Here is a 57671-nt window from a genome sequence, read left to right as displayed (position 1 = left end):
TACCTTGGTATTAATTTGCGACTTGTTACTATTGAAGCTAGCGTAAAATTAGCACATCACCAATTTAGGCTTATTTTGTCGTCACGAACACACTGATCGGTTACTTGTAAACAAGACATTTAAACTGTGCCCGCCTAAACTGTAACGAGCTACCCATGACAGTTATTGTTTTGTAGCCGGGAATACCAATGCTTTGGTGATTTTTCCATGCTGCTGCTTGATTAATGTTTTGCGGTTAAAATTGGCAAACCTCGCTGATGTTAACTGGGTTAAACTAGTTTTATTTATGGCGAAATTAGCAATAAAACCCGTTGATTTGTTTGCCTTTGCACTTGCATTATCTGCTGCATTAATAAAGGACTTCTCGCGGCTGGCCACAATAAGACAAAGCTTGTGCTCAGCGCCAATTGCCAACAAATTAAAGTCGCTTTCTTGTGCTGTTTGTAAATCAAAGGGCACAAGCAATAATGCTATGTCTCTTTTCGCTGCCATCGCCACTATTTCAGGGTTGATGGCATCATCACCTGTTAACATGGCAAGCTTAATGCTGCCTTGCTCAAAAGGCAACGTAATAATATTTAAAGAGTTTATCGGTTCTGACCACGGATAACGTTGACAATATTGTAATTGAGACTGACTCGCTATCAGCCCATCAGCACTGATCAACACCGCTTGGTGATAACCTTCAATGATCAAACTGGTACAAACGTACTGCAACGGCCGCAAAACTGCGCTGATGCGGCTAATAGCACTATGACTAATATCTGCTAACGAGGCTAAATTATTTTTATCTGCAGCAATGTTTTTATCGGTTAAAAAAAACAACTCTGGTAATTGAATGATATCAGTGAGGTTATTTTCAATATAATGACACACATCTTCAATCGCTTGCTGCATAGATTTATAAGTCGCAAAAATTGCCACATTGAGCGTTTCGGGCACAGCGCTCAAGTGCGCGGCGTCAAGTATTACATATTGCAGAGCAATATTTTCGCTAACTTGTCTATATTGCGTTAAGCCCGCACGGCTAACATCAATATCGGCAAACGCTATGCCCTCTTCTCGATGGGCAATTTGCGCCAGCACTTGACCATTAGGTGCAATTATTTGGCTATAACCGTAGCCTTGTACTGCTATTTCATCATTGTTATACAAAACTTGTTCAGTGTCTGTTAGTTGACTTTTTTGCGCTGCTAAACAACCAATTTTGTTAGAGGTAGCAACAAATACTTGATTTTGCCAAGCCCTAGCCGGCTCAAATAACGCAATTTGCTCACGCGAGTTAGCACTACTTGAGCAACACAGCAACTGTGCACCTTGCAAACTCAGCACCTGTGCTGCGTTAAATGCTAGTCCTCGCCCTCCAGGCATTAAACCCAACTTTACCTGAGTGTTACCTGCACGGTTTGTTGCGGACTGATTAATCGCAAAAACGGCTAAGTCATGGGCACTAGGTTGGGCATTATTGGTTGGGTAAATTAACTCTCCTTGTGGTGAGAACAAACAAACGCTGGCACAGACACTCTGATTTTGTAAATCCGCTTGCGCAATGTTTCCTGCTCGCAAAGTGACATGAATAACAATATAACAACTATGTTGTTGTGCTTGCTCTGCAATGGCTTGCAAAAAATAACCGTCGATTTCCAATGCTTGCTGCCATGCCTGTCTTTGATCTTTTAACCAAGACACCGTATTAGCAAATTCAGGTAACACAATCAGTGTTGGTTGATGTTGAGCGGCTTTATTGATCACGCGAATACAAGTCGCTAGGTTTTGCTGGGTATTTAATGTCGTAGCAAACTGGGTGATAGCAAGGCGCATAAGTTAAATTTCCAAGTCGCTAGAAATATCGATTAATAGCAAAGTTATTGTTAAAGCGGACAATTGTACCTGTTTAGCCGTTAGGCAGGAATCTTTAACACCATTATTGCTAACGATTTTTTTGATGATCTTGTTAGCAAGCCCTATTGAGCTTTAAAAGTTATTGCCAACAAACGGTTTGATTGCGGCCATTTCGCTTGGCTTGGTATAGGCTTTTATCGGCCAAGTGCATCACAGCTTCAAAATCTGCGCCTTGACTATCTGCCTCAATTAAGCCTACTGATGTGGTTATATTGACGGGTCCCTGATCTGTGTCAATAGATAACAACTGCGTGGATTGGCGAATACGCTCGGCAATAATAAACGCATTGTCTGCATTGGTTGCGGGCAATAATAGTGCAAACTCTTCACCACCTAGGCGAGCAAAGGTATCGTAATCACGCAAAAAAGCAGAAACATGGTTCGCAAACGCCTTCAATACCTGATCGCCAACGCCGTGACCAAATTTATCGTTAACGTTTTTAAAGTTATCTAAGTCAAACACTAGCAATGATAAACTTTGCTGGGTACGTTTACTGCGATTAAACTCAGCTTTCGCCTTATTATAAAAATAACGGCGGTTAAAAATTTCAGTGAGATAATCTTTATCGACAATTTTTTCAATTGCTCTAACTTACGCTTTTGTTTTGTAGACCTGTTAGCGATTAGCTTGGCTTCCCATACGGGAAAAAATTGATGATAAAAATCATCGACATCGCAAAATATATCTATTAACTTATTCATCTGCCGACCTTTATTGCTTTTAAATCGTTTTTAGTCAAAAGATCTGGTCGCAAGGTGGGTAATTAGTTCAATCCTTATCCAGTTTTCAGGTTCGATTAATTCAAGTAGCTACCTGAATATCGCCTTAAGTCTTCATCTCGCAGACAAGTCAAAAGCAGACTAGCACGAGAGAAAAGTACAATATTTATATAAAACCACCACCTTCAATTGGAGTGATTCATGATATTTAATCGACTACAAACCTACGCCGCACCGTTAATATTTACCGCATCAATTCTCACAGCATTAATGGGCTGCTCGTTCAGCGCGTTAGCTAACAGCCAGAGCAAATCCGAAGCCAGTCAGGCCGTTCATCAAGGCGCGGATCAAGGCAAGAGCCTAGCCGCCAAAAATGCCATTAATCAAGTGCTCGATGGCTTACATGAAGCCGCTAGCAAAACTGATCTAGACACATACCTTGGCTCATTCACCAATACAGGCGTTTTTATGGGCACGGATGATTGGGAGCGTTGGTCACGCCCAGAAACCCTAGACAAGTACGTAGCAGAACGCTTTGCTGGCGGTACCGGCTGGTCGTATAAATCTGTGGAGCGACACATCAACTTTTCACCCGAGCAAAACATCGCGTGGTTCGACGAAATCACCGTCTCTGAAAAGTGGGGGCGCTTTCGCGGCACAGGGGTGTTGATAAACCACGACGGCAAATGGAAAATCGCCCATTACGCCATGTCAGCGTTAGTACCTAACGAAGCATGGGAAAAGGTCGCCGATATTAATATTAAGGCCTTTGCCGAGCGGCAAAAAAATAATAATCCCAAAAACTAGCTTTTAACGGCGCATTTATTAACCGAATTTGGGGTATAGCTCAGTCATTCATTCATTCATACAGCGAAGCAGGAGCCAGTCCTGCTATTTTACTGCGATAAAATAATCTCTGAAATGTTTTAAGGCTGAATAAATCATGTTACCAACGCTAAAACAAGAAGAGTTAGTCATAATAAACATTCTCGTTTTGAAGGCTATTCTGAACTATTAACGTTATTGCCTGCATAGTCATCACTTAAAAAACACATTTTTTATGACTAAAATCTGCACTGAAAGAAACTACATTATTTGACGAATTTATAAAAATAAAGATGAAATAGTGATTTTATTCGAAAGTGCTTAAACGAGAAAGAGCTACACATTGTGCTGCCTTTTAATATGGCAGTGAGATAAAGCCTTGAACTCTGGGATAGGTTTAACGCTACAAACCCTTTTAACTATATGAAGCTTATAAAAGCAAAAAACCCGCTAACCTTTCGGTTAACGGGCTTTTCTATATATGGCGGTGAGATAGAGATTTGAACTCTAGAAGGGCTACAAACCCTTGCCGGTTTTCAAGACCGGTGCTTTCGACCACTCAGCCATCTCACCAGATATTCAAAAAGCACTGCTGCTTCAGAACGAGGCGAATATTAAATACTGTGCGATGTTTTGTAAAGCGCTAATTAGCTATATTTTGCAATTTTTTAGCTTTTTTTCATCAAATGTTGAATAAAGCAGCAATTAACAGCAAATCGAGCTAATAAATATAATAATATTAAGTTTTTCATTACGATTTGTAACATTGCTTGTTAACATTTTACGCACTTGCAAATGTTATACTACGCCATTACCTTTTTTCAGGAGCTATTGTGTCCAAAGCTAACCAATCCGTAGCTGATCGCAGTCTATTAAGTTTAACTTGGCCGATTTTTATTGATCTTTTTTTCATCTTTATGATCAACGTCACCGATGCGTGGTTTTTGAGTCAAATTTCTGATACTGCTGCAGCATCAGTCGGCGCCATATTACCTATTTTGGGCATCGCGTTTGCGCTTTATAGTACCTTACATCAAGGTGGCAGCAGTGTTGCGTCGCAGCGTATAGGCGCGGGTGATTTTCACAAACTTGCCACCACCTATGGCGTGCTTTTTATTATCTTATTTATTGGCGGATTATTGCTGACGGCATTAATGTGTATTTTTGCGCCAACCTTTGCAACATGGATGGGCTTAAGCGATGACATGGCGATTATGGCTAGCATATATTTAAGCACCATTGGCATGGGCACATGGATTTTAGCCTTACGTTTTGCCGCTGCCGCTGTGCTGACCTCGCAAGGCAAAACAAACTGGAATATGTGGTCAACCTTAGTGATGACTATCGTCAACATTGTATTTAATTATCTATTGGTAGATGGCAAATTTGGCTTTCCAGCATTAGGTGTAAAAGGCGTTGCACTTGCTTCGGTAACTGCTTGGGCAGTAAGTTTATGCTTTACCTTAGTGATCATCAAAAAACACTTAAAGTTTAAAATCTCTTTACCAAATAACTGGCTAAAATTTAAAAACAACAGTGCGCCGATTTTAAAAATTGCTATGCCATCAGTGTTGGAGCCGATGTCATGGCAGTTTACGCAAATTTTAATGACAGTAATGATAGTCACTATGGGTGAAATTGCCCTAGCGACCCGTATCTATAGTTTTAACTTATTATTTACTGCTGTGCTCTATGGCTTTGCTGTGAGTGCGGGGGTGCAAATTAAAGTAGCGCATTATATTGGCGCAAAACGATTTGATGACGCGCACCAACAATTAATGCAAGGATTAAAGCTAGGCTTGGTGGGTGCCATGATCTTTGTTTTTACACTATTAGCTTTTTCTGAACAATTATTTGCCATTTTTACAGATAATACGGATATTTGGGCCATGGGGAAAATGATTTTATGGGTGGCTATATTAGGTGAATTTGGTCGCAGTTTTAACTTAATAGTGGGTGCATCACTTCGAGCATCAGGTGATGCGCGCTATGTGTCGATTGTCGGCTTTAGTATCATGTGGTTTGTGGCTATGCCTTTGGCATGGGCGCTAGGCCTACATTTTGCTTATGGCTTGGTTGGCATTTGGTTAGCCATGAGCATAGATGAATGCATACGCGGCTTCTTTTCTTTTAATCGTTGGCAAACCGGTAAATGGCGCACGAAAGGTGTTTATATGGACGAAGTGCCTGTGCATGAACCTAGTATAAATGAACGAATAGATTGCCAAGAGGCTAACGAAGGTTACGATATTATTAACCATGAGTCTCAAAGCAATAAAAAATAACGCCATGAGTTAGCCGTCAACAAGGTGATCACAAAACCATGAATACGAGCATAGAAATTCTCAGCATAACCGATTTAGTGGTTGCTTTTATGCCGGTAATTATCGCACTTGGCTTTATATATTATTGGTCGTTAAGTCTCAGCCAGGCAAGTTATGCATTAGCAAGAATGCTAGTACAGTTACTCTTAATTGGTTATGTACTTAGCTATATTTTTTATGCCGACAATGTTTGGTTGATCAGCTCAATTTTACTGCTCATGATTGCAATTTCTAGCTGGATAGCGCTACGCACACAAAGCCAATATCGCACTGTGCTGTTTAAATATGGTTTTGTGGCAATCTTGTCTGGTGGCGGCTTTACGTTACTGATTATTAGCCAAGGGGCTTTGTCAGTCAGCCCTTGGTATCAACCGCAAGTGATCATTCCATTGGCTGGCATGATATTCGCTAATGCCATGAATAGTATTAGTCTATGTGCTGAACGTTTATTTTCAGAAATTGAACATCAAATCCCTTATGCTGTTGCGCGTAAACACGCTTTAAATGCCGCGACTATTCCAGTAATTAACGGCCTGTTCGCCGTTGGCTTAGTATCCTTACCCGGTATGATGACCGGACAAATATTGTCAGGCGTATCACCATTAATCGCAGCACGCTATCAAATTGTGGTGATGTGTATGGTGTTCTCATCCGCAGTGCTTTCTGCTGTGGTATTTTTAATGTTATCTGAGCGAACTCTGATCAGTATTCGTGAAAATAAAATCGTTAAAAACCGTCAATAGCTGAGTGCTACTTTTATAGATTTCGATTGTGTTCCTTTGGTTTCAATACAAACAACTGCCTATAAATATTTACTGAAGGTAGTAATATAAAACAGCTCGCCGTTTGATATAACTTTATATAATGCAATAATTTTATTGGAGTCATCAGTCAAATTATTGTAAAGTTTGGCTTGTATTACATAAGCTAAAACGGTGTGTTAAATGCCAATTTAGCCATTAGCAGCAATATAAATCTAACATGCTGCATTATTAAAATATAAGGTGCTATTTCGTGGTTTATCGCAACTCTAAATTAACAATAAAAACGGTATGCACATCAATGTTATTGGCACACTCTGTCGTTGCTTACGCTGATGAACAAGACTTTTCTTTTGATGATGAAGCACTGTTATTTTCTGATATAGAGTCTGTATTTACAGCATCAAAATTTACGCAAAAAGTCACGCAAGCCCCTGCCCGCATTAGTATTATTACGGCAAAAGAAATACAACAATATGGTTACCGTTCTATGGTTGATATATTGAACACCTTACCCGGATTTCAAACATCCTATGATCGTAGTTACAGTTACATCGGCGCCCGCGGATTTGGTGTTTTGGGTGATTTTAACTCACGCGTATTAATGTTAGTTGATGGTCATCGTGTCAATGAAAACATATACAGCGGCATGTTAATCGACAACGGCTTGATCGTGAATATCGACATCATTGACCGTATAGAAGTCGTTCGTGGCTCGGGTTCTGCTTTATATGGTAATAACGCTTTTTTTGCTGTTATCAATATCATGACCAAACGCGGCCGCGATATACAAGGTGTTCAAGCCGTAGCTAGCACAGGTAGCCAAAACACCCATAGCACAACCATTAGTTATGGGGATCGTTTTGATAACGGTGTCGAGCTATTACTCTCTGCTAGCCTTTATGAAAGTGATGGCAATGATAATATTTATTATCAAGAATTTGATGACCCGAGCACCAATCACGGCCATGCCCGCAATGTAGATGATGAAAAAAATGAAAACGTTTTTGCTAAAATTTCTTACGGCGGCTTAACGCTGAGCGGCGGTTATCAAAAACAGCAGAAAACTAACCCTACTGGCTCCTATGACACTGTATTTAACAGCCCGATCACAAAAGCTTGGGAGCAAACTAAATTTCTTGATGCAAAATACCAAACCTTGCTAAGTAGTGGTGCTGATATTAATGCCAGATTATTCTACGATGAATATCGCTATACTGGGCATTGGGCTTATGATTATTCTGACGCTGGTGATTTATCTGATATTGTTAATTGGCAAGAAATTTCTCATGGGCAATGGTGGGGCTCTGAGCTTACCGTAACTAAAGATCTCTTTGAAAACCACCGTGTTACGCTAGGTGGTGAATATCGAAATAATATTAAAGAAAAATCCGTCAGTTGGGATATTTACGAAACCTTTCTTGATATTAATTCCACTAGCTATACTTGGGGTCTTTACTTGCAAGATAATATCCAAGTGCAGGATAATTTAGTGATTAATGTCGGTATCAGACATGATTATTTCTCAGAAATAGACACCAGTACTACGCCGCGCATTGCCGCCATTTGGAACCCTATTACAGATACAACATTGAAATTAATTTATGGTACGGCCTACCGCGCTCCTAATGTTTACGAGCTTTATTATGATGATGAAGTCACACAAAAAGCTCCAGCGCAATTAAGCCCAGAAACCATAGATAGTCTTGAGTTAATATTAGAGCAAAAATTAAACGCCAACCTCAATTTAGTGGCATCTCTGTATCAAAATAAAATAGAGCAATTAATCACCCTAACCACTGATTCTATAGATAACTTGTTAGTATTTAAAAACCAAGATGATATAACAGCTAAAGGCGTAGAAATCGAACTACAAGGGCACTGGCAAAGTGGCTGGAATACGAGCCTAAGTTATAGCTACCAAAACAGTGAATTTGATAATAACGCCATGACGGTAACTAATGTACCGCAAACACAAGTTAAATTTAACCTTGCCTCGCCAACCCTAATTGCTGGTTTTAGTGCCGCGTTAAGTATGCAATATGAAAGTAGCCGGAAAACCATCCAAGCAAATAACACCGACAGTTATATACTGGCTAACCTAACCCTACTAAATACCAATGTGGTTAATAACTTAGATCTTTCAATAGGTATATATAACCTCTTTGATGAGCAGTACAGTTTTCCTGGCTCAGAAGAACATCTACAAGATCAAATTGCCCAAGATGGTCGCACTTTTCGTTTACGCTTTTCTTACCTGTTAGATATATAGCCAAATGCTAGTAACCAAGCATGACAATCAACAGACAGCTCAGCTAACCGTGGTAATGGATGACTAAAGCATGAAGCACTCGAAAATCAGTATAAAAAATGTGCTAACAACTGTGATAAAAATAGTTGTTGTGATCTGTGTTGCCATAATGCCAACTAGCGCCCAAGAGCCGCCGATAATAAACCTAGTGTACAATAACAAACTTGCCGCTTATCAGCAGCTGGTATCGGGATTCAAGTCGGTATTAGCCAAGAATAATCAACAGGTTAATTATGTTGAAAATATTGATTACAGCGCAATTGCGAGTAATACCCGTCTTATTTTAGCACTGGGGAGTAAGGCCATTAACCATACTCAAACAAAAGCCAGTAACCAAGCAGCAACTGCGGATATTATTGCCACTTTAACTTTAAATACCGACTTAATCGCCAGTGCCAACAATAGCACGGGTATCGCTATCCAAGTACCAAGTAAGCGGCAGTTACAATGGCACCAGCGCATTTTGCCTGATGCTAAACGTATTGGTGTACTCTATGACCCAAAAAACAGTCAAGCACTCGTGGATGAACTTACGATCGCTGCCGAAAGTATGTCATTAAAAATTATCGCGGTTGCTGTACATGCACCAACAGAGCTCAGTGCCGCGTTGAAACGCTTAGGGCGTGAAGCTGACAGCATTTTAAGCATACCCGATAACAGTGTGTATTCTGGCAAAACTGCAAAAGCTATTTTGTTATTTGCGTACCGTAATAAACTCCCATTTGTCGGTATGTCTCGTGCTTGGGTTAAAGCGGGTGCAATTTATGCGTTAGATTGGGACTATTTTCAACTTGGCCAACAATCCGGCACTATAGCACTAGACATACTGGCGGGAAAAAAAGCCAAAGCAATAGCCATACAGTATCCAACTTCAGAGCAATACTTGCTTAATTTAAAGACCGCAGAACAGCTGAAAATAGACTTCAGTAGCAACATCATTAACGGCGCTAGCGAGGTTTTTCAGTGAATAAGTTAATTAAACAGTTTCAACAAAAAATTAAGGCAATAGGATTAACAACAAAATTTAACTTAGTGGTTATTATCTTGGTAGCCTTAACTGCATTTGCATTAACTACAGCACTACTAAGTCTAGAACAAAATACCCGAAAAAAAGAGCTGCTCAATCACGGTGACTCTATTGCCCAAATGTTAGCAAAATTTAGTGAGTTTGCCCTTTACTCAGAAGACCAAGACTCCTTAGAGCTCATCCTCAATAGTATTGATGATAAAGCCATTAGTTACCTTGCCTTAGTGCGCAAAGATGACACCATAATTACTGACCGTTGGTACACAGAAGCGTTACCCGTACAGCGTGCATTTGTTAAACTAAGCCTGCCATCAACGACAACGCCTGTCTATAGCGACAGTGGTCAAGAAATACTGTTTGTGGTGCCGGTTAAATCATCTCGTTCAAACTTATTTAACGAGTATGACTTTCTTCCTAGTGATAACGCGGCAAGCGAATTGCTAGGTTATGTGCGATTAATGGTTAATACCACACAAATGGAACAATTAAAGCAAAAGTCCCTTGTTACGGTATTAAAAGTTGTCATATTGATATTTGTCATTGCTATCACCCTAACCTTTATTTTGGCGCGAAAAATCACCCGCCCTATCGCGGAGTTTGTCGCCGCCACTAAAAAAGTCGCATACGGAGAATTAACTAAGCCATTATTAAAATCACATGACGGCGAACTTGGCGAGTTAACCCATAACTTTAACCATATGATTGAGCAACTTGCACGCTCAAATCGCAGTGTAAAAGAACACCAAGAAAACCTAGAAAATAAAGTCATTGAAAGAACACAAGCTCTGCAGGCGGCAAAAGAATTAGCCGAAACCGCCAACAAAGCAAAAAGTGAGTTTTTAGCCGCCATGAGCCACGAGATCAGAACACCTATGAATGGCGTACTAGGCATGGCAGAGCTGCTACTCAATTCATCATTAAGCGCTCGCCAACACCATTTTGCTGAAACCATATTAAAATCAGGTGACTCATTGTTGTCGATTATCAACGATATTTTGGACTTCTCTAAAATTGAAGCCGGAAAACTAGAGTTAGATATCCATCAATTTGATTTACGAAAATTACTCGAAGACGTAGCGGAACTGCTAGCTGAAAGTGCGCAATCAAAAGGACTTGAGCTACACATCCAATTACCTAATGATCCTTATATCATAGTCAAAGGTGACGAAAATCGCTTACGACAAGTACTATTAAACCTGATCAGCAACGCAATCAAGTTTACCCAAACCGGTAATATAGTCGTTAAATTGAGCAAAACCGCTGCTGAGCAAGGAAAGTCACATTATAGTTTCAGTGTTATTGATACCGGTATAGGTATAGAAAAATCACAACAAGCACACATTTTTGAAGCGTTCTCGCAAGCAGACAGATCAACAACTCGCCGATATGGGGGCACTGGATTAGGACTAGCCATCACCCACCAAATTATTGAATTAATGGGTGGCAAACTGGTGGTCAAAAGTGAAGTAGAACAAGGCTCAACGTTTAGTTTTGACTTAACATTGCCCGATGTTGAAGAGCATAATCTGGCTTGGCCTATTCCCAAAGCGTTAAGTGGTAAACGAATTTTAGTGGTTGATGACAACAAAATTAACCGTGAAATATTACTTAATCAATTGAAAACTTGGCAGACGGATGTTGAACAAGCCAAAGATGGCTTGAGCGCCATCATGAAAATTAAGCAAGCGCAACATCATCAGCAAGCGTTTGACCTAGTTATTCTTGATTGGCATATGCCTAACATGGATGGTATAGAAGTCGCCGATATTATAATGCAAGACTCAGATATCATTACGCCTAAACTAATTATGTTAAGCTCAGCAGCATTTGATGAAGAAGCTTGTCGGGCAAAAAACGTCGGTATTCAACGTTACTTAACAAAGCCTGTGAAACAAAAAGCACTTTATGACTGCTTGATCAGTGAGCTTGCGTGGCAAGATATCTCGAACATAAAAACACTGGAGCGCGAAATACCACTTTCATTGGCAAAAAGCCCTGTCATTGAGTACAGTGAAAATAAAGACACGCCAACAACTACTAACAATACTCCCAACAGTGCTTTAAAAGGTGCCGCCATATTGTTAGTTGAAGATAACCCAGTAAACCAAGAAGTTGCAAAAGGTCTACTGGAAATTATGGGCTGTAACGTAGAGGTCGCAAACCATGGTCAAGAAGCCTTAATGCTGTACCATAAAGCCGAATTCGACTTGATCTTAATGGATTGTCATATGCCAGTTATGGATGGTATCGAAGCAACAAAAGCGATCCGACAGCTAGAGCAAACGAGCCAAAGCAATCACCATATGCCCATTATCGCGTTAACCGCGAATGTGCAGCAAGGTATCGAAGAACTCTGTCAAGAAGCTGGTATGGACGATTACGTTAGTAAACCTTTTGAACGAACGCGTCGCGTTAACCGCGAATGTGCAGCAAGGTATCGAAGAACTCTGTCAAGAAGCTGGTATGGACGATTACGTTAGTAAACCTTTTGAACGAACGCGATTAGAGCAAGTTCTAAGCCACTGGTTGACAAAAACCTCTAATTTACAACACCAAGCCGATAAACTTGAACAACATTTACAACCAAGCTCAAAGCAAAATGTAAGCGATGATCAGGCTAAGATAAGCGACAGTGCGCAAACAAAAACGCAACAAGTTTTACAACAAAAAGCACTCGATAACATCTTGGCTTTACATCAACCGGGCACACCCAATATATTACGACGCGTGATCACTATCTACCTAGACACCTCACCTAAATTACTTGACACCTTAGAGCAAGCTATTTTAGCGAACGATAGTGCCAAGCTTTATAGCACCGCACATTCTTTAAAATCTGCTAGCGCAAATTTAGGTGCAACAGCACTGGCTAAACTATGTCAACAGTTAGAGACACAGCAAGAAAACTTTCCGCAAGCCAAAACATTATGGCTAGAATTAACTGCAGAATATAAAACCGTCGAAAAAGCACTAAACCTTGAACTACAGGGGTTAACCGATGATTGATAAAAATTTATTCGAACAACAAATGACGGCGCTGGTGGTGGATGACGATATTGCCCACCGCTTACTGCTTGAGTCGACCTTATCAGCTGCAGGTCATTGGGTTAAATCGGCCGAAAACGGTAAACAAGCTGTCGAAATTTTTCAAAATACCGCCATAGACATAGTGTTAATGGATGTAAACATGCCAGAAATGGATGGTTTTCAAGCTTGCCAACAAATGCGCGCGTTAGCTCATGGCAAAGATGTACCTATTGTTTTGATCACCGGCATGGATGATCACAAATCCATAGAAAAAGCCTTTAATGTCGATGCCACCGACTTTATCATTAAACCGGTTAATTGGCCGATATTGGGCCATAGAGTCAGCTATTACCTAAAAGCCGGCCGTTTGTTCAAAGAGTTGCGTAATAGTGAACAAAGCTTAAAAGATGCACAAGAAATTGCCCTGATGGGCACATGGGAATTGGATCTGGCGACAATGCAGCTGCGTTTTTCCGAGCAGCTGAAACAACTCGCACAGTTGCAACACGCACCGCAAAATATCGACCGTTCTCTTTTACTTAATAAGCTTCACCCAGATGATAAGTACGTTGTTGCTGAAACCATAACCCAATCAATTTATTATAAAAAACCTTTTGATGTTGAGTACCGTATTCAATTAAGCAATGCGCAAGAACGAGTATTTCATGAGCAAGCAAAAGTCATCATGGATGCCAATGGCTATCCCTGTAAAATGCTTGGCACCATACAAGATATTACCGCACGCAAAAGCTTTGAAAAAGAAGTTCAGCACTTAGCTTATTTTGACGTATTAACCGGATTACCCAATCGCGAGCGCTTTAAACAATTAGTAAACACGGCTTTAGCCCGCGCAGAAAGAGAAGATGAAAAAGCGGTATTGATGTTTATAGACTTAGATGACTTTAAGGCGGTTAATGACACTTATGGTCATGATGTCGGTGATAAATTATTGCAAAGTGTGGCGCAAAATCTCAAAGATTGCTTAAGGTCATCTGACTTTATTTCCCATTATGATCCAATAAAAATGAGTGTTTCCAGATTAGGCGGTGACGAATTTACACTGATTGTCAGTGGTCTGAAAAATATGGAAGACTTTGAAAACATTGCCCGACGAGTTCACAGCAAACTTTGCCAAGCCATTTATATCGATGAAAAGAAGCTACGTGTTGCAGGTAGTATTGGTATCGCTATTTTTCCAGATGACGGACAAGACTTGCCGACCTTACTAAAGCATGCTGATATCGCCATGTACAAAGCAAAAGAATTAGGTCGTAATGGATTTCAATTTTATTCAAATACGCTCAATAACTACCTAGAAGAAAAAAGTGCCTTTGAAAGCAGGTTAAAAAACGCTATAAAAAATGGCGAGTTAGAACTTTACTATCAGCCACAGCTTGAAGCAGCAAAGCAACACTTGGTGGGTGTTGAAGCGCTGGTAAGGTGGAATGACCCAAAAACTGGGCTCGTATTAGCGCATGATTTTATCGACGTTGCTGAGAAAACAGACTTTATTTTAGCAATCGATGATTGGGTACTTAACAACGCTTGTCAACAAGCGGTAAAATGGCAAAAAGCGGGCTTAAGCCATCTTAAAGTTACCATTAATATATCAAAACGACAGTTAGATGATGACAGTATTATCACTAATATAGCCAATGCACTTCATACCTCGGGTTTAAATGCTGAGTGTTTAGAGCTAGACATTAATGAAAATACCCTTTCCCAGCCTTCAGATAAAACCTTGGCGCTTTTAAAAGAACTAAAAGATCTCGGCATAAAGCTAGCGATTGACGAGTTTGGTGTGGGTTTTTCGTCCTTAAACCACTTACGAAAGGTCGACATTGATAGCTTAAAGTTAAATCAAAATCTGCTTGAAAATATTACCACTGACGTTTGTGAAGCCGCTATTACTAAAGCGATTATCGATATCGCTAAAACATTAGAGTTAACGATAATCGCCGGTGGCATAGAACGTCAGGAGCAATTAACTTGGTTACAGCAACACGGTGGCCACTTATTTCAAGGCTATCTCTTTAGTAAACCATTGCCAGTTAGAGAAATAGAAGACTACTTTATAAAAACAACCAAAAACTTTGCACGCTAATAGCCTTCGTGCTTATTAAGGTGACTATCACTGTATAGGTTTTAGCTTTAGTACTAAAGCCGGATCTAAGCGGGTGTTAAACCAATTAATACGCCAATCTAGATGCGGCCCCGTTGCTCGACCACTAGCGCCAACGGCCGCCACTAACTGTCCTTGCTTAACTTGGTCTCCTACCTTAACGTAAGCCGCGCTTAAATGTAAAAACGTCGAACTGACGCCATGACCGTGATCTATGATCATAGTGCCGCCGGAGTAAAACATATCAGGCTCATACATTAAAACCACGCCATCAGCGGGCGCTTGCACAGGGTCGCCAGTTTTACCTGCGTAGTCTAAGCCATAATGCGGTGTTTTTGGTACACCATTATAATAACGTTGACTGCCATAAACACCGGTAATAACGCCATCAATAGGTGGGATAAAACCACCGGCAAAGGCTGTTAAATCACTGTCGATTTCACGCGCCGCTTTGATCTTTTTATTGTCTTGTCTAACCCGCTTCAGCGCAGCGGGATCAGGGTTCATAATTTTTTTCGCTATGCCTTCAACCCGCTGTATTTTGTACTCTCGCTTGAGTGGCTTTAAAACTTTAGTTTCGCTTGTGCCATCTGGGCGCGTGATCACCAATCGACTATTATTTTTTTCATCGCGACTAAAGCCCAAGGCGTAATCGCCTGATTTTGATACCTTTAATGCTTTACCGTTAAGCGTAACTGTGTTTTCAGGGGCAGTTTTGCCGACAATTAATGCGCCCTGAAAAAACTGCTCACTTTGCCCTTGCTTAGCCATTGCCTGCGGTGCTACTACTAAGGCCGCTAATAACAACATAACGTGCAACAATAATACTGGTTTAGCCATGGGCAATCGCTCCTTTTGCCACCCCTTCAAAGGCAACCACTTTAAACTCGTCATTAGGCGATTGTTGTTTCAATTGGCGAACAATAAAGTCGGCTAAAAGCTCGACGGTTGAGTCGCAGTCAACAACATCTAAAATATTACTCGGAACAGCAATATCAAAACGCCCTTGTGGTGCATGGTAGGCAAAAAATTGATGATCGGGTGTCAAATTTGCCATTGCAGTTTCCGACAGCTCTATTTCGCTTTGCGATACCCGATCAGCCTCACTGGCTAGGTAAATATCTTGCCAACGTAAACACCAGACATCTTCTAATGCGCTAGAGCGTTGACCATTTTTATAAATATGAATTTTCGAGCGATGGCCATGGGCAATGCGCTGACAGTTGCCATCATGCAATTTTAAACCATGGGTGTAATGATAATAAGCACCATCAATATTTTCCGGACGTAACTTTAACGTTAAGCCTTGTACGTTTTTCGGTAACTGCGCCAAAATAATGGTTTTTAAATGTGTAGTTACTGCGTCTATGGTAATTTCATCACTCGCAATTTTGGCAAATGCCGATGCTGGAGATTGCAAATAATAACTGCCCTGCTTTGAGCTAAAGTCAACATACTCATGCCCCATACGCTTAGCTAAATTTTCCACGTTAATGGCACGATTTAACATAGGTAATAATAATTTATGATCAACCGCATCATCAATAATGGCTTTAATTTGTTTTTTTACCACGGCGAAATCAAGCACCATGCTCATTTCATTTAAACTGCCGTCAAGCAAAACATCCACAATCCAGCTTTCACCAACAATACCGCGCTCAGCACAACAATAAGAAAAGTCGATAACGGTTAAGTCATTTACAAATAACTGCATTCTTAATCACCCTCCTATTATTTCACTTGCCAGGCTATCGTTTCATTGGCGCGAATTGGCACCACGTTATCGTCGCCAAACGCCAGGGTTGCTGGCACAGACCAAGCATTTTTAGTTAAGGTGATTTTTTCAGCGTTAGCCGGTAAATTATAAAACTTAGGTCCATGCAAACTCGCAAAGCCTTCTAGTTTATCTAGCGCCCCTGCTTGCTCAAACGCTTCAGCATATAATTCTATGGCGGCATGTGCGGTATAAGCTCCAGCACAACCACAAGCGGCTTCTTTCGCAGCTTGCGCATGAGGCGCTGAGTCAGTGCCTAAGAAAAACTTTTCGCTACCACTTGTCGCCGCTGCAATTAACGCTTGTTGATGAATATTGCGCTTTAATATTGGCAGGCAATAAAAATGTGGTCGTATACCGCCCACTAGCATGTGGTTACGGTTGAATAATAAGTGATGGGCGGTAATGGTTGCTGCGACATTTTCATTGGCTTGCATGACAAAATCGACGGCATGTTTAGTGGTAATATGCTCTAGAACAATGTTCAGATTAGGGTATTTGGCTACCAAAGGGCGCAAGATGGTGTCAATAAACACGGCTTCGCGATCAAAAATATCAATATCGTGATCCGTGACTTCACCGTGCACTAACAATGGCATATTCTCCGCTTCCATCGCGGCTAACACCTCTGCAATGTTATCAACATGCGTAACGCCAGATGATGAGTTTGTGGTAGCACCGGCTGGATAAAGCTTTGCCGCGTAAACCAAACCCGAGGCTTTCGCTTCGGTAATGTCTTGTGCTGTGGTTTGATCCGTTAAATAGAGCACCATCAGCGGTTTAAAGTGGGCACTGGGCTTAGCGGCCATAATGCGCTGATGATATTGCTCGGCCAATGCAGCATTGGTTACCGGTGGTACAAGGTTTGGCATCACTATCGCGCGACCAAAATAACGACTAATATCGGCAACGGTAGTGGTCAGTGCTGCGCCATCGCGTAAATGTACATGCCAGTCGTCAGGTCGCGTAATGGTAAGTGTTGTCATTTTAAATCCTAATTATTTCTTTAATTTTGTTTTATTTGTGCCCGTTGGGCGACATTATAGCGGGTTTCCATAGCTATTTGTGCTACTGGTTAAAATTCACTGTCTTTGTCGTCACCGTCAGTTACAAGCTTGCTCGCAGCTGCTTGACTTTGTGAGCTATTTTGCTCGAGTAACGCCAACAGTTGATCTTTTAGGTTTGGTGGTACTTTATAAATAGTAATGCTGTCATTACTTGGGTTATAAACTACATCTTCACCAAAATGGCTGCGTTCAAAACTTAAACTGATACCATTACCATAACCAGAGTACTTAGTGACCTTATTGACCACAGCTTGATCATGTGGGAAAGATTCTTCTATCGGGTATGCTTGTTGCTGACAAAATTTATAAAAGTCTTCGCCGCTTTCTTCACTTTTAATCACATGACCGAGTTCTTGCAAGGAAACATCTTGGGCCGCCTCTTTTTGCTCTTTACAATAACTAAGCAGCTCTTTTCGAGTTTGTTGTTTTTCGTTAGCGTCAAATTGGTTAACCGCGACAAAATCTTCCACGGCTTGCACTAAGGTTTGGGTTTGCTCTTTCGCGTTTAAGCCTTCTTCACAACTTAGAAAGTCTAAAAAGAAGTCAGAAACTTTACGACCGGCACGACCTTTTATAAACGAAATGTAACGATTGCCTTCGGCATTGTTTTGATAATCAAATAAATCAATTCGAGCCGCCAACTGTAACTTATTGGTGTCAAGGTGCTGATCAGCTGAGATATTTAATTCTCCATCAACTGAGTAATGCTCAGAAATAGGAATAATTGCCGCCAGTAAATAACGCCCGCCCATGTATTCATAATGACATATGGTTAAATAGCCAGTTTCTGCAAGATCATATTTTTCTAATTCATTTTTTAACAAATTAGCGGCTTGGCTACTAAAGTCATGAAAACTTTGGCTATCACTTAAGTAACTGGCCATGATATCAACAAATCTCGCCCGATCGCCTTCTGCTGGCATTGACGAAAAATGGCCATAGGCTTTACTGCCTTTGCTGTTATATATTTTATGTAGGGCATCAACAAAGTTTTCAATTTTACTGTTTGCGGCAACGTTTTCTGGGCCTAACTTGAGTAAAATCTCCCCTGTTTCTTCTTTTTTTGCTATAAAATGCAGTGCGATATTAGAAATTATTAAGCTCATAGATAATGGTCAGTATTATATTGTTCGGTCATTTGATAAACTCTAGGTTTGTTTATTAAATTACCATTAAGTGTTTAAGATGCCTATTGTATCCAAGTATTCCAACGAACGTGTAGAAAATATTATTCAACAATTGCATGATGTGCTCGTTAAAGAGTCTGCAAACCCTGATCTGGCCATGATGTGCTTAGGAAATACCTTAACAGAAATTATTTTAAATAATGTTCCTGAAGCTCAACATGAGGTTATAGTTGACAATTTTACCAGTGCCTTGAAAAAATCTATACAAAATTCTAATTAAAAAAATATTACCTTTTAACAATAATAAAGAGAATAAAGCGACGCGATGGTTTCATTTGAATCTAAACCCTATAGTAAGCGCCTATTGCAGCTAGTTAGCTGGAGCCATTGGTTCACCTTTTTTAATATTTTAGCGGCAATATTATTGTCATCTATTTATATTTTTAGTGAATCAATGCCGGAAACCATACTCGGTAAAGCCTATTTAGTCAGCACTTGGTTAAGCCATATGGCCTTTCTCACCTTCATGAGTTTTGTGCTGATATTATTCCCCATCATTTTAATGTTTCCACGCACTCGCTTTATTCGCTTTGTGGCCTCAATTATCTTCACCGCCGAGTTGTTACTTTTATTACTCGACGCTTTTATATACACGCGTTTAGGTTATCACTTAAATATTTCGTCCAGTGCGCCAATTCTGGAATTAATCAACAATGAAATACAACAAAATAGCCGCGCATTTTGGTTTGTCAGCTTAGTATTAACCTTAGTGATATTAGCATTTCAATTGCTAAGCTCTAACTATGCTTGGAAACACTTACAAGAATTACAAAAAACCGTTTTTGCACGCTTTATTGTCGGCCCCTTAGTGATATTGTTCTTTTTTAGTCATATCACCCATATTTGGGCAGATGCTAATTTAGAATATGATGTGCTGCGCCAAGACACGGTTTTACCTTTGTCTTACCCATCAACGGCAAAAACGTTGCTGACCAAATATGGCATGTTTGATCGAGAAGATTATATCGCGCGCCGTACCAGCCCACTGGCCTTTACCGATGATATTCCCCAGTACCCAAGTTACCAAGGTCAATGTCAACACCAACAAGCTTTAACACAATCAGTGTTTATGGTGTTAACTGACCAAACACTAAAAAGCCAACAACTTAACCATATTAAACAAAGAATCAAGCAGGGTCGCCTGTCGTTAGACAATCATATAGATAACGCGTTACCCAAAGAGGCCTGGTTTAACTTGTTTTATAGTTTACCGACTATCTATAAAGACGCGATAAGCAAGCAAAAAACTAAGCCTATGCTCTTTCAAGTAATTGACGACAAACAGTTAGCGACGTCTTTTACCCTAGTAGATGCAACTGACAACGTCACCGCGGTTCAACAGAATAATGATCTGTTAACCTCGCTTACCACGCTTTTTCCCGTGACAACGCAGCTAGATGATATATCCAGCTTAGTATTTGCTGATAAACTCAATAGCTACCCGGCCGGTTTACATATCTTTTATTTCCAAGGCGATAATAGCTATCAATTTCAATTGTTTTTAGACGCACTCATGCTAGCGCAAGGAAAGAAAGCAGAAAAAGATATTCTTTGGATCAGCTCTATTGGCAACAGCGACACAGATAGCAGTTTATCAATAAAGCCAGCCTTACTTGTTTTGCCTAACAGTGACAACAAGGCAATTAAACAATTGACGAGTCATATGGATATTCAACCGACTATGATCAAACATTGGTTAGGCTGTGATATAGCGGCAAAAAGCTACAGTAATGGCACTGATATAAAAGCCTTAAATCACGATCGCATCATAGCGAATACCATGGATAAAGGCATAGTGGTATTTAATAAAGATAAATCAATGTTTGTTGATCAAAATGGCAATTTTCAAAGCTATTCTATTCAACTTGCTGCGCCAATTACCGCTAAGCCAGACTTTCCATTAATGATAGACGGTGTCCATTTTATCAAGCAATTTAGTCAACAGGGAAAAAACGCACAATAATTAAGCGCTTGAGCACAATGGCGCGTTTTTTCATTGCATTTAAAACATAAATCATTAATATAGCCCGCATAAGCTTTTAACCCCATTAAGCTTATATTCGGGGTATAGCGCAGCCTGGTAGCGCGTGCGTCTGGGGGACGTGAGGTCGCAAGTTCGAATCTTGCTACTCCGACCAATTTAAAAACAATAAAGCCCTGCATTGCAGGGCTTTATTGTTTTTAATTGTGGTGTTTTTTAATGGCTACTCTGGCCTTATCACGCCAACAAGATATTCTGCCCTGTGTTTTAACAAGTCTGGTTTTCGTATGTTATTTTTGTTAACTAGAACTTATTAAGCAATTGCCTTAACTTATCTAGCTGTTAATGATTATCAGCCGTTTTAACGACTGATAACCTTGACAATGAAATTTCCGTAATAAAAAGTGCGCATCGAAGGTTAACGTTATAAATTAGCTCATAAGAGCAATTTAACTCGCTTGCTCGTCATGTAACTCAATATTAAGCTCTAACACATTCAAGTCACCGTCTTTTTTGTCTAGGTTTATGGAAAAGCTTTCATCTGACACTTTTATGTACTTGCGCAGCACTTTGAGAATATCTTCGGTAAGCTGCGGTAGATAATCCGGCTGTTTATGGCGACTATTACGTTCATGAGCAACAATAATTTGTAGGCGCTCTTTGGCTTTCGACGCCGTGCTTACCTGCTTTTCTTTTTTACGAGAAAAATAATCGAGTAGTGCCATGTTATCCTCCGAACATACGACTGAAAATGCCTTTTTTCTCGGCAACTAAAAACCTAAAATCTACCGTTTCCCCTAGCAAGCGCTCTATAACATCTTGATAGGCTTGTCCGGCGTCACTTTCAGTATCAAGGATCACGGGCTCACCGGCATTTGACGCTTTCAGCACGGCTTGAGACTCTGGGATCACACCTAATAATGGAATAGAAAGAATATCTTCAACGTCTTCAACACTGAGCATTTCACCTTCTGCAACTCGTTTAGGGGAATAACGGGTTAATAATAAATGCTCTTTAATGGGCTCTAAGCCTTGCTCAGCGCGGCGTGAACGACTTGCCAGCATACCTAAAATACGGTCTGAGTCTCGCACTGACGAAACCTCAGGATTGGTGGTGACTATCGCTTCATCAGCAAAATAAAGGGCCATCATGGCACCTGCTTCAATGCCTGCGGGTGAGTCACATATAATATAATCATAACTCTGGCTAAGCTCATCTAACACCTTGCCGACGCTTTCTTTAGTAAGTGCGTCTTTATCACGCGTTTGTGATGCGGGTAAGATAGATAGGCTGCTAACCCGTTTATCTTTAATCAGCGCTTGATTTAAACTTGCTTCACCGTTGATCACATTAACAAAATCATATACAACGCGGCGTTCACAGCCCATAATTAAATCAAGATTTCGTAAGCCTATATCAAAATCAATTAAAACAACTTTATGACCTTTTAATGCTAAGCCAAGACCAATGGCCGCACTTGATGTTGTTTTACCAACACCCCCTTTGCCGGAAGTAACTACTATTATTCGTGCCATGGACCGAATATCCTTAAAAAATGATAACAAAACAACCAGCACCTTATTGTGCTGACTAAAAAACGGACGTTATGCCCAATATTTCGACTAAAACTGTGTGTTTTAGCAAACTTTAGCTTAACGCTAACTTGTCTAAACTCGGGAGTCAAACCCTTGATTTTATTTAAATATAAAACACATTATTCAGCGGTTAACTTAGCTCAGTTTTGCAGCAGTTAGCTCACTATCAGTCAATTGCAAATAAGCTGCTTCACCCCAAAGTTCTGTCATAGACTCGCTAAGCCAGTAATGCCCATTAATTGACACTAATTCTGCTTCAAGTTTTTGACAATAGACTTGGGCTTTATCATGCCCTCTAGCCCCTGCGATGGCGCGACCACGCAGCGAACCGTACACATGAATATTCCCATCGGCAATCACTTCTGCTCCTGCCGATACTGAGCCAATAATCACTAAGTTTTGTGCTTTGGCATAGACTTGTTGTCCTGAGCGTATTTGCCCTTGATGCACCTTGTCACTAAAGCCTAGGTTTGCCACCGCCGCTGCGTTGGCTTCCGGGTTGGTTGATACATTTGTTTGCTGCGCCGCTACCTGCTCTGCACTGGTCTGTTTAGCGGTATTCACAAAAGAGAATCCTAAGTCTCGAATCCGTTGTCGTTGCGCTTTGCTGACCGTGCCAGTAAAACCAACAAAGGTAAAATTAGCGGCCTCAACTAAAGTTTTTAGTGCTTGATAATCAACGGAATCTGCGAATTGCGCAACATTCACAACAACGGGTAGTAAATGGAAAAAATCAGGGGCTTGCGCTACTTTTGCCTGTAAATCAGCGCCAATATTGGTTAAGTTTGACGTTTTTAAATGTAATATAGACAGGGTAAAACTTGACCCTTTAAATTCTATGTTGGCATCAGCCATAATCGGGGTGTTCCTTAATAAAACGCTATGCTGCTCAGTCGCTTATTACGCGCTTGAGTTTGGCGATTATTCAGCAAAATGCGACCTAACACAGTCGCATTTTTTGTCGCGTTATCACCTTGCAGCTTTGCTTATCATCAAAAGTGCAAAGCTATAACGCGCTTTTTAGCTGAGTAAGTAATGCATTGTGACCACGTTGAAAACCTTTAATGGTTTTATTGGCTAGCAGTAGCGAGTAACTTAAATTAATCGACGCAACAAGTAATGCCCGCTCGCTACTTGCCGTGCCTTTTTGTTGCTTAATTTCATCGCACATTGTGGCAAGATTTTGCGCGGCTTGTTTTAAATCCTCTGCTTGTTCAGCTGAGCAAGCAATCTTATGCTGCTTGCCCATAATTTCAATGCTGATCCCTTTAGAGTCTTCAACTAACATTAACTAAGCTCTTCTACACTTTGCAATTTATCTAGTAGATTTGATAAAACTGTGCTGGCCTGTTTTTGCTTTTCTTCGTTTTCAAGCGCTTCAAGTTGCAACATTTCGTTTTCTTCTGCTAACGCCGACTTTTGTTGCTCTAATGCCGCGACTTGGCTTTTTAATTGGGTGTTTTTCGCTATGATTTGTTCAATCAGTTGTTCGAGTTGTGGGAGAGTATTATCTATCATATGAAGGCGCTCTGGTTAACTGTAAATTTAAGGCGATGAATTTAATCTAAAGCGAGCGAGAATGCCACTACTATAAGCCATTAACCGCGTTATTTTTGTAACAAGTGTTAATATTAAGCAATAAAACCTAAATTCGTATAAAAAACAAACGCCTAGTGAGGAAAATAGCAACAGGTAAAACAGCTAAATTAGGCATTGAGATGGCTTGCTAACTACAATGACTGAATCACTTACGTTAACCGTCTATAGCATATAAAAAAATAGCAAAGCCCGTTGATGTAAAGGCTTTGCTATTTGCTTGAGCTAACACCAAGGTTAAGCTGGTAAAGTCGCTGTGCTAGTACTTGGCTCGACAAAGTCTAGTGATGCTTGTAATGCTTGTTGGCGATTAATATAAGTATTTTCTGCTGGTACCATTTCAAGTAGCTTAAACTTAGCAAGTTGCTGGCGAGTTTGCTGATTTGGACAAACCAAGAACACTTGGCACTGCGCTTCTTGCGCGTCTTTAATGGCATTTTCTAGTGCTAAACCTACGGTTACATCAAACATAGGTACATCGGTTAAATCTAAGATCATGGCTTGAAAGTCACCAACACTGCTATGTTGACGAGAAATCGCTTTTGAGACACTAAATATCATTGGGCCAGATAAGTAGAAAAATAACACTTTACCATTGGCACGATCGAGCAATGCTTGTTCATCTTCTTGCAGCGGCACAACATCTTGATGATTATCACTAATGGCCTCAACTTGTTGCGCTTGTGTGCGGCTTAATTGTTCAATAACGATAATATTGGAGATAAATACCCCTAAGCCTACGGCAACTATTAAATCAACAAATACCGTGAGTAGCATCACACCATACATGATCACCATGCCTTGCAAGCTGACTTTATGGGCGCGCTGAATAAAACTCCAATCGAGAATATTAAAGCCAACATACACCGCAATACCGGCTAGCACCGCCATAGGGATAGGCTCGGTGAGCCCAGCCGCTATCAATACCACCAAGGCTAAAACCAAAGCCCTGACAATACCCGATAATGGCGAGCCCGCGCCTACTTGAATGTTAGTGACTGTCCCCATAGTGGCACCAGCGCCAGGCAGCGCACCAAATAAGCCAGAAATCATATTGGCCAACCCTTGCCCGCGTAGTTCTTTATCTGAATTGTGCTCGCTACGGGTTAGCGAGTCAGCAATAACCGCGGTTAACAAAGTGTCTATGCTACCTAAGGTACCTAATACCAAGGCATCGACTACCATGGTCATGAACATATCAGCCGTAAAGTGCGGCATTACTAATGAGGGCAAGCCAGCAGGAATCTCCCCTATCCGGCGAATACTGTCGCTATCAAATATCACGATAGATAATAAAGTCACCGCCACTAACGCCACTAATTGTGCCGGCACGTATTTTCGGTATTGTTTAGGAAAGTAAAATAAAACCGCTAAGGTAAGTATGCCAAGAAACAGCTCGCTAAATTTTATATTACTTAAGGTCTCGGGCAATGCACCCAATGTACCAACCACACCACCAGCGGGCGCTGCCTGCCCCAGCAGTGGTGATAATTGTAGAATAATTAAAATAACGCCAATGCCTGACATAAACCCTGAAATAACACTGTAGGGCATTAAAGTTATATATTTACCCAGTTTCAGGGTGCCTATTAATATTTGGAAGGCCCCTGCCATCATCACCACGGTAAAGGTCATTGCCATGCCAGTTTCTGGGTATTTTGCCATCATGCTGGTTAACACCGCAGTCATGATCACTGTCATTGGTCCGGTTGGCTCAGAAATCAGTGACGTTGAGCCACCAAACAAGGCAGCAAAAAAACCGACTAAAATAGCGCCCCACAACCCTGCTTCTGCGCCAGCGCCTGAAGCTACACCAAAGGCAAGGGCTAGCGGTAAGGAAATAATTGCGGTTGTGACACCACCAAAGATATCACCTTTAAAACTTATATTTTTAAAGCGACCAACAAACAAAACTCATATCCTTAGCAAAAATATTTAATGCGAAATTCTAACAAAACTTTAATTTGATGAGTACAAAAAACTCAAAGACACTAGTGACAGACAAGTAAGTACAGAGTAGTTCCACTTAAGCTGAAAAGCGGAGAAAAAGAATTATAGGCGCATTTATTTTCACAAAACAGTAAAAAAGTGTTATTCCAACATTTATGGCCTATATTTCGCTTGCCTAAGGTTAAAGCGTACGCTTTATTTCGAATTTATCTTGCGACTATAAATGCTATAAGAAATCGCCAGTAGCAAGCATATGCCAGCAGGTATCAATAACGCTTGAAACTTAAACAGCGCATAACAATAAGCACCTATGGTACCGCCAGCAATAAAGCCGCTCATGATCAAAAGCAGTAACAATGCTTTTCTTTCATCAAAGGCCTGACCTCGTAATTTTGCCCCTAACATTAAGCCTAAATCAGTAAAAATACCTGTTAAGTGTGTGGTACGCACAATGGCGCCACTATAAGTGCTAGCAAAAGCATTTTGCAAACCACACGCCGCCGACGCTAAGTAAATACCATTTGCCGAGCCCTGCATTAAAAAATAACTTGCGCCAATAAGAAACACCATTTCCAAATAAAGCAAAGCACTGTAATTTCGCCCCAACTTAAGTGCGCCACTGCGTAAAAAATAACCCGACATTGCCGCACCAAGAATAAAGCTAACAATAATCAGTAAAAAATAGATCAACTCTGAAAAGTTATTGTTCAATAACCCAGTACCTAGTAAAGTGGCGGTACCTGATAAGTGTGAAATGGCTTGGTGTTTAAAACCTAACAAGCCGACAGCGTTAACTAGCCCTGCTATCAGCGACAAGATAAAAGCGCCATATTCAACCCAACGCGGAAGTTTTGTAATCATAAAAACCCTTGAGTAAATTCGTTACCTGTGATCAAAAGTAATGACTAGTGCGAATCCACCTATTACAGCGCACTAACATTGCTCGAAAAATATGCTTTACAGTGTTGATAAAACGACTGCGTCAGCCGATTCATAGGCGCATGAGCTGAGATAATAAAGCCATATTCATGCTTAATAGCTGGACTAAACGGCACCAAAACCAAACCCTTAGCTTCATATTGTTTCGCTAGTAGTTCATTAACAATAGCAATGCCAACATTCATTTTGGCAAAAGTGCAAGCGATTGCCACAGTATGGGTTTCTACTTTTACTTGCATAGAAATATTTTTTTTGCGAAATATACTCTCAATTTGCTGGCGAGAATAGCGCCCCTTACCTAACAAAATTAAGTCTTCATTGTCTAAGTCTTTAGGGGTAATTTTTTTATTTTTGGCCAGCCTATGTTGCCGCGAAATCGCACAAACTGTGCCGCTAGTAATAATACTTTCACAAATCAGGCCAGGGTGATTTTCAGGCAGTTGAATAAAGCCACAGTTAGCGGAACGTCGAGCAACAATTTCCCGCGCCCGCTCAGGACTATGGGTATCTAAACTAACGTTAACTTGTGGATGCTCTTGCAAAAAACTGGCGACCGCCTCTGCCAATGGCCCAGCAATAAAACTATTTGGCGCAACTATTTTCAACAAACCCAGGTTAGATTGTGCAATATTTTTCGCTAGTAGCGATATCCTTTCAACACTGTTTAAGGTCAGCTCGACTTCCTTGACCAAAGCTAATGCCTCATCACTTGGGATTAGACGGCCTTTTTCGCGATAAAACAACTGAAAGCCGACATGCTCTTCTAATAATGCCAGTAACCGACTAATGCCAGGTTGGGTTAAGCCCAATTGTTTACCCGCGGCTGTGGCAGATCCGGTTTGAATAATGGCCCTAAACGCTTCTAGACTTTTAATATTAATGTTGTTGATTGCAACAGTCACAGCTCCACCCTATAACAATTTGTAATACCACAATGCAGTAATTCAATAATATTGCATAAAGTCTTGATAGTTGTAAAGTGTAAAAAACACTGCATAAATCGACCAAATTAATAAAAGAGTCTGGAGAACAACAAGATGAATAAACAATTGTTTCGCAAGTCAGCCATTACCCTTGCCATTATTAGCGCAAGCAGTTTAGGACTAACGTCTCACGTGCAAGCACAAGCAGCTGATGGCCTGAAAAAAGTAGAAGTAATTTCAATCACAGGCTCAAGAATTAAACGTCAAAGTGAAACCCCAAGCCCAGTGCAAGACCTTGACTTTGAAGCGCTAAATCAAACCGGTGCCATGTCCCTTGGCGAAGTACTACAAGAGTTACCCTCGGTTGGCTCTAGCTTAAACGGCAATGGCTCATCTGGAACAAGTCATGGCTCAAGTAGCTTAAATTTGCGTAATCTAGGCGCGAATAGATCATTAGTATTAGTTAATGGTCAACGTTGGGTTAATGGCGCGGGTACCCGTGGTTTTCGTGATTTTGTTGATATGAACACCATACCACAAGCAATTGTTAACCGTGTTGAAGTATTACAAGACGGTGCTACCGCCATTTATGGTGCTGATGCTATTGCCGGTGTTGTCAATATTTATACCCATGCTGATTATGTTGGTAGCAAAATCAAAACTTATTATGGTCAGTCGTCACAAGGCGATCGTGAAACTGCCAATATTGATTTTTTATGGGGTAAAGATTTTGGCGATAGTAACTTAATGTTTGCCGCCAGCTATACCGATCAAAAGCCAATTTATACCCAAGACAGAGCGTTAACTGCTGTACCTTTAAATGGCTTAACGGCGGCGACACCTGAAGGCTTATTTAGAGAGAATGATTTACAAGCCATGGTGGGATTTGATGTACCCAGTGCTGGCATCACCCGAGATCCGGGCACAGACGGTGCTAATACTGATAACTGGCGCGCGGCATCTGGCGATGATAAATATAATCGCTACCATAACAACTATGTAACTGGCCCCAGTAAGCGTACCTCATTATATGCACAAGCGATTGTTCCTTTTGATGATATTAATTTAAAAGTTGAAGCCTTATATAATAATCGCAAGTCTGATCAACAGTTTTCACAAGCACTATCTGCCGTTAGAGGCAGCCGAGGCTTTATGATTGCTAATGACCCATCAGTAAACCCGTTTGGCGTTGAGTTTTCTGGTAGTGATTTTCGTCATAGCGCATTTTTTACCGACAATGGCTACCGTGTAAATGCCCAAGATGTTGAAACAGTGCGTCTTGGTATTGGCTTAGATGGCGAAATTAATGATGACTGGAGTTGGGACAGCTACCTATCTTGGGCGGAAAATAAAGGTGAATTTACTTCACACAATCAAATGCACTTAGATAAGTTAGCCTTAGCATTGCGTGCCTGTAATACCACAGGAATTTCCGCAGATGTCTCTGATCTGGCCGCAGACTGTGTACCGGTAAACTTATTTAACCCGCTAACAGCACAAATGGTTGATTATATTAATTTTACTGGCCATGATAAAAACAAAGCTAGCCAAATTGACTTTACCCTCAATGCCAGTGGCTTCTTAATGGAGTTACCTGCCGGTGATTTAGCCATGGCCATGGGCATAGAATATCGCAAAGAAAAAGGTCAAGATACACCAGATAGCATTATTGGCTCTTCACCGCGCATTAATAGCTATCGCACGACATCTTCTTCACCCCGCTTAGGTACCACAGGTGAATACGATCTAAAAGAAGCTTACGTTGAGTTTAACGTGCCATTATTAGACGGTGAACCCATGGCAGAATACTTAGAGTTAAACTTAGCAACGCGATTTTCTGATTACAGCACTTTTGGTAGCACGACCAATAGTAAAGCCGGTATTTTATATACCCCTACAGAAGGTTTATCTTTTAGAGCAACATGGGCTGAAGGTTTTAGAGCGCCATCAATTTTAGAGTTGTTTGAAGGACAACGGGTTACCTTTAAAGCCGTTACCGATCCTTGTGTTGCAGATAACACTTTACCAGGTTGTGCAGGTGTCCCTGGTGACTACACGCAACCGGATAGTAATGTGCAAATCACCACAGGTGGTAATCGCTTATTACAACCAGAGACATCAGAAAATACCTCTTACGGCTTGATTTACATGCCAACGTTTTTAGAAAACTTTAGTGTCACTCTTGACTGGTATAACATTGATATTAATAACACTATCAGTGAATTTGGCGCCCAAAACATTCTTGATTTATGTGCCTATAAAAACAAAAACTGTGATGTCATCACCCGCAATAGTCTAGGTGAAATCGACAATATCATTGATGGTCCAGTGAACTTAAACAGCACTACGGTTGCTGGTATGGACATGGTCATACGTTACGGTATAGACGATAACAGTGGTCAATGGGATTTCATGGCAAACTTCTCCAAGCTTGACGAGTTAACAGAAGTTTCAACCCTATCTGATGGCAGTACACAAAAAGAAGATAAAGTCGGCACGGCCGCATCAAGAGAATCATTCCCTGAATGGCGTAGCTCAATATCGGCCAACTGGAAGCGCGATGACTACTTTGCTTCTTATAGCGCTCGATATATTGGTGGTACCACAGAAACCGTGAGTAACGAAGACAGAGACATAAGCTCTATCGTTTATCACAACATTTCAGCAGGTTATCACTTTGACAATGGATTAAAGGTGAAGTTAGGGGTTAATAATATTGCCGATAAGCAACCCCCTGCTTCGTTAACCAATAAAAACATCAATTTTGATCAAAATACCTATAACCCCGTTGGACGCTATTTCTATGTGCAAATGGATTACACGCTATAACCTGTAAATTCATGATAGTGCCTGTTAACACAGGCACTTAGCTTATTATTTCTCGTTACATTCTCTTTACCGGTTTTGGATAATTTATCAAATGAAATTACCGTTTACACTTCTATCACCTAGTCAAGAAAACTGCTTACCTTTAGTTTTCGACTCGCCGCATAGTGGCATTAACTTTCCTTCAGACTTTAAGTCTGAGGTACCATTAAGCCAACTTAAAAGCGGTTGGGATGCCTTTATTGACGACCTTTGGCAAGATGCCGTTAAAGTTGGCGGGCATTTATTACATGCTGACTTTTCAAGAATGTATATTGACCCAAATCGAGCCCCCAATGATATTGATCCCGCTTTACTTGATGCGCCGTGGCATGAGTGCCAACCAACAAAGTATAGCGAACGTGGTATGGGGCTGATCCGCCGCTACGCACTGCCTAATGTTGCTATGTATAAAGAGCCATTAAGCCGAGCGCAAATTGAGCACAGAATTAAACATTATTACCAACCATACCACCAAGCATTAAGCGCCACCCTCGCCAAGCTTCATCAAGACTTTGGCGCTGTTTGGCACATTGATTGTCACTCCATGAAGTCAAAAGGTAACGGCATGAATATCGATAATGGTGTTGCTCGCCCCGATATTATTCTCGGTGATAACCTAGGGCAAGCGGCTGGGGCTGAATTCGTGCAAGTTGTTGAAGACGCGTTTAGTAAGCGTGGTTATAACGTGGTACGAAACACCCCCTATAAAGGCGGTTATTTAGTAACACATTACGGCAATATCAAGGATAATAGACATAGCATGCAAATTGAGATCAATCGTGCCTTGTATATGAATGAAAAAGCCTTTACACCAAACGATAACTACCACAACTTTAAACAAGACATCAGCCAAGTGGTAAAAGACATTGCAGACTATGTCAGTGCTAATGTTTAAATATTTCAGCTGTAGTGAAAATAACTTTGGAAATAAAATGACATGTCCGTAGGCAAACAACATACCATCGAAGCGACTCACTCTGCGGTTAAAGCCGTCAAGAAAGAACGAGACACTATGAATCCCATCATCATTTTGTTGGGTATTCTATTATTAGCCATGGCGATGACTTATGTCGTTGACTCAGGTAGCTATCAACGCGATGGCAAACTTGTGGTGCCAAATACCTATCAAGTGATTGAGAAAAATATTGCGATTGAAGATATTTTTCATCAGCAAGCAGCTCAGCAAGAAAACTTAGCACATCCGGTGAGTTTTAGCGGCGTACTAATGTCAATTCCTGAAGGGCTAGAGCGTGGTGCTGGGCTAATTTTTATGGTGTTAATTATTGGCGGCTTATTTGGCATATTAACCAAAGCCGGTACCATAGACTTAGGCCTCGAGCGCTTATTAAGCCTAGTCAATGGCAATATTTATATTTTAGTGATCAGCTTAATGACTGTGTTATCGGCTGGCAGCACCTTTTTAGGCTTAGCCTCTGAATATCTCTTGGTGATCCCGCTAATGGTTGCTATGGCAAACCGTTTAGGTATGTCACATATCATAGGTTTTGCTATTGTTTGTGTATCTGTAAAAGCAGGCTATTTAGCCTCAGTAACCAACCCGCTGCCGCTGACCATTGCTCAACCTTTACTTGGCTTACAAATATTCAGTGGTGCCAGCATTAGGTTTATGTATTACATGGTGTTTTTGATCATTGGTATTATTTTTGTGCTGGTTATGATCAAACGAGAAGGACATGTTCGAGACGCTGAAATTAGCTTTAATGCCGATAAACTATCAACGCGCCATACCGCATTGTTAATTACGTTAGCAGCAGGCATTAGCTTTTTAGTCTATGCCTCTACCGAGTGGCACTGGAAACACCACGCGTTATCCGCCTATTATATTGGCCTAAGCATAGTTTTAGCGGCCATGAGCGGATTAGGTGCTAATGCCGCAGCTGATGCTTTTGTCAGCGGCATGAAGAAAGTATTAATGGCGAGCTTTTTAATTGGCGTTGCCACCGCCGTCGCGGTGACCCTAGAAAAAGGTCAAATTTTAGACACTATTGTCTATTCTTTAATGTCAATCATTGACGATAAGGGGGCGACTGTTTCTGCCATCGGCATGTTTATTTCCCAACTCCTGCTCGACTTTTTAATCCCGTCAACGTCAGGACAAGCTGCGGTCAGTATGCCGATTTTAGGCCCTATCGGACAATTATCGGGCGTACCACCTCAAACAACCGTATTGGCATTTTTATTTGGTAATGGCATTACTAATATGTTGACACCCACTTCAGGTACCTTGTTAGCGTATTTAGCAACCGCAAGAGTCAGTTGGTCACAATGGGCCAAGTTTATTCTACCGCTTTGGGCTATCTACATTGTTGTTGCCATGATATTGCTGGCGATATCGGTCAGCATTGGTTTTTAAATAAGTTTTTAATATCACGCCTAGGTAATTAACTTAATGATATTTAACGAGAAGAAAATGCAACAACTGACTACCTTAAACAAACCAAGCCAGGCTGAAGAGTCTCCGGTATGCAAAAACTCTGTAATAATTGCTGAAATTAAAACAAGCGATGCACTGGATAATGCCCTATATGCCAAAACACTAGAGCAAGATGTTGAGTTGTGTTTTGTACTAGGCTATAACTGAGCTTTTTTGACGGCGTTTGACGGCGAGCGAGTTAAATATCAAGCGACATTAACTTAGCGTAATGTCGCTTGTCCTCATGACTTACAGTCTTGATTTAGGCAAAAATCTAGTAAAATTAAAGCCCGCGCTGCCACTCTTGCCGGATCGGTATTTGGTTAGATTGCTCAATCGCCAATTGCACAGTATTGAGTAGCTGGGCTTTATCTTTACCTAGCACGCCTTTTAACACCAAGTAGTTCGACGCGTGATCTGAGCGGAATATGGTTTTGTCTAACGCTAGTGCAGATAATAATATTTTCATTTCACTAAAGAGCTCTTGCTGATTTAATAGGCGAAACGCTTGCTTGTTGTGGCGGGTAAAGTTTGCCGCAAAGCGTTCAACCCCAAGCGGAAAACTGACCACTAAGGTCGATAAAAAGTCCGGTTGCGCCTCATTCATCAGTCGCGCCGAATTCACCGCATGTTGCAAAGACAACTCTGGGCCGCCCAAGCCATTTAAAATCATTACTGAGCTTTTCATACCCGCTTGCTTAATTTTTTGCAGCGCCACTAATGAGCTTTGATAACTTTCACCTTTTTCTATCAGTTCAAGTACTTCATCATCGCCGCTTTCGCAGCCAACATAAACTAGCGTTAACCCTAACTTTGCTAGCTCGGCTAGTTGCTGAACGGTTTTATTGGTTAAGTTTCTCGGCAAACAATAGCTTGATACCCGAGTTACATTGGGTAAGTACTGCTTGATCAACAACAAAATATCTTTTAAGCGATTAAATGGCAGCATCATGGCATCGCCATCGGCTAGAAAAACCCGCCCGGTAGCTAAGCCCGACTCAGCAACCGTTATCAACTCTTGCTCAATATCGGCTAATTTTTTCGGCTTGAATTTTTTATTCTCTGCGGTATACATGTCGCAAAAGGTACAGCGATTCCAGGAGCAACCATTGGTGACTTGTAAGATCAGACTTTTCCACTCACTGGGGGGACGAAAAACAGGTTCAATGTACTGTAGCGGATACATAGCACTCTCTTAAAAACTTTGCCAAATTTAGAAAAGAGCTATGCTATAACAGAAAACTTCAAGACGCATTAGCTAAATTAATATTAAGCCTCTGACACGGCACTACTATTAATAGATTCATGAGCTATAAACCCTAAGCATCGCTATTATCCTGCGCGCTTAGGGTCTTAATTATCGATCAAAATGGTACGTCTTTAACTCAACTTTTTCACTAAGCTATTATCTAATGCCAGTTTACCCGCACCAGAAAATGCTAAAGAAACGCTAGCCGCTAACAAAGATAAGCCAAACTCATAACCATTATTTGACATAAACAAGCCGTTGGCAAAATGCACTGAGAAAATCGCTACCACCATAGTAAAGGCTAAAACAATTGCCGCTGGCCGCGTTAATAAGCCAAGCAAAATAAACAAACCGCCGAAAAACTCACCGCTACCTGCTAACAACGCCATAATAAAGCCAGGCGCTAAACCGATAGACTCCATCCAACCACCTGTGCCTTCGAGGCCGTAGCCCCCAAACCAACCAAATAGCTTTTGTGCACCGTGAGCCATAAAAATAATGCCAATAGGTATACGAAGTGCTAATGCTGAGTAACCTGCTGATGAGACTGATAGTTTATGTAATAGTGCTTTCATGATTTTTCCTTACGTATGAATTGATTGTTTATTTAAAATGCCGACTTGCTAATCACTTTGTTTATCATCAAGCTTAGCTTAAGGTTAAATGGCTAGGTTATCTATTTGCTTTTGTGCGGCTAAAATACGCTCTTCACTGCCGGGCATATTAAGGCCTTCTGCATAGATAAAGCGAATATCTTCAATACCGACCAAGTTAAATAAATCGGTAAGGTATTGGGTTTGAGAGTCTTTTTCTGTGCCGGCATACATACCACCACGCGCCGCGACAACAATGACCTTTTTCTCGTTTAGTAACCCTACAGGACCGTTTTCAGTGTAGTTGAAGGTTACACCAGCGCGCGCCACTCTATCGACCCAGGCTTTAACCGTAGACGGTATACCGAAGTTGTACATCGGCATGGCAATGATGAAGGTATCGCTCGCTTTGACTTCTTCAATTAAATTATCTGAGATATTGGCTAGTTTTGTTTGCTCCGCATTGCGCTCATTGGGCGCTATCATCCATGTGGCCATTTCTGCCTGAGTTAAGTGCGCTAAGCTGTCTTGTGCTAGGTCACGCGCTACCAATTTTACATTGTCAGTTGCAGCCAATTGCTCGACAAGTCGCTGTGTTAATTGGTTCGACTGACTTTGCTCACCATTTAATGAAGATTTAACAACAAGAATATTACTCATAACTCACCTTTTAATTTAAATTTATTTTGTCGTTCGGTTATTTGAATAACGTCGCGTTTAAGTTGATGAGCACAGTATCCATGAAAATTTTATCGAACAAAATTATTATATAACGCACAATTCATTCGATTAAATAGAATAAAGATAGCCATGGGCATAGGGACTTGCTTAAGAAAAATCTGAGTAAAAGAATAGATTGTTAGTTTGTTGCTATTGTTGCTATTGTTGTTAACGAAAAGAGAATGCTAGTGTAACAAAGCACTAATGTTAGCGTTATTAAGCAAGCACAACATGAGCCAGTCTTTGGCATGACGATGCCAGTTACGCTATTGTGGTAAACTACGAATCGACGATTTAAAAGCGGTATTAAGCAACAATAGAGATGAGCAAAGCATGTTAAGAATTTCGTTAGAGCAATGGCGCATGTTCCATGCTGTGGTCGAATATGGTGGCTTTAATCAAGCATCGCAAGGTGTCCATAAAAGCCAATCAAGTATCCATAACGCGGTCAGTAAAATAGAAGGATCACTAGGGTTAAAACTGTTTAGCATTGTCGGGCGCAAAACCACGCTAACACCCGCCGGTGAACTCCTATTAAAACGGGCAAATTACTTGCTTGATGAAGCAAAAAAATTAGAAACAATCGGTGTCACCTTAAGCCAAGGTGTAGAAACCAAACTGAAAATTGCCGTGGATGAAATATTTCCTAGGGCGATTCTTTATCAAGTACTTGAGCAAGTGTCATCGCAATATCCGTTGCTGCAAATTGAGTTGGTTGAGTCTGTACTTAGCGGTGCTAGCGAGCTTTTGGCACAAGGTGACGTAGAAATTGCCATTTCACCAACGTCACTGGGGATTGGTTTTAGTGAAAACCTTTGCCACATCACCTTTAGCGCTGTCGCTAGCCCTGAACACCCCCTACATCAGCTAGAGCGTAGCTTAACCTTAGAAGATCTTAAGAGCTATCGCCAAATAGTGGTGCGAGACTCCACGCAACTTAAAGATAATCGAGCCAGCGAGGGCTGGCTAGACGCAAATCAACGCTGGACGGTCAGCCATATTCAAACCTCTATAGACATGATTTCACGAGGCTTAGGTTTTGCCTGGCTGCCAATGAACCTAATTGAGCGTAAGTTAGCAAGCGGGCAACTCAAGTTATTACAACTAAATGAAAACACCCAACGCTCAACCCAGCTCTATTTAACCTTTACAGATGGTGACCGCATAGGACCTGCGGCAAGAAGCTTTTTAACTGCGCTGCGCGCCCAATGTATCAAGCTAGCTCAACCGAAAAAGCTATAAACTCATGCGCTTATTATTTCATGCTTTTATATTCAATGCATTCTGCTCATCAGGCTAATATTCGTGGCCATACTTAATAATACCCCCCATATATGAGGTTAATAAACTTCAATGCCTTGTTGTTAATGTATTTTTGATCACAGTACCATTTTTAATTATGACGGCAATATTGTTCTTTGGATCTGCTAAAAGATTTATGTTGGCTAACGGATCACCTTTAACTAATATCAAATCAGCATAGGCTCCAACCGCAACAACGCCCAATTTTTTTGGATAAGGATTGCGCGCGCCAGTTAATCGCAAAAGCTCACCATTGTTGGCTGTGGCCATATTGAGGATTTCAAATGGTGTTAACCACTGTTGTAATTTGACTAACTCTTGATTTTGTTTAGCGGCATTGGCCGTAGCAAACAATAAGTCGGTACCAAAGGCCACTTTCACTTTGTATTTTTTTGCCAGACGATAAAGCTTGGCGGTTCCTTGGGTAACTAAGCGTAACTTTTCTTTTTGGCTAGCATTATAATAAGCAGGAACTTCATCTAAATGAAACGGTTGTGTACTCAGCCACACGCCTTTATTGGCCATTAATTGTAATGTCTTATCATCAAGTAAATGACCATGCTCTATACTTTTTACGCCCGCAGCAATCGCACGTTGAGCTGCTGGCGCGGTATAAATATGAGCGGTAACATAAGTACCAAAATCAGCTGCCGCTTGCACAGCTGCCTTGATCTCTTGCTGGGTAAACTGCACAGAGTCGAGCGGATCGGCAATGGACGCAACACCGCCGCCACCCATAATTTTAATATGCACAGCCCCTTGGCGTAACTGCTCTCTAACGGCAGTGAGCACCCCAGCTTCGCCGTCTGCTACACTCATCAAACCAAGCGACTCCCAGCGCGAAGGTGCGCCGCCAAAAGCTTTAGGGGGGTTAAACCTATGGCGTATATCGCCATGCCCAGAGGTTTGTGAAATACCCGCACCAGAGGGATAAATTCTAGGCCCTTGCAGTAAATTTTCATCGATCGCTTTTTTCAAACCAAAGGCTGGGCCTGCCATATCCCGTACTGTGGTAAAACCGCGTAACAGTGTGTTGCTTGCTTCAACGGCGGCTAAGGTATGCAAATAACTGGCATCACCTTGAGATAAATCTTTAAAAGAAGCGGCCGCCATCAGGGTATGCCAATGGGCATCAATTAGCCCCGGCATTAGGGTGTTACCCTGACCATCGATAATCTGTAGTCTTGATGGCAGGTTGTCGGGTATTGAACCAATCGCGGCGATTTCATCATTTATCACCAAAACTTGGCTATTTTTGATCAGCTTAGGATTAACGCCATCAAAGACGTCAACATTGTTAATTAAAAGATAGCGATCAGTTACTAAGTTATCATCTGACTTGGCGAAAAAAGATGTTGCCATTACTGCTAAAAAAACCACGCCAACTGCACTGAATAGCCGAGCTATCAACTGTTGAAATTGCATACTTACCATTTCCATTAATGTTTAAAATAACCGCTAGCCCCGTTATGGCAAGCATACGACATTACTCCTATAACCATACCAAGCCTATCACACCATACAATAAAAATATCAATAGTGATAATTTAAATAACGATTTAAGTGCTGACAAAGTCAAAATAATCTGCCCTGGGTAAGGTAGCGACACAACAAATAAAGCGTTTTCATTTTATGCTTTCCTACCATTACACCAAACCACCGAGCTATTGCGCACCTGCCAAAAAATAAAGTAACCCATTGAATAGTAGATAAATAAATCATATCCATCATGATGATAAAAGCTTCTAGTCGTCGATAATATTCAAACTGCTAACGATGACTTTATGGAACAAAAACTCAATAATTCCATTTTTATGTTTACACAATATACAATATATTATATATTATATATATACAATATCAGCATTTAGAACATACATATTTTTACAACGACAATTTTCACTATAAAAAATATCGAGAAGGAAAATCATGAACACCTCTAAAGCATTTAGTCTTTCAGCATTATCAATTGCCCTATTATCGGTAACCGCAAGTATTGCAACGCCAGTATTTGCTGCTGATACCGAGTCTATCGAGAAAATTATGGTGACGGGTTCACGCATAGCCCGTGCCGAAGTGACATCGACATCGCCTATTACTGTGGTTACGAAAGCCGATCTCACCAATTTAGGTATAACCAATGTTAGCTCGGCGCTACGTCGCCTACCAGCCATCACAGGTAACAGTGTTAATAACCAAAGTAGTGCTGGTGGCGCAAACATTCAAACGGCAACATTGCGAGGCATTGAAGCAACAAATACTCTTATTCTCCTCAATGGCCGCCGCTTAATTGGTTCTAATGAAGATGGCATAGTTGATCTTTCCTCGGTGCCCTTTGAAGCAATTTCGCAAATTGAAGTATTAAAAGATGGCGCCTCAGCAATTTACGGCTCAGATGCGATTGCCGGTGTTATTAATATTATTACCCGCAAAAATTATGAAGGTTTCGAAGTTAACGCCCGTTATGGTCAATCATCACGCGGCGATGCGCAAGAGCGTGAACTTGGCTTAGTGATGGGCTTTAGCGGTGACAGAGGCAGCATGATGGTCGCGGCATCAACTAGTAATAATAGTGGTTGGGAAGAAAAAGATCGCTACATGACTCGCTCAACCGACAGAGCCTATTTAGGCGGTTCAAACGTTAGCTCTGGCACCACGCCGTTTCCTAGACTTTCGGGCTTTGGCTTAGGCTCAGAGCATACTTGGACGATTCTAGATGCTAATAATCCGGCACAAGTAACCCCTTTTGACTACGACACTATGGGTTATAACTATCGTGAGGCACAATCTGGCGCTAACGATAACAAAACCACCAGTGTTTTCTTAACGGGCGACTATGAACTTAACGATGAGCTAACTTTTTTTACTGAATTGTCTTTTCATGATGGCTTTGTGCAAGGTAACCAAGCTCCTCCTGGCGTAGATACTGGTTGGTATGGTGATAATAGTGATACCCCTAATGCCTTTAAACGCTATCCTGATGCGGATGGCAATAACTTTGGGGTTGGTGCGCAGCAAAAATATAACCCTTTTGGCGAAGCTGGCAATGTTAGTCGTCGTTTCACAGAATATGGCTCTCGTATATATAAAACAGAAAACACTATCAACCGCTATACCTTAGGCCTACAAGGTGTCGTTTTTGATGATTACGATTGGGAACTAAGCTTTTCAAGCCAGTCGGCACAACTGGTTACGCGCGGAGGTGCTCAGCCGTCTATTTCTCGTATTGAACGAGCATTGTCAAATGAGTGTGAAACTGCCGCTGATCCAAGCTGCGTAGCGTTAAATGTTTTTGGTCCTGAAGGCTCAATTACCACAGAGATGTTAGACTTTATTAATACCACAGTGCCCGTGATCACCAATAAAAATGACTTAATGTTTATTCAAGGTCATATTTCTGGACCTGTCGTTGAGCTACCTGCCGGTGACATGATGTTTTCCTCTGGCATAGAGTATCGTGAAGAGCAGCTTTCCATGAACGTTGATCAAGCACAGCGAACCGCGACCTTTGATGTTTCTTGGGGCGAATCTCGAACCCCTGTTATTTCACCAGTACGAGAAATTACTGAGTTGTACTTAGAGTTATCAATTCCAGTATTGGCAAACTTAGACCTTGAAGCAGCGGTTCGTTACAGTGACTACAGTGATATAAATCAAAGCACCACTAACCCTAAGTTTGGCTTAATTTATCAACCTCTTGATATGTTAAAATTGCGGGCCTCATACAGCACAGGTTTTCGTGCCCCCACCATGGCGCAAATGTATCAAGGTCAAACCACCAGTGAAAATACCAACCTTTACGATCCATGTAACCCAGATAACCTAGCTAACTTTAGTTCAAGCAAACCAGAATGTGTCGCTTTGGGGTTAGATCCCGAGTTTAGTCAAAACGGCACGCAAACTAATTATATTACAGGTGGTGGTAACCCAGATCTCAAACCTGAGGAAGCCGAAAATATGACGCTAGGTTTAGTTGTCGAGCCGATCGAAAATCTATCTTTCACTTTTGATTATTTTGCTATAGAACAAAGCAACGTTGTATTTGCCAGTTCGCGCTATGTTATCGATCAAAACCTAGCAGGGAACCCTGCATATGCCGACGATGTTGTTCGCAGCAACAATGGTCAAGGTTTCATTCGAACCATATTTTCGCCCCAAAACAATATTGCCGCGCGTAAACTTTCAGGCTTCGACTTGAATGCAAATTACACCTTAACAACCGAGTTTGGTGACTGGCGCGTAAATATTGATACCACCATAATGGATAGCTTTGAAGTACAAGATACCAGTGATACGCCATTTCGAGATATTGTCGGTAGTTATGACTCAGCCTTTGGCAGTATTCCAAAGTATAAAGCGGCCATCCAACTTGACTGGTCAATGGAAAATTATCGCGTCACTTGGGATGCTAGCTACAACTCAAAAATTGCTGCCGCAAAAGATGATGTTATGTCGGCAGCGACCTTCCATAACCTACAAGCTGGCTACTTTATTGAAAGCATAGCAACCGATATTCACTTTGGTATCCAAAATGTTTTCGATAAAAACCCACCGTATTTAAATCAAGGCATTACGTCAACAGATGATAACCTTTATTCATTTCGTGGCAGATTTTTCTACATGGGCTTAAAGAAAGAGTTTTAACAGCTTAACTTCCTAGCCAAGGGCGGTTTTAAGTGCCGTCCTATTATTAGCTTTGGTAATCCCCAGACAACAAAAACCGCTAAATATAGCGGTTTTTTTAATACGTTCGATTCAATAACAGTGAAGTTGAAAAACTAGAACTTAAGACTGAGTGACAGTAATCATTATGTTGAGGTAATCTGATAAATCCATTTATAAGGTTTTTAACACCGTATTGGATAATTAATTGCTCTTGTATTTGCGAATATCTCTAACCCATGTTGCCGAGCCATGAGTACGCTTCATTTCAAACAAATCTATTGCTGCAAACAAGTCACTGAGCTTTTTAAAGCCATAATTACGTTGATCAAAAGATGCATGGTTAGATATATGTTTACCAATCGGCCCTAGTTGTGCCCACCCATCATCCTCTTCAGACGCTTCAACAGCCTGACGCAACATGTTCATTAAGCGTGTATCACATTTTATGCTGGGTTTACGTTTTTGAGTTGGTTGCTCTGACTGCTCTATATCATCAAGATACAAAAACTTAGAACAACTATTAACAAATGCGCTTGGGGCTTTTCTTTCACCAAAACCTATCACGAACTTACCGTCAGCAAGCGCACGCGTAACTAAAGGCGTGAAATCACAATCTGAAGAAACTAAGCAGATAGTATCTACATCTTTGGTGTAAAGAATGTCCATAGCATCAATAACAAGCGCTATATCTGTGGCATTTTTCCCTTTGGTTAAATCAAATTGTTGAATTGGCTGAATGGCGTACTCATGAAGTACGTCTTCCCAAGGCTTAATACATGAGCTTTTCCAGTTTCCATATGCTTTACGAATATTCACCACACCATAACGAGCAAGTTCCGACAAAACAATATCAATTTTTGCTGCAGGTGCATTATCAGCATCAATAAACAATGCAATTTTTTCTTTATCTTTCATGTATATAACACTCCTTGTTTTGTTTTAACTACTATAGTGTTATTTTTTACTGATTCATAGATAATTATGTCTGAATATTTATTAAAAACAGCTAATTCAAAAAACACTAATCTTGCGATTAACAGGCTTTTATATATATGGCGGTGAGATATAGATTTGAACTCTAAAATAGGTTTAGCGCTACAAACCCTAGCCATCAAAATTAAACCTGATATAAGCAAAAAGCCCGTCACTTTCGTAACAGGCTTTTCTAAATATGACGGGAAGAATGGGACGAATATGAGCACTGGTCTTATTCAATAAATTTACCGTTAAAGTAAAATAATGTAATTTCCAAAGGAAACCAACGATATAATTATCTCGTGACTTTGAAATATTCACATTAGTTTTGAAATATGAATCAAGTTTTGTATTGACCACGGCTTGGTAACGGATATTTCAATTCAACGTCTTTAGTTTCCACTTCTCTAGGGCCTTTTGTTGGATCATAAAAGTACCAAATATTAAATTTACGCTCATAAGGCTTGGTATCATAGCCCAATGAATCCCAGCCAAGATATTTTGCAATTTTCTTTGCCACTTCTAATTTCGCAGGTGAAGTAGCATCTCCTTGAAAAGCACTCATTACCGCTCCAAGCAAAAAGTCTGAAATTTGTATATTTTCAGACTCTTTAGAATCCTTTTCGACAACTGACTTAATTGGCTCTTCACCATTAAATTGTCTCCTAAGTACTCTATTGGCGATAATATGGAATGCCTCGTCTGCTTTTTTATACCTCGAAGCGATAGGATCTATTTCTATTCTAAATTCACTTGGCTGATGCATATGAGCTTTTTTAACTGCAAATATCTTCGAACATACTAACTTAGTAAAATGCTTTCTCATTGCTAAATCATAATCTCCATTATGAAACTGCTTATTCACAACACCTTTCCGTATAACAATACAATGAAAAGCTAACCATTGGTGTTTGAAAAAAAGCTCAACTAAATCTTCATAAAATGCTGAATAATGCTTCTTATGAGCTTTTTGCCATTTTATTTCATTAAAATATCTATGCTTTTTACGAAGTTCTCTTATCTTGCAAACAAAATCACCACGCCTTTGATATTTCATCCACAATGAGCCGAATCCGTAGTATTTCTGTCCACCTACACCAGATTCATCACATGCAACATGCCATATAAGTTTGCCTTTATTCATAACACCTCCAATGTGTTGAAATTGCTTAGGACTCTATATCAACGATTCATCACACTTTGTATATCAGATACCCAAGATTCGAATTTTTCAGTTGTCGCCTTAGTTCTACGACTTAATCTAAACTCATTAAAAATGAAATCAACTGGATCATCAGGGGCTTCTGCAAGCGCTCTTTGGGCTAGCCCGAGTCTCTCAGGTAACGATATAGAGTTCCATTCCCTCGGAGTGCCAAATGCATCAACACCTCTCCATTCAATTATATCTTTGCACTCATCTGGTGATAGCCATACGGTTTTATCCTTTTCAGAATGGTTCACTATCCCTGCCCAAGAGCTGATTACCGACTCGATATGATCTAACTGCTTCTTAGTTGTCCTAGCCATATCATGCATATAACCAATATCAGATGCTAATTCGTGCAAAGTAATGCCACTTTTTGCTGTTAATATTTCTTTTGCTGCATTTTCTAAAACTGTTTTGTAGCTTTTATCAAAATACTTGGACGGATCTAACGAACCTTCTTCTTCATCATCTTCTTCAAAAAGATCTTCTTCTTCAATAACAATATCAGTGGCTTCTTTATCTTTAGTTAATAGTTCAGTTAATTGAACATGCACTTTTTCTATAACTTCGTTTGGATCTATAAAGTAATCAGTAGACCAGATACGCAACAGATTCCAACCTAAATTCTCAAGAATGATATGTCTTACTCTATCCCTATCTCTTGCTGCTGGAGAACTATGGTATGTTGCTCCATCACATTCAATGCCTGCTAAAAATTGACCGGGTTTATCAGGATGAACAACGCCCATATCGATCCTAAATTTACCAACACCAACTTGTGTTTGCACTTTCCAGCCTTTCGCTCTAAGTGCATAAGCAACAGCTTCTTCAAAGTAGCTGTCAAACTGATCTACGCCAAAATCTGCATTGGCAGTTTCTGGTAGAGCAACAGGCCCTTTTTCAGCAAATTCTAGGAAATATTTTAAATGTTGAACTGCTAGAGCACTTGTACGGCTTAGATCAATCATAGATGAGTCAAAGCTAGAAAACACATGAACCTCGGTTGTGGCTCGCGTAATAGCTACATTTAGCCTGCGCTCTCCTCCCTGTTTATTTAAGGGGCCAAAGTTCATACTCATAGTTTTGGCTTGAGGCTCTGTTGGACCATAACCTAAGCTCAAAATGATTACATCACGTTCATCCCCTTGAACGGACTCTAAATTTTTTACAAAAATAGGATCGTATTTTTTACTGCCTTGGAAGAATTTTTCAATAGAAGGATGTTTTCTTCTACGATCATCAAGAGCATCCTCTATGCATCTTTGCTGTTCGCTATTCAACGTAACTATACCAAACGTCAACGATTGATTTTTTTGCTGTAAGCTATTAACAATGAAATCTGCAACAGCATTGGCTTCTATTATATTGTTCCGGTTCTTACCCTTTGAATATAAACCATCAACCCTGTGCATAGTTACTGCACTAGCTTTTGTTTCTGCACTTGGAAAGGTAACCAAGGAATTTTCATAATAGTGGCTGTTAGAGAAAGCAATTAGGCTTTCATGTTTACTTCTATAGTGACCAGTTAATCTATGGTGAGGTAATCTCGCTGATAATGCTTGATCTAAAATACTTTCCAAGTCCTCTTCGTCTGATGAATCATCATTTCCACTTTTAGAGAAAAAGTTGGTTGGTGGCATTTGTTTTGGGTCACCAACAATTATCACGTTCTTACCTCTGGCAATAGAGCCAACAGCATCCCATACCGTTATTTGTGAGGCTTCATCAAAGATTACTAAATCAAACGAACTGAAATTAGCAGGAAGGAATTGAGCCACCGATAGTGGTGACATCATAAAACATGGTGTTAAATAAAGTAACGACTCTCCCATTTCAGTTACGAGTTGTCGGGTAGGCATATGATTGGATTTTTTATTAAACTGCCTAGATAACACGCCAAATTCAGCAGGAGCTTGGGGCGAATTAGGATCTGGGCTAGCAGATGCTGCGATGCTTGCAATGTACTCAGAAGTCGTATCTGCAACAAGGGTATCTAACTCTCTAAACTGAGAAATCAAATCTTCATGTCTAGACGTTTTGAACGTGCGTAGAACTTCTGAATTATCAACTAATATAGGGCAAAGCCAAATATATAACGCATTTTTAGTTTGCTCTTCAGTATCCATTGAATCAATTAATCCTTGTTCCAATGCGATAACTAAATCATCTAGTCCTTTTTCATTGGCTTCCTTTTTACTCTCAACCCACTCACACCAAGATTTTAATTTAGGCCCTAGCGTACTTAATTGAGCTAATGACTCCCTTAAATGACTCAGAGTTACTGCTTCATCAACTTCCCCGCCTAAAGTTAAAAATTCACTAATAGAATTCTTATAATTAGGCAATGTTTTAATGAACTTTTCACAAGCCCCATATAAATTAGAGGAAGCAAAAAACTCATGATTTTCTACAATCATTTGCCTTAATTTAGCAATAAAATCGACTGGATTTTCTAACCTGCCAGCTACTTTACGTGTTTGTAGATATACATTTTTTGAATATTCTAGATGGCTTTGAAGTTCACTTTGTGAAGTATCCCAACCTTTCCAAATCTTGTCTTTTTCAAAAGTACCGCTGATTTTGGAGATATCTTGTGCAATAGATCTTACTTGATCTAATTCTTCCAATTCACCTACAGACACATCACCAGTAACACCATTACCAACTACTGACTTATTCAATTTTCGAACAGCAAACCACTTTAAGGGCCATATTTTGGACTCTGCGATTTTTAGTTCTTCAATCCAACGCTTAATAGGAAGTTGGCGTACATCTTCTATCTTGAAGGATAAATTGCATTTGGAAATTTGATTTTCAAGCTGTTGTTTAGAGCCACATAGTTTTTCAAGTAGCTCCAATTTATCTTTTGCCTCTGAAGTAAAAATAAAACTAGTAAGGTTACTAGCTTGCTCAATAAGCAAGTTGGCTAAAGCCCCTAGCTCTTCAAGTGTGGAATTGTTTTCTTCCAACTCAGTTAAGCCTAATACTTCTTCAAGTTTTGAATAGTCGAGTTTAATTGCCTCTAAATCTTTACTTAACTTATTACATGTTGATAAGAAGTCACTTTGCCAACTATTAGACCATGAATCTTGCTTTAATACCTCAAGGCTTGCTCTATCAATATGTTCGACATCAGCAAAGTTAAGACCTACTCTTTTTGCTAATTCTAAAGTTGCTTCAACATCAGACTTACTTAATACAGGTGCAGTATCTAAAGATAAAGGCCAGTCCAATTTAAACCTTGTTGTGTCTTGGTATTTACTAGCTCTAGCAATAGCCTGTCTAGGAGAAATTCCTAGTCTTGACTCCTTATGCAGTTCGCTAACATATAAATTTAGGTGCTGCTTTAATTCGTAAAGTTTTTCTGCGTTGTTCTTCCATTCAGAGCTAGTAGCACTTTCTCTTGTTGTCCAAGCTTTCTTTAATTGATCGAGGATAGCTTTTTTGTTCGCTTTATTACTATGTAATTCCAAACACAAGTGGGATAAACCAATTTTTTGTAATCGGCTATAAACTACATTTAGCGCAGCCATTTTTTCAGCTACAAATAACACTTTACGACCTTTAGCTAAGTTATGGCTAATAATGTTGGCGATGGTTTCAGACTTGCCTGTTCCCGGAGGCCCTTCTAGAACAAAATCTTGCGATTTCTCAGAAGCAGCTATTGCAACCATTTGTGAGCTATCTGCATTTAAAGGAATAAATGCTTCTGATGGTTTGAACTTATCATCAATATCACTTTGCTCATAAAAGTGACTTTCCTGCTGATACGATTTTTGCGGTGTTTCAATTAAATGCTCAACAAAAGGGTTTGTTTTTAAAACATCAACTCTGTCTTTTAAGTCTTTCCACATTAAATATTTGGCGAAAGAAAAAGTACTAAGAACAAGCTCTTCTTTTACTTCAAATCCTTGAACATCTTTAACTTTATCCCTAACAGTAGCCCAAATTCTTTCAACATCGACACCACTGTCATCTGTTGGCAAGTGCTCTTTGAATAGAGACAAATCAATTTCGAAGTCATTTTGTAAAAACTCAATCAAAGTTGAATTAAAAATGGGTTCTTCACCTTCAAGCTGCTTAATTTTGATTTTAGATCTGGCACTGGCTCTAATAAGTTGAGCAGGTAATAGAATTAATGGAGCTTGGTATGTTCTCTCACTATCAGGTGTTTCCTTCCATTTAAGCATACCTATAGCTAAAAACAGTGTATTGGACCCACCTTCTTCCAAATCATTTTTAGATTTTCGAAATAAGGTTAGAAGACTTCTCTCAAGCTTTTTAGGCGAGTCATTAGCAATTAATATTTTACTGTGAAGCTGCTCTAGTGCGAATTCTTTTTGTAAATCATCACCAACTTTAAACTTAAAAATCTCTTTATCTCTATTTCCTTCTGATAACGGTGACTCTTCAGGAGTAGTAAACTTAAACGTCTGACCTGAAGCCAGTTCATCTTCAAGGGCACCTAAATCAGGACAGTAAATTTTTACTGATACAGCATTTGCAGATAAATTTAACAATCGATTTCTTTTAGTTAAATCGAGAAGTTTTCTCTGCCACTGCTGGACTCTTCCTTCTGGTGTGTCATCTATTGGTAGTTCTTCTGGACGAACTGGTGGTAATGTTGGTGCAATAGGAAGCTCTAATGGTTTGTTATCTTCAACATTTGCAACATTGTTTTGTTGCTCAGCTATTGTCGGTATAGGCTTTATTTGCCTTTTTCTGGCTTGTTTAAGATCTATTATGTATACAAATTCGTCTTCACTGTCTTCTGCTATTAGTTGTTCTGCGTGCTCGGAAGCTTGACCAAACGTAATGGGGCTATCAGAAGTTGCTAAGGTTGTTTCAAAAAGTACTATATCTTTTGAGGCGATACGCTTCCTTATATCCATCGGATCGTCATTCGTTAGTAATGGGAAACACTCATCAATCAACCATAAACCACAGCAAGCATGCCCTTGTGTTAACGCAATAATAGAATTCAGACCTACATGCTCCAAACAAGCAGAAAACAATAGAGATAAATCTAAACACGCTGCAATTCCTGTTGATTTAATTTCGTCAGGTAATCGAATTCTTTGCCCCGAATAAGCAAAACTTGACGGAGGTGTTACATAAGAAACATTGGAAGCTGAGATAACATTCCAAATTGCGGCAGCCATCAAGTAAGGTCTTTCGCGGGTTTGAGATTGATAACCATCTAAAGAAGAACCGTGCCCAGCCTGTTTTAATTGCTCTGATACTGCCATGTAATATTAAAAACGCTCTATTATTCATACGGTTCCTCCTTTAAATACTGGACCTTTATTAATTTGGGTCAATGGTATGTTTATGTCAAAGACTAATCCCCTAACGTTAGGTACTCCCATGCCCTTTAGCCGAGCTGTATGCATTTCTAGATATGACTTCGCACTGACCTCATCTTCAAAGAGGTAAATGCCTCCCCCAAGCTTATCTGATTCATTTTCAGTCCAGATTTTCCAAATTAAGCCCTCCTCCTGATTAATTGACTCTGCTAGGCCAACAAGTGCTTTCGACATTTCATCCCCCAAAGCACCTTGATATTCAAAATCAACTTGTAATAGTTTCATCGTGTAGTCTCCAAATATAACGCTTTAAGCGCTGTGTTATGCATTAAACTTATTATTCACTACAAAATTCACACAATAAAGTTCATAATATTGCCAATAACTGTAGAAAAAACTGACAGGTAATAAAGCATTGAGATTGAAAAGTACGCTGGAGCAATGGATTACACTACAAGAAGTAGATAAATCTGGCAGCATCCAAGCAGCCGCTGCATCACTGAATAAAAGCCACACTACTTTAATCTACTCAATAAAAAAGCTAGAGGCTCAATTAGGCATAAAGCTGCTGGAGATAAGTGGACGTAGAGCAATACTTACCAAACACGCTAAGTCCTTACTCAGAAGGGCTGAAAGCATGGTAGAACAAGCTAGAGATTTAGAGGATATGAGCCAACAACTGTCCGTTGGTGTCGAATCAGAAATAACCGTAGCTATGGATCATTTATGTGACCCTACGTTACTTTACAAGCCAATGAAAGAGTTTCTAAAAGTTAACACAACTACATCTATTCAGATTGTCGAAACATCGCTGTCGAAAACCTCTGAAATGGTTACTAATGAGGAGGCTGACATAGCTATTATTACTTTGCCAGTGACGAATTATCCCGCACAGGTGTTCTCTCTTACCACAATGATTCCTGTAGTATCAATCACCCACCCGCTTGCCGCTCAGGACTATGTATGTATTCAAGATTTGGCAATTCACAGTCAAGTCGTTATCCGAGATTTAGGTAGCGTTTCATCTACTGTCGAGGGAAAAAACGTAGGCTGGTTAAAAGCAAATCAAAGAATTACTGTAGATAACTTTGACCATGCATTTAGAGCCACTGAACAAGGATTAGGATTCTGTCGTCTGCCTGAACATATAATAAGGAAAAGAAATAGCGAGAAGCTGAAAATAATCAAGATAGAGCAAAACGAAAAATACCAAGTACCGTTACATATTACTTTACCTAAACGGAGTAAAACAGGACTCGCAGCTAAGACTTTTTATGAAATGTTACTTCGTGAAACCTATACCCTTGAACATAAATAGTGAAAAAAGACGTATAATAATAGAAGCTTATGTCCGTTACTGGCACAATTGCGACTGTCAGATTTGATTGAGTTCTGTTAATCGAATCTGGCAGATCGAATTAAGACCTATTTACAATTAACAGTACCAAGGGTTTGCAACCCACTCATGAATAATATCTATTTCTTTATCACCGATAGTGCGCATTGCTCTAAATAAGTTGAATTCATATTCAGTATTTCCACCTCCAGTCCAAATTTGAATAGCAAAACAACACATTACGGCTTCACTTGAAGAGCAAACACTAAGAAAGTTATCAACCAGCTCTTTTTCATATCTAGACTCTGTAAAGTCCCATAATTTTGCGAGATAAGGCATATTGTCCTTAAGCCAATACTCAAATTTTTCTTCATTTGGTGTTAAGTAATTTGATGTTCCCATTGGTGTGTCTCCAAATTAAGTACTTCTTAAATTACTAGTGGACAATTGTAATTATGTCAAATGAGATAACATGTATTTTCATGGCTTTTACTTGCTTTTTCAAGACAAAACACACTTTTAACTAAAAACATTAAATCTTAAGTTGTTGAACACAAAAGAAAAAGCAATGTCACCACAATTAATAAACCTTAAAATATCTTTTTATTACAGGCGGATAGCCTTTTTTATAATAAGTTCAACTTAAAATTTCTGCATATAAAAGAAAACATTCTCAAAAGTGTAAAAATATAGTTAACCACATTATTTTATGGTTTATTAAAATGCCAGTAATAATACAATTCAACTAGTTGAAACCTGTCAGTTTATTAAGTTTACACACCACGCCACACCCACCTAACCAATTAATAAATATAAAAATAACACACTCTCAGACGAAACGATCACGTTCTTTACTTTTTTGATTTTTTAGATTTTACTCTAATTTAGTTATCACATTCGTAACTAAACGCTAAAAGGAGATTATGATGACTAACAACTTCTTTTCAATCAAATCACTCAAAAGTGCAAAAAGTCCTAGTTCACGATATTTGAAATACTACTACCTTAAGTACGTCAATCCTCGATTTAAGACTGAAGTTAAACGTACCGTGATTCAAAATTTACCTGAAATTATCGATGACGCTTCTAATGAACTAATAAAAAAAGGAGCTAAAAATGAAGACTAAAAAATTACAAAAAGCAATAGCGTTGACTCGCGCAGCAACAGAGGTGCCAGCAACAACAAATGGCTCTATTGAAGGACAAAAGAAAAGCATTCTAAAGTGGGCGGACGAAAATGGCTGTACGATTGAAAAGTTTTACCACGAAAAGGGAGTTGGTGCATTTAATGGTAAGCGCCCAATTTTAAAGCTTATAAAAAAAGATATTATTGAGGGTGTAGTAAGCCCTGACGCTATGGTTGTATATTCATACTCTAGATTTACAAGAAACGCTGAGAAAGCAGCTAGCTTCAAATCATTTTTGACTGCTCATGACATATCTTTGATATCTGTAACAGAGCCGATGTCGGAAGATGAAGATACTACTTTCATATCTCGAACCATAATTGACATGGTAAATGAGCTTCATAGTCACAAAAGTTCAAAGGCAATTCAGCATAGACTAAACGACACAGCAAAGAAAGGCTATTTTACCGGAGGACGTATCCCCTTTGGTTATAAAACCAAAGGAACTCACCGTAAAAAATTAGTAATTAACCCTATCGAAAGTGCAATAGTAAAAAAAATATTCTCACTAGCCATATCCCCAGTAAACGATGAATCCCGCACTCTGGCATCAATAGCAAGTGAGCTAAATACTTTAGGCTTAAGCAGACGAGGAAAGGTTTGGGATTACAAGTATGTTGCAAGAATAATCAAAAACACAATCTATAAAGGCTTCTATTTATACGGCAAACACCGAACATCTAGATATAAATCAGATGCGCCTATAATTGTTAATGCTCCAAGTATCGTTAGCAGTAATGTGTTTGATAAAGCTCAATTAATTCTTGGCAAAACCATGACGTCTAAGGAATAAGCGATGAAACGTAAAATTCAGTATAAGGCAATAGCATTAATTCGTGTATCAACAGAGATGCAAGCAACAACAAATGATTCCATTGATGGACAAGAAAAAAGTATTTTAAAGTGGGCAGAAGAAAAAGGCTTTGAAATAGAAAAGTTTTACCATGAACCGGGAAATAGTGCATTTCGTGGGAAGCGGACAATTTTGGAGCAGATAAAAAATGACATTAATGAAGGCGCAGTTTGCCCTAACGCTATGGTCGTATATTCATATTCCAGATTTACTAGAAGAGCTTCAAACACTGCGAGCTTTAAATCATTTTTGACAGATCGTGAAATACCTTTAATTTCCGTGACAGAGCCAATGCCTAATGATGAAGATACCGCTTTCATCTCGCAAACTGTAATCGACATGGTAAATGAGCTTCAAAGTCGTAATAATTCAAAGGTAGTTCAGGATAGGCTAAACGATACAGCAGAGAAAGGTTATTTCACTGGTGGAGTTGTTCCTTATGGCTATTCGTCAGTTCCTGTAACCATTCCCGGTTCTTTAATTGAGAAGAAACAGCTAATAATTAACAAAGAGGAAGCTGAAATAGTAAGAAAAATTTTTGACCTTTCAGAGCAAGGGTTAAATGGCAAACCTTTAGGCGTTTTTGAAATAGCAAAACATTTAAATAGCATGGATATAACCAACAGGGGTAGTCGCTGGACAAAGAACAAAATCAGCGACATTTTAAATAAAACCATTTATTACGGAGAGCGCGTTTGGGGAAACAAACGAATATCTAGAAGCGAGTCAAATCCACCTATAACGATCAAGGTTCCTGCAATAATCACTAAAGAGCAATTTAATCTTGTTAAAAAAGGTCTGGACGCTAGAAGACCTTTAACCAATACAAATATTGCCATTAACACTTTAAGTAAAGGATTACGCTCCAACACCCTCCTTGTTGGATTACTAAAGTGTGAGCTTTGTGGAAGCAATTTGAGGCTAATGAATGGTAAGAAGAAACATACTAAAGACGGAAACTCAATAAGATACCAATACTACAGATGCCCAAATCGAACTGATAAGGGATGCCAGTGTCCAAATATTCGAAGAGACCATCTTGATGCCATTATTAAAGAATCAGTCGTACTTAATGTGCTGAATACTGATGTAATTAGCGAAGTTGTTGTTGAAATTAAAGATCAAATCAACAATTTGATTAAGGGAAATGAAAATAGATTATTAAATCTTAATAAGAAAAAAGCTCAACTCAAATCACAAATTAATAATCTATATGACAAGGTTGCTGATGGTGTATTTGAGATGGACGAAGTACTTAAAGAAAACCTTGATAACAAAAAGGTGGCCTTGGAAGAAGTTGGATTTTCAATTCAACAAATCCAGATGCGTTCAAAAATACCATTGAAAAAATTTGGTCCTAATCAAATTAATGCGTTTGTTAAAGCATCTAAAAAAGTATTAGCAGGTTCTAATGAAGACATCACAAAACAATTGCTTTTAAAAATTGTAGATAAAATTTTGGTAAGTAAAAAGAAAGTGACAGTGTTTGGGTCAAATTTTAAATTAGCAGAGATAGTCTCTAAAACAAAAATGGGCACCTCATTAGAGGTGCCCACATTCGTATCAATATGGCGGTGAGATAGAGATTTGAACTCTAGAAGGGCTACAAACCCTTGCCGGTTTTCAAGACCGGTGCTTTCGACCACTCAGCCATCTCACCAGATGTTCTAAAGCGTTGCTTAAGAACGAGGCGAATATTAAAGGCTCGAATTTCTCTTGTAAAGGATTTATTCTAGATAAAAGTTTGTTTGCTAAAAAAATCAACAATTTGGTATTTATTTAAGCAAATATGCACATTTCATTTATTTAAAGGACCCCCCGTGAGCAAAGAAAAACAATGTCGATGCCCTTGGTTAGATACAACAAAGGCTGACTATGTCGCCTATCATGATGAAGAATGGGGCGTGCCTGTTTATGATGATGATAAACTATTTGAGTATTTAACCCTTGAATCAGCACAAGCGGGGTTAAGTTGGTATACCATATTAAAACGTCGCGATGGTTATCGTCAGGCTTTTGCTAATTTTGATGTTAACGCCGTTGCCCTCTTCTGCGAACAAGATGTTGAACAACTCGTACTAAATCCGGCAATTATTCGCCACCGCGGTAAAATTGAAGCTGCGATTAATAATGCTAAACAATTTATCAAGATACAAAACGAGTTTGGCAGCTTTAGTGACTATATGTGGGGCTTTGTTAACCATAAAACTATAGTCAATCAATGGCACAGTTTGGCGGATTACCCGGCAACATCCAAAGCATCTGATGCGTGGAGCAAAGATTTAAAAAAGCGCGGCTTTAAGTTTGTTGGCTCTACCATATGTTACGCTCACATGCAGGCTTGTGGTATGGTTAATGATCACAGTGTTGACTGTTATCGACGAGCGCAAATTATGGCTAAATTTCAGCAAGTTTAATGATAGTATTTAAAAAATTGTCGTGTCATAATATGTCAATATGGTGTATAACTCTATTATGGTTATAGCGTTAACAGCTAGATTAAATATTTGATTTAGCCTTGAACTTTCAACGTTCGACCATATCTAAAAAATATCAATCGCATACTTAGAGGAAATTTTATGCAATCAAATATTAGTTTAAATGCTAGTAGAAGTTCAGCCATAGAGATTAACAAGGTATTGAAAAACACCTATATGTTACTTTCAATGACTTTGGCATTTAGTGCCGTAACGGCTGGTATTTCTATGGCGATGGGCTTGTCTCATATGGCTGCCCTAGTAATGACCTTAGTTTCATTCGGTTTATTATTTGTTGTGAATAAAAATGCCGATAAAGCCAGTGGTATCTTTTGGATTTTCGCATTCACCGGTTTAATGGGTGCCTCGTTAGGACCAATGCTTAACCACTATGCAGCAATGCCTAACGGTGGTTCGCTAATTATGCAAGCCCTAGGCGGTACGGCGTTAATCTTCTTCGCCTTGTCAGGTTATGCCTTAACCAGTAAAAAAGACTTCTCTTTTATGGGTGGTTTTTTAATGGTTGGTTTAATTGTTGCCGTGGTTGCCATGATCGCGAATATTTTCTTCCAAATTCCTGCGCTATCGCTTGCCATTAGTGCGGCAATTATTATGATCATGTCGGGTTTAATTTTGTTTGATACTAGCCGTATTATTCACGGCGGTGAAACAAACTATATTCGTGCGACAGTGTCACTTTACTTAAATATTTATAATATTTTTGTACACTTATTACACCTATTAGGTGTTTTCGGTGGCGATGACTAATAAAGTCATTGCAAATCATTAAATGTGATTCGCAATTGTTTATACTCTAGGTATAAAATAAAAAGCCTCAATTATTGAGGCTTTTTTGTTAGCTGTTCAACTAAGGCTCCTTATGCATAACACTTTGGCATTGGTGGTAACTACGCCACCCAACAGTAATTTAACCACCACCGCAATCAATCTTATTAAGTCTGCACTGGCATCAGGTGTTGAAGTTATCGGGGTGTTTTTTTATCAAGACGGCGTGTTAAATGCCGCTAAGCATTTATCTATACCCAGTGATGAATATCAAAGCTTAGCCCATTGGCAGCAATTAAATCACGATCACCATATTCCATTGCATTTATGCATCACAGCTGCAGAAAAACGCGGTTTAAGTGATGAGCATGGTGAACATGCCCAAAGTACGATCGCGCAATCGTTTACGGTATCCGGATTAGGTGAGTTAGTCGAGCTAACCAGCAAAGCGCAGCGTGTGGTGCAATTATAATGTCAGACTTAACCAGTACAAAAACTATCGCCATTATCAACAGCCAAGCCCCGTTTGCTAGCGCTGCGGGAAAAGAGGCGTTAGATGCAGCATTAATATTTGGCTCATTTGAGCAAGCAACGTCGCTATTTTTTATTGCCGACGGGGTTTATCAAGTAATTAAGGCACAAGATGGTGCCTTATTAGAGCTAAAAGATTATCTAAAAACATTTTCCGCTTTACCATTTTATGATATTGAAAATATATATGTTTGCCAGCAATCTGTGATTGCACGCGGCTTAACCGCGGATAGCCTGCTTGATAATGTGCAACTGCTATCGAGCAACGATTTTAGCCAGCGCTTACACGCGCATAACGTTATTTATAGGTTCTAACTAGGCTATGTTACATATTATTCGACACTCTGGTTTTAACAGCAATGCCTTAACACTTTGTTTGGATACGGCGTTAGCCGGTGATGCTATTTTATTAATGGATGACGGTTGTTATAATCTAACCCACCCAAGTTTATTGGCTAAGTGTGGTAAGCAAACTGAGCTTAAAGTGTATTTTGTTGACCTACACGCTAAGGCAAGAGCAATTCACACAAACCAAGCAGCAGTTTCTGCGATAGATATGTCCGCAGTTATTACCCTTATATTTCAACATGAGAATTCGATAACCTGGTCATGACACTCGTATATAATAACCAAACGTTAGCCACCGACAAACAAGGCTATCTACTTGACTTTACCCAATGGAATGAAGATGTTGCTATTTTACTGGCAGAAGCAGATGGGATTGAACTGTTAGCTGAACACTGGGAAGTGATCCGGTTCGTGCGTAAGTTTTATTTAACCTATAACACCTCACCGGCCATTCGCGCCTTAACCAAAGCCATGAAAGCCGAGTTTGGTGAAGAAAAAGCCAGTAGCCGCTATTTATATCGGTTATTTAAAGAAGGCCCAGCAAAACAGGCCACTAAATACGCCGGCTTACCAAAACCTGCGCGTTGCATTTAAATCGCTATTATCTAGTTTTGCTTAACGTAAGTTATCTAGATAGCGATTAGCGCTAACAATATCACTTGAGTTTTTTAAACAAGGGCATAAGAGAGCTAAGCATTAATAGTATATAAGCTGTCAGTACGCTAATTTTTCTCAGCGAGCTAAAATAGCCCTAATATGTCAAGCCAGTAAAAACTAAATTACTCATCTTTTCTTTAATAAT

At 39.9% G+C, this 57671-nt stretch carries 48 protein-coding genes, 3 tRNA genes and 1 pseudogene; 26 read left to right on the top strand and 26 right to left on the bottom strand.

Annotated features, from left to right (window positions below):
- Window positions 1-162: 162 nt before the first annotated feature.
- From B6K83_RS10025 to B6K83_RS18750, 3 genes and pseudogenes are all read right to left on the bottom strand, one after another.
- Window positions 163-1821 carry a nitrilase-related carbon-nitrogen hydrolase gene (locus tag B6K83_RS10025; RefSeq protein ID WP_085284786.1) on the bottom strand — a complete coding sequence of 553 codons (1659 nt, stop codon included), beginning with the start codon at window positions 1819-1821 and terminating at the stop codon, window positions 163-165.
- Between the two features lie 160 nt (window positions 1822-1981).
- On the bottom strand, window positions 1982-2476 hold the full coding sequence (locus B6K83_RS10020; protein ID WP_269844013.1) for a GGDEF domain-containing protein: 495 nt from the start codon (window positions 2474-2476) through the stop codon (window positions 1982-1984).
- A gap of 17 nt (window positions 2477-2493) precedes the next feature.
- Window positions 2494-2604 (bottom strand): annotated as a pseudogene (locus tag B6K83_RS18750) (IS982 family transposase); the annotation flags it as partial.
- 219 nt (window positions 2605-2823) lie between these two features.
- Here B6K83_RS18750 and B6K83_RS10015 point away from each other — a divergent pair.
- Window positions 2824-3429, top strand: a complete 606-nt coding sequence (locus B6K83_RS10015; RefSeq protein WP_085284784.1) for a nuclear transport factor 2 family protein — start codon at window positions 2824-2826, stop codon at window positions 3427-3429.
- 500 nt (window positions 3430-3929) lie between these two features.
- On the opposite strand, the gene B6K83_RS10010 is transcribed toward B6K83_RS10015, so the two are convergent.
- Window positions 3930-4020, bottom strand: a tRNA-Ser gene (locus B6K83_RS10010).
- 260 nt (window positions 4021-4280) lie between these two features.
- Between B6K83_RS10010 and B6K83_RS10005 the strand changes: the two genes are divergently transcribed.
- The 7 genes from B6K83_RS10005 (at window position 4281) to B6K83_RS09975 (ending at window position 15001) form a co-directional block, all read left to right on the top strand.
- Window positions 4281-5732 (top strand): MATE family efflux transporter, encoded by a 1452-nt coding sequence (locus tag B6K83_RS10005; protein WP_085284783.1) that lies wholly within the window; start codon window positions 4281-4283, stop codon window positions 5730-5732.
- Between the two features lie 38 nt (window positions 5733-5770).
- Window positions 5771-6514 carry an ABC transporter permease gene (locus tag B6K83_RS10000; RefSeq protein ID WP_085284782.1) on the top strand — a complete coding sequence of 248 codons (744 nt, stop codon included), beginning with the start codon at window positions 5771-5773 and terminating at the stop codon, window positions 6512-6514.
- 319 nt (window positions 6515-6833) lie between these two features.
- Entirely contained in the window at window positions 6834-8804 is a 1971-nt protein-coding gene (locus B6K83_RS09995; RefSeq protein ID WP_092251313.1) for a TonB-dependent receptor plug domain-containing protein, read from the top strand.
- A 70-nt stretch (window positions 8805-8874) separates the two neighbouring features.
- Window positions 8875-9810 (top strand): ABC transporter substrate-binding protein, encoded by a 936-nt coding sequence (locus tag B6K83_RS09990; RefSeq protein ID WP_085284780.1) that lies wholly within the window; start codon window positions 8875-8877, stop codon window positions 9808-9810.
- Window positions 9807-12350 carry a response regulator gene (locus tag B6K83_RS09985; protein ID WP_085284779.1) on the top strand — a complete coding sequence of 848 codons (2544 nt, stop codon included), beginning with the start codon at window positions 9807-9809 and terminating at the stop codon, window positions 12348-12350. Before B6K83_RS09990 ends, B6K83_RS09985 begins: the two co-directional genes overlap by 4 nt.
- Window positions 12334-12876: an Hpt domain-containing protein gene (locus B6K83_RS09980; protein ID WP_158088337.1), complete on the top strand. Its 543-nt coding sequence runs from the start codon at window positions 12334-12336 to the stop codon at window positions 12874-12876. The genes B6K83_RS09985 and B6K83_RS09980 overlap by 17 nt, the downstream gene beginning before the upstream one ends.
- On the top strand, window positions 12869-15001 hold the full coding sequence (locus B6K83_RS09975; RefSeq protein ID WP_085284777.1) for an EAL domain-containing protein: 2133 nt from the start codon (window positions 12869-12871) through the stop codon (window positions 14999-15001). Before B6K83_RS09980 ends, B6K83_RS09975 begins: the two co-directional genes overlap by 8 nt.
- 27 nt (window positions 15002-15028) lie before the next feature.
- Here the strand turns inward: B6K83_RS09975 and B6K83_RS09970 are convergent, their stop codons facing one another.
- From B6K83_RS09970 to yejK, 4 genes are all read right to left on the bottom strand, one after another.
- Window positions 15029-15859, bottom strand: a complete 831-nt coding sequence (locus B6K83_RS09970; protein ID WP_085284776.1) for a M23 family metallopeptidase — start codon at window positions 15857-15859, stop codon at window positions 15029-15031.
- Window positions 15852-16733, bottom strand: a complete 882-nt coding sequence (locus tag B6K83_RS09965; RefSeq protein WP_085284775.1) for a 6-carboxytetrahydropterin synthase — start codon at window positions 16731-16733, stop codon at window positions 15852-15854. The genes B6K83_RS09970 and B6K83_RS09965 overlap by 8 nt, the downstream gene beginning before the upstream one ends.
- Window positions 16734-16750: 17 nt before the next feature.
- Window positions 16751-17779, bottom strand: a complete 1029-nt coding sequence (gene pyrC / locus B6K83_RS09960) for a dihydroorotase (RefSeq protein ID WP_085284774.1) — start codon at window positions 17777-17779, stop codon at window positions 16751-16753.
- An 89-nt stretch (window positions 17780-17868) separates the two neighbouring features.
- The gene (gene yejK / locus B6K83_RS09955; protein WP_085284773.1) at window positions 17869-18966 is read right to left on the bottom strand and encodes a nucleoid-associated protein YejK; all 1098 of its coding nucleotides are present in this window, start codon (window positions 18964-18966) and stop codon (window positions 17869-17871) included.
- A 79-nt stretch (window positions 18967-19045) separates the two neighbouring features.
- Between yejK and B6K83_RS09950 the strand changes: the two genes are divergently transcribed.
- The 3 genes from B6K83_RS09950 to B6K83_RS09940 all read left to right on the top strand — a co-directional run bounded on the left by B6K83_RS09950 (window position 19046) and on the right by B6K83_RS09940 (window position 21185).
- Window positions 19046-19267, top strand: coding sequence for a YejL family protein (locus B6K83_RS09950; protein ID WP_085284772.1), 222 nt, complete (start codon window positions 19046-19048; stop codon window positions 19265-19267).
- 45 nt (window positions 19268-19312) lie between these two features.
- On the top strand, window positions 19313-21010 hold the full coding sequence (locus B6K83_RS09945) for a DUF3413 domain-containing protein (protein WP_085284771.1): 1698 nt from the start codon (window positions 19313-19315) through the stop codon (window positions 21008-21010).
- 98 nt (window positions 21011-21108) lie between these two features.
- Window positions 21109-21185: transfer RNA gene (locus B6K83_RS09940), tRNA-Pro, on the top strand.
- Window positions 21186-21477: 292 nt separating this feature from the next.
- Here the strand turns inward: B6K83_RS09940 and minE are convergent.
- The 8 genes from minE to B6K83_RS09900 all read right to left on the bottom strand — a co-directional run bounded on the left by minE (window position 21478) and on the right by B6K83_RS09900 (window position 28011).
- On the bottom strand, window positions 21478-21753 hold the full coding sequence (gene minE / locus B6K83_RS09935; protein ID WP_085284770.1) for a cell division topological specificity factor MinE: 276 nt from the start codon (window positions 21751-21753) through the stop codon (window positions 21478-21480).
- 1 nt (window position 21754) lies between these two features.
- On the bottom strand, window positions 21755-22564 hold the full coding sequence (minD, locus tag B6K83_RS09930) for a septum site-determining protein MinD (RefSeq protein ID WP_085284769.1): 810 nt from the start codon (window positions 22562-22564) through the stop codon (window positions 21755-21757).
- A gap of 195 nt (window positions 22565-22759) precedes the next feature.
- Window positions 22760-23479, bottom strand: coding sequence for a septum site-determining protein MinC (minC, locus tag B6K83_RS09925; RefSeq protein ID WP_085284768.1), 720 nt, complete (start codon window positions 23477-23479; stop codon window positions 22760-22762).
- A gap of 151 nt (window positions 23480-23630) precedes the next feature.
- Window positions 23631-23912, bottom strand: a complete 282-nt coding sequence (locus B6K83_RS09920) for a cell division protein ZapA (protein WP_085284767.1) — start codon at window positions 23910-23912, stop codon at window positions 23631-23633.
- On the bottom strand, window positions 23912-24142 hold the full coding sequence (locus tag B6K83_RS09915) for a DUF904 domain-containing protein (RefSeq protein ID WP_085284766.1): 231 nt from the start codon (window positions 24140-24142) through the stop codon (window positions 23912-23914). The genes B6K83_RS09920 and B6K83_RS09915 overlap by 1 nt, the downstream gene beginning before the upstream one ends.
- A gap of 315 nt (window positions 24143-24457) precedes the next feature.
- Window positions 24458-26131 (bottom strand): SulP family inorganic anion transporter, encoded by a 1674-nt coding sequence (locus B6K83_RS09910; RefSeq protein ID WP_085284765.1) that lies wholly within the window; start codon window positions 26129-26131, stop codon window positions 24458-24460.
- Between the two features lie 234 nt (window positions 26132-26365).
- Window positions 26366-27031 carry a YoaK family protein gene (locus tag B6K83_RS09905; RefSeq protein ID WP_085284764.1) on the bottom strand — a complete coding sequence of 222 codons (666 nt, stop codon included), beginning with the start codon at window positions 27029-27031 and terminating at the stop codon, window positions 26366-26368.
- 62 nt (window positions 27032-27093) lie between these two features.
- Entirely contained in the window at window positions 27094-28011 is a 918-nt protein-coding gene (locus B6K83_RS09900; RefSeq protein ID WP_092251285.1) for a LysR family transcriptional regulator, read from the bottom strand.
- Between the two features lie 135 nt (window positions 28012-28146).
- On the opposite strand from B6K83_RS09900, the gene B6K83_RS09895 reads away from it, so the two are divergent.
- From B6K83_RS09895 to B6K83_RS18210, 4 genes are all read left to right on the top strand, one after another.
- Complete coding sequence (locus B6K83_RS09895) at window positions 28147-30861, top strand: TonB-dependent receptor domain-containing protein (protein WP_085284763.1); 2715 nt, start codon at window positions 28147-28149, stop codon at window positions 30859-30861.
- 91 nt (window positions 30862-30952) lie between these two features.
- Window positions 30953-31795, top strand: a complete 843-nt coding sequence (locus B6K83_RS09890; RefSeq protein ID WP_085284762.1) for an N-formylglutamate amidohydrolase — start codon at window positions 30953-30955, stop codon at window positions 31793-31795.
- A 42-nt stretch (window positions 31796-31837) separates the two neighbouring features.
- Window positions 31838-33274: a YfcC family protein gene (locus tag B6K83_RS09885; protein ID WP_085284761.1), complete on the top strand. Its 1437-nt coding sequence runs from the start codon at window positions 31838-31840 to the stop codon at window positions 33272-33274.
- 36 nt (window positions 33275-33310) lie between these two features.
- Entirely contained in the window at window positions 33311-33502 is a 192-nt protein-coding gene (locus B6K83_RS18210) for a hypothetical protein (RefSeq protein WP_139175529.1), read from the top strand.
- 115 nt (window positions 33503-33617) lie between these two features.
- On the opposite strand, the gene B6K83_RS09880 is transcribed toward B6K83_RS18210, so the two are convergent.
- The 3 genes from B6K83_RS09880 to B6K83_RS09870 form a co-directional block, all read right to left on the bottom strand.
- Window positions 33618-34520: a radical SAM protein gene (locus B6K83_RS09880; RefSeq protein WP_085284760.1), complete on the bottom strand. Its 903-nt coding sequence runs from the start codon at window positions 34518-34520 to the stop codon at window positions 33618-33620.
- A 194-nt stretch (window positions 34521-34714) separates the two neighbouring features.
- Window positions 34715-35158: a DoxX family protein gene (locus tag B6K83_RS09875; RefSeq protein WP_085284759.1), complete on the bottom strand. Its 444-nt coding sequence runs from the start codon at window positions 35156-35158 to the stop codon at window positions 34715-34717.
- Between the two features lie 84 nt (window positions 35159-35242).
- On the bottom strand, window positions 35243-35836 hold the full coding sequence (locus B6K83_RS09870; protein WP_085284758.1) for an FMN-dependent NADH-azoreductase: 594 nt from the start codon (window positions 35834-35836) through the stop codon (window positions 35243-35245).
- A 393-nt stretch (window positions 35837-36229) separates the two neighbouring features.
- On the opposite strand from B6K83_RS09870, the gene B6K83_RS09865 reads away from it, so the two are divergent.
- Window positions 36230-37138, top strand: coding sequence for a LysR family transcriptional regulator (locus B6K83_RS09865; protein WP_085284757.1), 909 nt, complete (start codon window positions 36230-36232; stop codon window positions 37136-37138).
- A gap of 108 nt (window positions 37139-37246) precedes the next feature.
- Here the strand turns inward: B6K83_RS09865 and B6K83_RS09860 are convergent, their stop codons facing one another.
- Window positions 37247-38623: a metal-dependent hydrolase family protein gene (locus B6K83_RS09860; protein ID WP_233143910.1), complete on the bottom strand. Its 1377-nt coding sequence runs from the start codon at window positions 38621-38623 to the stop codon at window positions 37247-37249.
- A 504-nt stretch (window positions 38624-39127) separates the two neighbouring features.
- Here B6K83_RS09860 and B6K83_RS09855 point away from each other — a divergent pair.
- On the top strand, window positions 39128-41842 hold the full coding sequence (locus tag B6K83_RS09855) for a TonB-dependent receptor plug domain-containing protein (RefSeq protein WP_085284756.1): 2715 nt from the start codon (window positions 39128-39130) through the stop codon (window positions 41840-41842).
- Window positions 41843-42064: 222 nt separating this feature from the next.
- Here the strand turns inward: B6K83_RS09855 and B6K83_RS09850 are convergent, their stop codons facing one another.
- The 4 genes from B6K83_RS09850 to B6K83_RS09830 all read right to left on the bottom strand — a co-directional run bounded on the left by B6K83_RS09850 (window position 42065) and on the right by B6K83_RS09830 (window position 49636).
- A complete protein-coding gene (locus B6K83_RS09850) occupies window positions 42065-42778 on the bottom strand; it encodes an NYN domain-containing protein (RefSeq protein WP_085284755.1) in 714 nt (237 codons plus the stop codon).
- 400 nt (window positions 42779-43178) lie between these two features.
- Entirely contained in the window at window positions 43179-43982 is an 804-nt protein-coding gene (locus tag B6K83_RS09840; protein WP_085284753.1) for a DUF3800 domain-containing protein, read from the bottom strand.
- Window positions 43983-44020: 38 nt separating this feature from the next.
- Window positions 44021-49294 (bottom strand): DUF4011 domain-containing protein, encoded by a 5274-nt coding sequence (locus tag B6K83_RS09835; protein ID WP_085284752.1) that lies wholly within the window; start codon window positions 49292-49294, stop codon window positions 44021-44023.
- A 24-nt stretch (window positions 49295-49318) separates the two neighbouring features.
- Window positions 49319-49636 carry a monooxygenase gene (locus B6K83_RS09830; protein WP_085284751.1) on the bottom strand — a complete coding sequence of 106 codons (318 nt, stop codon included), beginning with the start codon at window positions 49634-49636 and terminating at the stop codon, window positions 49319-49321.
- Between the two features lie 130 nt (window positions 49637-49766).
- On the opposite strand from B6K83_RS09830, the gene B6K83_RS09825 reads away from it, so the two are divergent.
- The gene (locus B6K83_RS09825) at window positions 49767-50669 is read left to right on the top strand and encodes a LysR family transcriptional regulator (protein WP_085284750.1); all 903 of its coding nucleotides are present in this window, start codon (window positions 49767-49769) and stop codon (window positions 50667-50669) included.
- 117 nt (window positions 50670-50786) lie between these two features.
- Here the strand turns inward: B6K83_RS09825 and B6K83_RS09820 are convergent, their stop codons facing one another.
- Window positions 50787-51089, bottom strand: a complete 303-nt coding sequence (locus tag B6K83_RS09820; RefSeq protein ID WP_085284749.1) for a hypothetical protein — start codon at window positions 51087-51089, stop codon at window positions 50787-50789.
- A gap of 714 nt (window positions 51090-51803) precedes the next feature.
- On the opposite strand from B6K83_RS09820, the gene B6K83_RS09810 reads away from it, so the two are divergent.
- Window positions 51804-52667, top strand: coding sequence for a recombinase family protein (locus tag B6K83_RS09810; RefSeq protein ID WP_085284747.1), 864 nt, complete (start codon window positions 51804-51806; stop codon window positions 52665-52667).
- A 3-nt stretch (window positions 52668-52670) separates the two neighbouring features.
- The gene (locus B6K83_RS09805) at window positions 52671-54305 is read left to right on the top strand and encodes a recombinase family protein (RefSeq protein ID WP_085284746.1); all 1635 of its coding nucleotides are present in this window, start codon (window positions 52671-52673) and stop codon (window positions 54303-54305) included.
- Here the strand turns inward: B6K83_RS09805 and B6K83_RS09800 are convergent.
- Window positions 54297-54387, bottom strand: a tRNA-Ser gene (locus tag B6K83_RS09800). The two genes, B6K83_RS09805 and B6K83_RS09800, sit on opposite strands and share 9 nt — an antisense overlap.
- A 160-nt stretch (window positions 54388-54547) precedes the next feature.
- Between B6K83_RS09800 and B6K83_RS09795 the strand changes: the two genes are divergently transcribed.
- From B6K83_RS09795 to B6K83_RS09770, 6 genes are all read left to right on the top strand, one after another.
- The gene (locus B6K83_RS09795; protein ID WP_085284745.1) at window positions 54548-55144 is read left to right on the top strand and encodes a DNA-3-methyladenine glycosylase I; all 597 of its coding nucleotides are present in this window, start codon (window positions 54548-54550) and stop codon (window positions 55142-55144) included.
- Between the two features lie 162 nt (window positions 55145-55306).
- On the top strand, window positions 55307-55972 hold the full coding sequence (locus B6K83_RS09790; protein ID WP_085284744.1) for a Bax inhibitor-1/YccA family protein: 666 nt from the start codon (window positions 55307-55309) through the stop codon (window positions 55970-55972).
- Between the two features lie 112 nt (window positions 55973-56084).
- Window positions 56085-56462 carry a sulfurtransferase complex subunit TusD gene (gene tusD / locus B6K83_RS09785; RefSeq protein ID WP_085284743.1) on the top strand — a complete coding sequence of 126 codons (378 nt, stop codon included), beginning with the start codon at window positions 56085-56087 and terminating at the stop codon, window positions 56460-56462.
- Entirely contained in the window at window positions 56462-56836 is a 375-nt protein-coding gene (gene tusC, locus B6K83_RS09780) for a sulfurtransferase complex subunit TusC (RefSeq protein WP_085284742.1), read from the top strand. Before tusD ends, tusC begins: the two co-directional genes overlap by 1 nt.
- 7 nt (window positions 56837-56843) lie before the next feature.
- A complete protein-coding gene (tusB, locus tag B6K83_RS09775; protein ID WP_085284741.1) occupies window positions 56844-57134 on the top strand; it encodes a sulfurtransferase complex subunit TusB in 291 nt (96 codons plus the stop codon).
- The gene (locus B6K83_RS09770; protein WP_092251281.1) at window positions 57131-57463 is read left to right on the top strand and encodes a TusE/DsrC/DsvC family sulfur relay protein; all 333 of its coding nucleotides are present in this window, start codon (window positions 57131-57133) and stop codon (window positions 57461-57463) included. The genes tusB and B6K83_RS09770 overlap by 4 nt, the downstream gene beginning before the upstream one ends.
- Window positions 57464-57671 lie beyond the last annotated feature (208 nt).

The sequence above is a fragment of the Colwellia chukchiensis genome, from assembly GCF_002104455.1.
Taxonomy (GTDB): domain Bacteria; phylum Pseudomonadota; class Gammaproteobacteria; order Enterobacterales; family Alteromonadaceae; genus Cognaticolwellia; species Cognaticolwellia chukchiensis.
The sequence above is the reverse complement of the archived record's forward strand: the minus strand, read 5'-3'. Positions and strand labels throughout refer to the sequence as shown.

What these genes read in the sequence shown, in the direction of transcription:
- B6K83_RS09855 (WP_085284756.1), top strand. Translation starts at nt 39,128, where the DNA reads ATGAACACCTCTAAAGCATTTAGTCTTTCAGCATTATCAATTGCCCTA.
- B6K83_RS09865 (WP_085284757.1), top strand. Translation starts at nt 36,230, where the DNA reads ATGTTAAGAATTTCGTTAGAGCAATGGCGCATGTTCCATGCTGTGGTC.
- B6K83_RS09915 (WP_085284766.1), bottom strand. Translation starts at nt 24,142, where the DNA reads ATGATAGATAATACTCTCCCACAACTCGAACAACTGATTGAACAAATC.
- pyrC (WP_085284774.1), bottom strand. Translation starts at nt 17,779, where the DNA reads ATGACAACACTTACCATTACGCGACCTGACGACTGGCATGTACATTTA.
- B6K83_RS09880 (WP_085284760.1), bottom strand. Translation starts at nt 34,520, where the DNA reads ATGTATCCGCTACAGTACATTGAACCTGTTTTTCGTCCCCCCAGTGAG.
- B6K83_RS09965 (WP_085284775.1), bottom strand. Translation starts at nt 16,733, where the DNA reads ATGCAGTTATTTGTAAATGACTTAACCGTTATCGACTTTTCTTATTGT.
- B6K83_RS10015 (WP_085284784.1), top strand. Translation starts at nt 2,824, where the DNA reads ATGATATTTAATCGACTACAAACCTACGCCGCACCGTTAATATTTACC.
- B6K83_RS09810 (WP_085284747.1), top strand. Translation starts at nt 51,804, where the DNA reads ATGAAGACTAAAAAATTACAAAAAGCAATAGCGTTGACTCGCGCAGCA.
- B6K83_RS09860 (WP_233143910.1), bottom strand. Translation starts at nt 38,623, where the DNA reads ATGCAATTTCAACAGTTGATAGCTCGGCTATTCAGTGCAGTTGGCGTG.
- B6K83_RS09875 (WP_085284759.1), bottom strand. Translation starts at nt 35,158, where the DNA reads ATGAAAGCACTATTACATAAACTATCAGTCTCATCAGCAGGTTACTCA.
- B6K83_RS09975 (WP_085284777.1), top strand. Translation starts at nt 12,869, where the DNA reads ATGATTGATAAAAATTTATTCGAACAACAAATGACGGCGCTGGTGGTG.
- minC (WP_085284768.1), bottom strand. Translation starts at nt 23,479, where the DNA reads ATGGCTGATGCCAACATAGAATTTAAAGGGTCAAGTTTTACCCTGTCT.
- B6K83_RS09890 (WP_085284762.1), top strand. Translation starts at nt 30,953, where the DNA reads ATGAAATTACCGTTTACACTTCTATCACCTAGTCAAGAAAACTGCTTA.
- B6K83_RS09905 (WP_085284764.1), bottom strand. Translation starts at nt 27,031, where the DNA reads ATGATTACAAAACTTCCGCGTTGGGTTGAATATGGCGCTTTTATCTTG.
- minD (WP_085284769.1), bottom strand. Translation starts at nt 22,564, where the DNA reads ATGGCACGAATAATAGTAGTTACTTCCGGCAAAGGGGGTGTTGGTAAA.
- B6K83_RS09850 (WP_085284755.1), bottom strand. Translation starts at nt 42,778, where the DNA reads ATGAAAGATAAAGAAAAAATTGCATTGTTTATTGATGCTGATAATGCA.
- tusB (WP_085284741.1), top strand. Translation starts at nt 56,844, where the DNA reads ATGTTACATATTATTCGACACTCTGGTTTTAACAGCAATGCCTTAACA.
- B6K83_RS10025 (WP_085284786.1), bottom strand. Translation starts at nt 1,821, where the DNA reads ATGCGCCTTGCTATCACCCAGTTTGCTACGACATTAAATACCCAGCAA.
- B6K83_RS18210 (WP_139175529.1), top strand. Translation starts at nt 33,311, where the DNA reads ATGATATTTAACGAGAAGAAAATGCAACAACTGACTACCTTAAACAAA.
- B6K83_RS09895 (WP_085284763.1), top strand. Translation starts at nt 28,147, where the DNA reads ATGAATAAACAATTGTTTCGCAAGTCAGCCATTACCCTTGCCATTATT.
- B6K83_RS09980 (WP_158088337.1), top strand. Translation starts at nt 12,334, where the DNA reads ATGGACGATTACGTTAGTAAACCTTTTGAACGAACGCGATTAGAGCAA.
- B6K83_RS09870 (WP_085284758.1), bottom strand. Translation starts at nt 35,836, where the DNA reads ATGAGTAATATTCTTGTTGTTAAATCTTCATTAAATGGTGAGCAAAGT.
- yejK (WP_085284773.1), bottom strand. Translation starts at nt 18,966, where the DNA reads ATGAGCTTAATAATTTCTAATATCGCACTGCATTTTATAGCAAAAAAA.
- B6K83_RS09970 (WP_085284776.1), bottom strand. Translation starts at nt 15,859, where the DNA reads ATGGCTAAACCAGTATTATTGTTGCACGTTATGTTGTTATTAGCGGCC.
- B6K83_RS09840 (WP_085284753.1), bottom strand. Translation starts at nt 43,982, where the DNA reads ATGAATAAAGGCAAACTTATATGGCATGTTGCATGTGATGAATCTGGT.
- B6K83_RS10000 (WP_085284782.1), top strand. Translation starts at nt 5,771, where the DNA reads ATGAATACGAGCATAGAAATTCTCAGCATAACCGATTTAGTGGTTGCT.
- B6K83_RS09885 (WP_085284761.1), top strand. Translation starts at nt 31,838, where the DNA reads ATGTCCGTAGGCAAACAACATACCATCGAAGCGACTCACTCTGCGGTT.
- B6K83_RS09830 (WP_085284751.1), bottom strand. Translation starts at nt 49,636, where the DNA reads ATGAAACTATTACAAGTTGATTTTGAATATCAAGGTGCTTTGGGGGAT.
- B6K83_RS09820 (WP_085284749.1), bottom strand. Translation starts at nt 51,089, where the DNA reads ATGGGAACATCAAATTACTTAACACCAAATGAAGAAAAATTTGAGTAT.
- B6K83_RS09990 (WP_085284780.1), top strand. Translation starts at nt 8,875, where the DNA reads ATGAAGCACTCGAAAATCAGTATAAAAAATGTGCTAACAACTGTGATA.
- B6K83_RS09790 (WP_085284744.1), top strand. Translation starts at nt 55,307, where the DNA reads ATGCAATCAAATATTAGTTTAAATGCTAGTAGAAGTTCAGCCATAGAG.
- B6K83_RS09770 (WP_092251281.1), top strand. Translation starts at nt 57,131, where the DNA reads ATGACACTCGTATATAATAACCAAACGTTAGCCACCGACAAACAAGGC.
- minE (WP_085284770.1), bottom strand. Translation starts at nt 21,753, where the DNA reads ATGGCACTACTCGATTATTTTTCTCGTAAAAAAGAAAAGCAGGTAAGC.
- B6K83_RS09920 (WP_085284767.1), bottom strand. Translation starts at nt 23,912, where the DNA reads ATGTTAGTTGAAGACTCTAAAGGGATCAGCATTGAAATTATGGGCAAG.
- tusD (WP_085284743.1), top strand. Translation starts at nt 56,085, where the DNA reads ATGCATAACACTTTGGCATTGGTGGTAACTACGCCACCCAACAGTAAT.
- B6K83_RS09995 (WP_092251313.1), top strand. Translation starts at nt 6,834, where the DNA reads ATGTTATTGGCACACTCTGTCGTTGCTTACGCTGATGAACAAGACTTT.
- B6K83_RS09805 (WP_085284746.1), top strand. Translation starts at nt 52,671, where the DNA reads ATGAAACGTAAAATTCAGTATAAGGCAATAGCATTAATTCGTGTATCA.
- B6K83_RS09945 (WP_085284771.1), top strand. Translation starts at nt 19,313, where the DNA reads ATGGTTTCATTTGAATCTAAACCCTATAGTAAGCGCCTATTGCAGCTA.
- B6K83_RS09950 (WP_085284772.1), top strand. Translation starts at nt 19,046, where the DNA reads ATGCCTATTGTATCCAAGTATTCCAACGAACGTGTAGAAAATATTATT.
- B6K83_RS09835 (WP_085284752.1), bottom strand. Translation starts at nt 49,294, where the DNA reads ATGGCAGTATCAGAGCAATTAAAACAGGCTGGGCACGGTTCTTCTTTA.
- tusC (WP_085284742.1), top strand. Translation starts at nt 56,462, where the DNA reads ATGTCAGACTTAACCAGTACAAAAACTATCGCCATTATCAACAGCCAA.